We start from the raw sequence: 57,671 nt of genomic DNA on the forward strand, positions 1-57,671 counted from the left end.
TTTTTTTTCTTAAAAAAGCGCTCATTTTTGCGTCGTTGATATTTCGTTTAGTACTGATTTGTATGCTAAGTCAGATATGTATATTTTTTCTTTGAATGCCCAAGAAGAAATTTCTATTAGCGCTTCGATATTGAAAATTCTTCCGAATCAGGATGCAAATTACTGTTTACAATTTGGGGCTAAGGGAGTAATTGAACCGTTAACCCACTTAAGTATTATATTAGATCTAAATCAGGTCCCCTTGATTAATAAATTGTCAGTGTCTTGTGTTTGGTTTGAGTGCTGTCGAGAAATTTCATTATTCTAAAGAAGATAATCTATCGTTACCATTATATTTTCTCCTTATGTAGGTTAACGGTTCTATTATTTCCTTAGCCCCGAGATGAAGAAGTGGATATTTAGTTTGAAAATACAAACTAGCTGAAGGAATGATTGATTTGGTAATAATTATGCAAACTGATGAATTAAGTTTCATTCAGGCAAGAGCTAAAAATAATTCAAAAAAAGCTGAAGAAGTGCATTTGCTGATGGTTTAATTAAGGAACGAGGGCCGTAATTTTGAGAATGAACGATAAGCAAGTTGCTTTAATCACCGGAGCAGCATTTGGGATTGGTAAAGAAGCAGCAATTGAGTTTGCTAGAAATAATATTTCAGTTGTTATCGCCGATATTTCAGAAAAAGGCGAAGAAACGAGAGATTTTATTATTCAAAATGGTGGAAGCGCTGCTTATTTCAAATGTGATGTTAGTCAATATTGCGATCATCAATCTCTTATAAATAATGTTATCAAGGTCTATGGTCAATTAGATTATGCATTTAATAATGCCGGCATTGAACAAAAACCCGAAAAAATAGCTGATGTTACTGAAGAAACTTGGGAAAAACTGATTAATATTAATCTAAAAGGCGTCTGGCTTGCTTAAGGGATGCTTCCTGAGCCCCTTCATTTAAACTCATTTCATTATCGCCATGACGGAAAAAATGGAACCTAGGGGGGCAGGCTCTGGCCTATTAATCTTGTGCTATTAATCTTTGTTCTGGACAGCCGAAAGAGTCGGGCATGGGCCCGACATGAATTTTAATTGAGTATGAAATCCATTCTTTGCAGATAACTTGAATCAGATTCCTCGTTTCTTTTTTGCAAAAAGGATTGTGAAGCGTTATTTCCATTGCCAAAAAAAGAAAGTGAAGATTCTGCAACTCTTGGACTGGGCGTATCCTCTCTCATTGGTACCAATTCTGGAACTTCCGGACGAGTATCTGATGCTTCATGGCTACTTGTATAATCATCAAAATTATCATCGCTAAACCACCGATTTGTCAGTCTCTTCCTGACAGAAATAGCTGCTGGTTCCGCTTGAGTTTTAGGCGCGTCTTCATGGATGCTTTGGTTTTTAGTGTCAATTGCAGCTGGATTGAGTGAGGTTACTTGATCTAGATTATCTAATTGTTCTGCAAAATTAGATGGAGTTGCCCAAGGATCATTGATCAGAGATTTACCTCCTGCCTCTAATAAGTGTCCTGTAAGCGTAACACAGTTATATACTTCTGTATGTTTTGGATTTCCTAATAAAATGCGGTGGATAAAGTCAGAAGCTTTTACTCCGGGTAGAAGTTGGTAACACACTTCGCCTGTATCAAATCCATTTTTTATCCGAGTAAACTCATTTATCATTTTTTGTTTATCAAGCCCATGTACTACAAATACTTTATCAGGTTGTAAAGGTACAATCTCAAAGGGCTCCATTAGATTTGCAAAATCCTCTGTTGGTCTAATTGCTTCTTGCAGGCAATCATCTTCTAGTTTTGTCGCTGAAGTGGCTTTTAATGGCCATATTGACGTAAGTCCTCCAGCAGGGGTTGATTTGGGCCAGATACTCAAATAATGTCCTGGATTATCGCTAAATTTCATTGAAACATGGCCAAGGCTATTCAATCCAGTGGACCAAACAAAAATGGTGACTGAATCATCCTCCTGCGGATTTTCTAATTGGATTGGTTTTGTATAGGTGTTTTCCTTTTTACTGCGCATAAAGGATTCCTCCCTTTATTGGTTATTTAAACAGCAAACCAAATTAATGCTGTTGATGCGAAGAACATCTTAGTTAAATGGATTGTATGGAACAATGGAATTGGTTACAAGGCATGCCTTAATGAAAACGATTAAAGACATCTACTAGCACAAAACATAACGCCCTCTAAAGGGCGTCAGATTTTAATTGAGCCATATAAGCCTTTTAATTCACCATGGAATCGTATCTTGAACAGTAGTCCAAATCAGATTCTTCTTCCCTTTGTGCAGTAATCGATTCTGTACTAAAAAAGGACTCAGAGCATTCTGAAGCTTTTGGAGAAGTTCTATCCTCATTGCGAAACTCTAAATCAGATGTTGATTCTTGTTCTGTTGATGATATTTCTACCTGCACTTCTACTTCTACTTTCTCAGGCTCATCGGTAAACCCACTATGATGAGAGGACCAATCATAATTGTAGTTACAAGAGCTTTGAGCCGTTGGCTCTGTGCTGTATTGAGTTTCGTTCGGAGTAAAAAAGCCTATTACCGAATTAAACATGCGTGTAAACAAACCAGGATTTTCCTCAGTAGAGATCGTTTGACTTTGTTCTGGAACTTCTTCGATACATTCCAAACTTTGCTCTTTAGCTGAATCTGTTTTTGCTATATTTTCACATAGGGAAGCAAAATGACTATTAATGCTGGATGGGGTAGGAAAGGACATTATGCCAGAGGGCCTCTTCATACCACCTGCTTCTAGGATTCTACTCACTGCTTCGGCACAATTAATTACTTCAACAGTTGAAATTTCATACTCCATGAGATTTCTATCACACACCTTAAGGCCTAGCAACATATTGGTGGTTGAAGTATTACTGTTCAAAATTGCGGTTGTAGTTTGTGTTATTGAGCACGGTGTTAAGCTAAAGGAAGCGCGGCCTGAATTCATTAATTCGTATAAGTTTTCTATCTCTTCCATAGCCGCATCCATATTCTCTATTTTGTCAGTAATATCGTAAGTAGCATGAATAGGACTGTCCGAGCTAGATGGGGAACTATGATTTACTGCTTTAGTAGGAAAAACGTACATCGATGAAATTGCAAGTGGTGTTAGTACAGATAACTTATCATTTGGATAAACACTAATCACGCGTGTTCTACCCTCATGAGTAGCTTCTATTGAAACATGGCCGGTACCACCCACTTCGGGATGCTTGTGATAATTTACCACTATTTTTGAAGTAGTTTGGACACTTTCGATTTCATTTTTAGTTTGCATAATACACCATGATTCTCTGCTGAGCACAATGTATTATAAATGATCAAAATTAAGGGGGTATTAAGTGTTATCGCTCATATTCGAATCGCGAATTGCCTCAAATTAAAATTGTTACCAAACGCAAGGGGCGAATAAGTATGACAATCTTTATCTATATCATGTATTTCGGATTCATTTAATGAGGACTATACTTGTTTTATAGAATACAGAACCGATAAAATTAATATCAAAAGTTATGAGGAAATTTCATTTAGTAGAGGACAAAACGCCAACTCATGCTAATTTAGCTCGCTTTTTGAAAGCCGAGGGATGGAAGCCAAGCAAGTTTTCTGCGCTGGCGTCGGTGAATGAGGAATGGCTCCATTTTTCACCGCTGATTAGCCAAACCTTGGAGTATAAGCATCTGCTTGCCGCTTTTCTACAAGCAAATCAGCTTGACTATTTGATGCCGGAGACTTTTTATATCGATGATGAGATTTGGCCTAGTGTTTTGACGAATATCAGTAACTCACATCCTGCCAACACGCCTTGGATATTAAAACCATCCATGTTAAATAATGGACAACATATTCATATATTTCATGACTTAAACGCCATTGAGGCACATTTTCTTTCTCATCAGCGCATGGGAGGCCCCCAAGTTTTGCAACGTTATATTGTTAAACCTCAATTAATTCAGGGACCCATCTTTGGGCATAAATTTTCAATTCGAGAGTTGGTCGTGGTATCTACACATGTTGGTTCAGCCCTTTTTCCTAGCGGCTATTTGAATATTGCATTAAAACCTTATCAAGAAGATAATTTCAACCTACTGGAAGCTCATCTTACCAATGAACATCTGAGTGATGAACGGCTGAATGTAGTGCAACGCTTAAGCGATGAGATAGCAATTTTTCAACCCTACAAGATGAATATTATTTCCATCTGCCAACTTTTGGTCAATGCATTGAAAAATCAATTTGCCACTGTTTGGGAAGATAGCCAACCTCGAATTGCTTGTTTTGGTTTTGATTTTATGGTTGAAGCAGAGGGGAATAAACTTTGGCTGCTAGAAGTAAATCATGGACCTTGTTTTCCTGTTGATGATTCACATCCTTTATTTAATTGTTTGTATCGTCCTTTTTGGCAACAATTAATCAAACAGTTTATTGATAGGGAACCGTCAGATTTTATTGCATTGGATTAAGGCAATCACCATACAGACAAGAGCCCCTTAAAGAGGCTCAGTAAGAAGAAAAAACATAAGTTTGTCCATTAACATCCACCAAACAATAATCACTTAAAAAAGATCACGAGTAAAAGACTCATAATCAAAATAACAGATCAAAATATATTGTTACTGTTGCTGATGAATAAACAGATTTTTTTCAAGCTCAATGTCCTTATCACTGATTTTATTTCCACACCCCTCATTAATTGATTTTATTTAATTCAACTTGATTTGTTGTGCTACACTTAAAGAATGTTTTTATAAATAGGAACGAACTACAAGATCTTTCTTAATTATTTCAAGCTTGTTATAGAATTGAAAAAAATACTTCTGGCTGTTGCAAAAATAAAGATGTTCAATCATCGTTAAAGTGACCTCAAAAGTTCAAAAAAAATCTAGTCTATTTCAAATGGTTTCATGTTTATGGTGAGGTGTGATCCTCCATTATTCGAGACTTTATTTTTAATTCAAGAGAACGTGAGGCATTATGATTTCTCAAATCGCTTTTTTATTAAACCAAGTATTAGAAAATCAATATTCAACTTCAAACAAGTACATAGGGCAAAAAGAAATTACCCCTACTGATCAAATAGATATAGAAATCAAAAAACTAACCCAGGCCGATCCCAAATTAAGCAAAGATGTGATTAAGCTGGCTTTAAGAGCCTATAAAAAAGCTTTTGCGCAAGGCAAAGTTAAAAACACAATGTTAACTATTATCGACTTCTCTGTCCCATCCAATCAACATCGAATGTGGATTTTTGATATGCAGAAGGATACGTTAGTCCTTAAAACCTATGTTGCACATGGTCAGAATTCAGGAAACGGCCCTGTCCCCTATAAGTTTTCTAACGAAATAAGTGGTAAGCAATCAAGCCTCGGAACCTATATTACCGAAGGGACATACATTGGCCATAATGGTTATTCTTTAAACCTTGATGGCTTGGAAGAAGACTTAAACTCTAATGCTTACAAGCGACGGGTTGTAGTGCATGGGGCGTGGTATGTGGAACCCTCCTATATCAAAGAGGCTGGTCGTGCTGGATGTTCATGGGGCTGTCCTGCGGTTGCTGCAAGTCAGGCAAAATCCATAATCAATACTATAAAAGACGGATCAGTATTATTCGCCTATTTTCCAGATAGCTATTTTCTAAGTCACTCCAAATATGCCTTATGAGATGGGATTTAACAATTGATAGAATGTTCGTATTTTGGCGCAGATACACTCTGGTAACTCACCAGTTTATGAACTTGCTCAGATTGGAAAGCCTGCCATTAAGTAGGCATTTTCCGGATAGCAAACAAATCATCAATTATCTTATGGATGACGTAGGCACGGTGTTTACGAGCCAGGCATTTACCATGTCTATTCTGTTTTATTTGTCGATTAGCGAATTGTCTTAAAGGTTGTGTACGCATCTTCCTATCCGCAAAAATGTATTAAAAAATAAACGTCCTGTATATTGTTTAGTGTTAGTCGAACGGTTCACTCTCTTGAAACCCGGCTAAAGCCGTAACGCTCGAATAAGGGGAACAAATGAATCGTTGTAAGGCAAACGATCTTACCTGTACTGCTATAGTTTTTTGGGTGGTTTTTTCTCCTCGGATTATACACAAAGTAAATCGATGGTATTACCCAAAATTGGTGATCTTTTTTAATCACGTTAATGCACTTATACATAATAACAATAAATTACATGATAGCTGGATTTGTTTTTAACAATTATTTTATTGTTCGCTCTCATAAAAAACAGTTAGATGTTTTTTCTTTCATTGTATGATGATAAAATCCCTCACTTTTTATTAGCCAAAATAAATCATTATGTACAATAAAATTGATAGAGATGTAAGGAAATGGTTGCCTGCAAATGTGCAACCAGAGTTTGTTGAAAAAGTAAGTTTACAAGTAGTGTTCGAAAGACAGGAACGTGTTCTTAAAAATCCAAACTCTTATATTGACTATGGATACAGTTTTCCTGGGGTAAACCTTACCAAGCAGCTTTGCTTGGAGTCAGTTCGGGAATTTTATACTACACAAGGAATAAGACCCGTCGTTGCTGATTTGGGTGCTGGGTTTGGCACCATGACTTGGAAATTACTAGCAGCTGGCGCCCAAGTTGATGCTTTTGAAAAGCAAGTTCCTACTGCGAAAGAATTACAAAAGCGCCTCAATAGCATGGATAAGGAGTTATGGAGTGGTGAGGATCTAGAAGATATTCTTAGAGTCTACGCAAAAAATGCTCTTTCAGAGTTGGAAAATCCCGAATTTGAAAATCGTTATGATGTTATTTGGGTCTCGCAAATGTTACATTTCCTAACTCCTGGCGAGATGAATCAGCTAATACAGCAATTTCAGAAGATTCTCAAACCTGGAGGAATGATTTTTATTGAAATGAATTCCCCAGAAACATTCCAAAGCTTGGATCCGCTCAAATTAATCGAGCATTCTGTGGAAAACGCCAAGAAATTAAAATTTGAATATCCTGGATTTGTATGTGTTAATGCCGCTACATTAATTAACCGTAATACCTCCCAGATAGATGGTAAGATGGTTGTATCTGTATTTGATCAGGAACAAATGGTGGAAAAATCCATACCGATTGAGGGAAATGCCTATGGTTTGGGCTATATAGGTCATCCTGATAGCCATGATAATGAGCAGTATCTAGACCAATTCATGAAACCTGGATATCAATATTCAGTTAATCGTTTTTATCAGACGGCCAATTGGTTTGATGATGAAATTGCATTAGATGTTTTCGAAAAGGCTGGCTTTGAAACCGCTTGTTACTACTATGGCTCTGATGGGCAAAAATACTATACAAAATCCACGCTCAATGATAATGATGCTTTTGCCTTATCCATTTTTCTAAAAAAATCATCGCAGCTGGAGTTGGATGAAAAGCCAAAAGAGTTATCTGTAGTGTTAAAGTATGGAATTTTTAAAGCAAACCATCATGAATATCTTTTGGTTGAGGCGAAGCAATTTTGTAGGGACGATGCGCAATACGAATCGCTTTTAAAGGCTATTGAAAATAAGGATTATGCGCTAGCATTACGCAAAGCATCAGCTGGGGCCTGTCTTCCTCTTGTCCGATTACTGTTGAAATTTAGTAAAAAGTTGGCTTTTGATATAAATCAACCTTCCCCCTCTAATGGTTGGACAGCATTAGATTGGATCAGTAATACGGATGATAGGAACGTTCCGAATAAGAAAGAGATTATTGGTATTTTAGAACGATATGGTGCGCTTACAAATGATGCTTTGCAGTCATTAAGTACAACATCGGAAACTTTATAAACCATAAATCTCAATGTGAACTTATCTTGCCCATGCTCTGCGTGGGCAAGACTAGACGGCAATCGGTGCTTTAATTTACTCTTTTTCTTTGGTTCCTAGGATTGCACTTACCGTATTCTGGTAATGAAGAAATTTTGCCAAAGGCTTTGTTAAAAGGAGTACGTCTTTTCCTAGTTGCCTTAACTGGCCAACCTGAGAGGTTCGTCCATGATTGAGTAGGAAATCATGTTCAACTTGATACAATAACTCCCCCAGGTCCAACTCCGAAGAGTGATACTAATCTATGATAAGCATGAATTTCTGTATTTCTATTTTTTAAAAAGAATTATTTTTTAAGCACAGAGCGTAATCAAGCAGCGGCTCAAAATAAAAAGTAAAAATAGTGCGAGTCAAGACTGTTTTTTTATTTTTTATTTGTATAAGATAGCTGGGTTTAAATTCTTTTCCTCATCCTTTTTCTGTGGATATCTTTCTTATCAAATTATAAACGATTAATCAGTAAAATATTAAAAACCTTACCGTGTCTGAATTATATCAATTTTAAATTCCTTAATTTCATTTAAGTTATGCACATTTTCTGTGGATAAGTCTGTTTATAGTCTGTCAAACTCCTTGTAGAATTTAGAAGTTAATCAGATGATTCATCATTTACCAAGGTGCCTTTTCATTCATGCACAAGAAAAATAAAGCGGTACTACACTTTAAATAAACAGTGAGTATATGATGTGTGGCCGATTTGCTTATGTAGCTTCTTATGACAAGTTAAAATACCAATTTCATCTATCCAATTCGATTGAAATTGCCCCTCGATTTAATATTGCCCCAGGGGCTGAGGTGGTATGTCTTGTAGAAACGAATGCCCATGAAATTCAAAGCGTGTTATTGCGATGGGGGCTTATCCCTTCTTGGGCTAGAGACCGAACAAAAATTGGAAGTCTCATCAATGCACGTGCAGACACCCTTTTTGAAAAACCGGCCTTTCGTCAGCTAGTGAAATCCAAGCGTTGTTTAATGCCCATGAGCGGGTTTTATGAATGGCATCAGGAAGGAGAGGTAAAACAACCATATTTTTTTCAAAAAAAGAACCGTGATTTGTTGGCCGTTGCTGCTCTTTGGGACACCTGGCAACACAATAGCGAAGTGATTCATACGTGTTGCCTTATTACAACGGATGCCAATCCACTCATGGAGTCAGTGCATCATCGGATGCCTGTTATTTTAGATGAAGAGGCCCAAGCTATTTGGTTAAATAACTCCCAATATGACAAAGAGCAATTAATGGCGTTGATGAAACCTTATCCTTATGAGGATTTGGAAGGGTATCGAGTCACTACTTTAGTGAATAAGGCTGACTTTGATTATCCATTGGCAATGGAACCATTATCCAAATAAAAAAATTTGAAAGAAAATTTTCTTATTACTCTCTAAGACTTAGTATCATTTCTGTCTGTGTAGCTTTTAGGAGGGATTTACAGCTTATTTTTCCTTGTCTATGATATTTGTACGCAAATCAAAAAAAGAGTCATTATGTCACCACGAGGCGGAAAAAGAGCAGGGGCAGGGCGTCCTAGGGGGGAGCCTACCAAAGCAGTTCGTATTTCCCTATCTCAGCTTGCTGAATTAGAGCAACTCAAGAATCGTAAGATTTACCAATTGCCGGTATTCGCAAGTAAAATACAAGCTGGATTTCCTTCACCTGCCGATGATTACATAGAAGGATATCTCGATTTAAATACCAAATTCATTAAACATCCCTCAGCTACATTCGTTTTGCAAGCTACTGGGGATTCGATGGTGGATGCGGGTATTTTTTCAGGTGATTGGCTTTTAGTGGATAGAAGCATAGAACCTTCTGATGGACGAATTGTAATAGCGGCGGTCAATGGTGAACTTACCGTAAAACGCCTTTCCAAAACAAGAGGGAGGGTACAATTACTTCCTGCCAATCCTAAGTTTAACCCCATTGATATTACGGAGGAGGATGAAATGGTGATTTGGGGGGTAGTGACTTTAGTTCTTCATGAGCTTGCCTAACATGTTTGCCCTAGTTGACTGCAATAATTTTTATGCGAGCTGCGAACGATTGTTTCGTCCTGACTTAAAAGATGTTCCCATCGTGGTTTTATCCAATAACGATGGATGTTGCATTGCGCGCTCGAATGAGGCCAAGGCATTAGGAATTGCTATGGGTGAGCCTTATTTTAAAATTAAAGATTTGTGCAAACAGCATGGAGTAAAGGCCTTTTCCTCGAATTACACCCTTTATGGCAACATCAGTCATCGAGTGATGTGTACTATTGAAGAAAGTTGGCCGCATTTGGAAATCTATTCCATTGATGAAGCCTTTCTTGATTTAAGTAGCTTACCGGCCTATAGCCATGATTCCTTTTGTAAGCAGCTACAGAAGAAAATCCTAAAGCACACAGGAATACCTACCTCTATAGGGATTGGACCCACTAAAACATTAGCGAAGGCGGCCAATTATCTTTCTAAAAAGGTCTTTAAGATACCGGTATTTAATATCACATCAAATCGTGAGCAATTATTAAAGCAAATTTCAGTAGGGGAGGTATGGGGGGTAGGGCGGCAATGGGAAAATAAATTAATCGCACGAGGTATTCATACTGCCTATGATTTGGCAATGACCAATCCTCATCTTTTGAAGAAGAGTTTTAATGTTGTTTTGATGCGTACCGCGCTTGAGCTTCAAGGAATTGCCTGTGGTGCTTTAGAAGACGTCGAGCCGAAACAAAATATCATGTCATCCAAAAGTTTTGGGCAGATGCAAACACAACGTTCCTCGATTGCTGAATCAGTAAGTAGTCATTGTGCACGTGCGGTGGAGAAAATGCGTCACCAAGATTTGTTGGCGCAACGCATTGCTGTTTTTGTACATACCAATCGGTTTCGTGAGGATTTGGCCCAGCATTTTCAATCCATAGAATTTCGATTGATTAATCCAACGGATGATTTGCGATTAATTACTAAAATCGCCAAGCGATGTCTTCATCGTATTTTTAAACCAGGATATTACTATAAAAAAGCAGGAGTAAGTCTTCTTGATTTGACTCCTAAGAATCCACGACAATTGGACATCTTTGATCAGCCGAGCGATGAGTATTTACATCATACGGAGCAATTGATGAGTGTGTTGGATCAAATCAATCAAAAGTATGGAAGAAGCACGATTCGACTCGCAGCTGAAGGATATTCAAAACCTTGGGCTATGCGAGCAGAGCTTAAATCACCTGCTTATACCACGCGATGGTCTGATGTTCCTCAAGTTCGTTTGTATTGAAAGGATGTATAATGAATGAACTAAAGAGGAGCCCAATAAGAAAAATTATTCATATTGATATGGATTGTTTTTATGCCGCAATCGAAATGCGCGATTTTCCTGAGCTTGCCAATAAACCCATCGCGGTAGGAGGGGCTGCTGATCGAAGAGGGGTTATTGCTACGTGCAATTATGCGGCACGAGCTTATGGGGTACGTTCAGCCATGCCCACAGCACAAGCACTAAAGTTATGTCGCCACCTCATCTTACGGCCTGTCCGCATGGAAGTTTATCGAAGCGAAAGTCAATACATTAGGGCCTTATTCGAAGAGTATACCGATTTGATTGAACCTTTATCTTTGGATGAGGCCTATCTTGACGTGACGAATTCTACCAATTGTAAAGGGAGTGCGACCTGGATGGCACAAGAAATTCGCGAGCGAATTTATCAGACACGACAATTGACTGCGAGTGCAGGAATTGCGCCAAATAAAAGCTTGGCAAAAATTGCCAGTGATTGGCATAAACCCAATGGGCAAAAGGTGATTAAGCCAGAAGAAGTGGCTTCATTTATGATTGATTTACCGGTGCGCAAATTATTTGGTGTGGGTCCTAAAATGGAAGAAAAACTAAACTCTTTGAATATTAAAACATGTGGCGATGTACAACGCCATTCAGTGGACTATTTATTTAATGAGTTTGGCGTTATGGGGCAGAGACTTTATGATTTAGCCCGTGGAGTTGATGAGCGTCCAGTTAATCCTGAGCGTATTCGAAAATCAATAAGTGTTGAAGAAACCTATTTACACGATTTACTCGATGTAGAATCTTGTTTTGCTGCGCTACCCGAATTAATGGTTCGTCTTGAAACACGAATCCAACGTGCGGGAGACATTTTCGGGATACACACTCTTTTTGTTAAATTAAAATTTAATGATTTTCAGCAAACCACTGTTGAATGTGTGCATGATCATCTCGATGTAAATATTTTATGCCAACTTATCCATGAAGGATTTTTGAGAAAACGTATGCCAGTAAGATTGTTAGGCATAGGAATCAAATTGAAGCAGGAGAGGATCCATGAGGGAATTCAACTCGAATTAAACTTAGATGAGAGTCAATTAGATAATTAGGATTTATTGGTTATTTCAAATTTCATAATCTCTTTATTCCAATAATTGAGCATTCCTGTATTGCTCATCCCGCATTTGATTAATACATTTTGTGACGAGGTATTTCCAGGATGTACTACAGCAATTAGTTTTTGTAAGTTGAGCTTTTGAAATGCAAATTGAATTAGAGATGTGGTAATTTCTGTGGCGTACCCGTTTCCCCAGTATTTAGGTAATAAAGCATAAGCGAGTTCAACCTCGGGTTGATTGTCGTCATAATTGAGGTGGATCAGACCTGCTCGACCGATAAATTCATGTGAGTTTTTAGTATAAACCGAGCCTAAACTAAATTGATGTTTATGATAATGATGAATTGCTTTTTCTAATCCAAGCTTCACTTCATTTTTGTCACGTACCCCATTACCTATAAAACTCATTACTTCAGAATTTGATTGGAGTTGATACAGATTATCAAAATCATTAAGCGTTGGTTCCTGAATAATTAGCCTGGATGTAGTGAATAATACATTCATTGGATTTTCAAGAACCATGATTTCTCCTATTCGATTGTATATCAGTACACATGTTGGCAATGAGGATGTATATTCTATCCTCTCATCTTGATGCACTTTATTTACTTGATTTATGAAGGTGTTACCTCCTCCTTTTAAATTCAATTTAGAGCCTGATAATTCAGGAAAACATTGAGTTGAAGTAACTGAGGTTTCAAGCATTTCAATACCAAAATTTAAGTAATGAATGGTTCGAATCTCACTATTTACCAGCCCTTGTATGCTATGTAAATAAGTAGTTATCAAAATCTTTAATTTCCTGATATTGAATTTTAATTCCAATAGATGTGGCATAGTCTCTTAGTTTTTTTCCAAATCATTGATAATCACTTTAGAAGGAATACTATCAAGAACATCTCCAAAGCAATTACTTCTATCCATTCCTGAAAAGGAATTTTGTTCAACATACATTGCGTGATTGCGAATAGGAACCTCATATTTTTGAAACATGAGAATTTCCTTTTCTGGAAACTGTAGTTTTAATTGTATTGCACCTAAAAGACCAATTGTCAATACACCCTCTAGAGTAGAGTGAATCCGAGATAAAAAGATTTGGTTATTCTCCTGATTTTGAGCAAAATCACTAAAATGATGACCGGCATTAAGGCCTTTCATTTAGCACAAGCAACCTTATCATGGGTTCAGATACACCACATACTGAGAAAAAAATCAGTGGCAACTAGAAAATATGACTCTTGTTGAACAATTCTATGAGTTAGCTGCTTAGCTACCCACAAAATAACTGCAATTACCAGCGGGAAAAATTTTTGCGACAAAACCATTCAAAAAACCAATGTTTCAAAATTGTAAAGCCTATGAAAAAATATCGTTAATTAATAGTTTGTTAATCATATTATCTTAAAATGCAATTGTTGGGCATAGTGATTATTTGGAGTTCATATTATGAAGAGTAATAAAGAGAAAACAATACAAGATGAAAAAATGGTAAAGGCTAGTACTGATTATCATATAGCTTCTTTCGTAAAAGAGACGAATCAAAAAAATGGACCAGGTCACGTATCAGTTGCAACTGTGAAACAACAAGAAGGAAAAACCAAGATAAATCATACAAGCTTCTTCCCCGGAGCAGTAGGCTCCCTTGTGAATGCAGTCACTTTTGGATCAGTACCGGTTGGGGGGCAGCTTGCTAATGATTATAAAGAAGACCTCGAAGAAGCTGATCATGTTTTTATCAAAAAATGCAGGCCAGAGGAATATAAAAATGGGGTACAAGCCCAGAAAAAATTCGAAGATGACGTTAAGAGTGGATCGCGCTATTACGCTGTTTTTGGTATTATAAATCCACTTTCTTCTCCTGTTGCTGCAGCTTATAGTGCTTATCAAAGCTCTCAATTAAGTAGAAAGAAATTTGAACAAACAAATGGGAATGCACCAAAAGAGGATATGTGCGGAATTGAAGTATATGACAACGACAGTCATGTTCAAAAAAAGATCGAGGTAGATAACTGTTGCAGTTCATCCACTCATATCTGTAACGCGGCTGGAGTTTCTGTATCGAACCCTCTCGTACCAACTTTTTTTCCCACGGAACTCAGACAGCAAGGATTTGAGAAAATCGATAAGGAAGAATTCAAATCTAGGTTTGTAAACAATAACAAAAAATAACTTTAGTTAGATGCTGATCTATTCGCCATTCAAGCTAAACAGCCCAAAATGGCGAATGCTATATACTAAAAAATGAATTAGGCGCCAAACAAACCATTATTGAAATCATGGTCCTTTATTTAAGGAGTCAGATAGTCCATTTGGCGATATGCCCCAAGGCAATTTTGATTTGACGATATGCTTACCACCACTATCCAAAATATCGCTAACCAGCACACTGCAATTCGTGGTTTGATTATCGCTCTCTGCATATTTTGATGAGAGCCTCCTATTTATTTCTACGTCAATTGGGTCCTGATTAATGAAAGAGGGCATATCCTTGAAAAATCCATTTAGATTTATGTTAGGGAATAGCTGATAACTTGTTTTACCTGTTTGAACAGTATCTTCAATTTTATGAATATGATTTAACATTGCTTCTGTATCGAGATTTTCTATTTTAAATGTTTGATCGGGAGGTAATGGTTCGGGGTTTTCTGTAGATAAATTAGGTCTGGAATCGAAATCATTAATATTACTTTTACCTCGGGAAATCGCTTCAGACTCCATATCCTCTGCTAGTGTCGTAGCAAGATGCGCAGGTAAGGGCAAAACAACAGTTGGACCCATCGAAGGAATACTATTGGGATGAATACTTATATACTCTCCCGGATCTTCTTCATTCATTTTGGGTTTGGAACCGCCTATTTGGATAGCTGCATGACCAGGACCTTGTGCAGTCATATTCCAAATATAGACCCAGGTACTTTGACTTTCTTTATAATTTGATGTTTCTTTTTGCTGTTTAAGGTGGGTAATATCAGAAACGCCATCATTACTTTCAGCCTTTTTAAAAGCTGACTTTAACCATTCAAACATACTGTTACCTCCGTTATATGATGACTAGACATCGCGGTTCTGTCTCACAATCGAGTTATTGTCCGCGAGTTTATGCTGTAAGTCCATAGGCCTGTTCAAAAATAGTTTGGTTGACGGATTGGTTATGCTGTTTTAGCTGAATCCTTGCTAGCGTGACGTGGTCCAACAGATTTTGACAACCGGTGAAGAGATAATGTCCTTAACTGGATAAACTAATGGCAGTAAGAAAGAAATATTCAAACGAATTTAAACTTGATGCAGTAAGTCTGTTATAAGATCAGGGCTATGGTTGTGTCATCTAGTAGATCTAAATCATTGGCAAATTTCTTCATATAGATCGCGCCAAGGGCAATCCACTCGCATGCGATACACCATGGCCTCATAGAAGAATTGGTATGGTTGGAGAGCTATATTTCTTTATACTGTAGGTCCATTCTATATTAATTTAATGGTTTTTGATTTTATATTGATTGAATTGTTTGATTTTGGTACAATATATCCAATTTCGAGTGGGCTTCAGGATTCAACCTGAATTGAAACTTGAAATACAACGACTTATCTTCTCCCCTAAGGATAGTTGGAGAACTGATTATTCTAGTTTTAATAAATAAACGGGTTTGTCGCTGAGATAAAGGTCAGGAATAAATAAATTCAGGTTTGTTTACTCCTTAAGATTTTAATTCAGTGATAAAACGACTCGTTTTAATCCATCAAGTCTTACTTTATCTCCTGTTAAAACAAATTCCACTGCTCGTGCAGCAGTAATTTTAAATTTTTTCTAAGGAGTATTGACTATGGCAATAATGAAACATGAATCAATAAAACCATCCCCTACGGTTGAAGGAATGAGCAGTGCTTGGCTCACCATTCGCGTTGTAAATAATGATGTATACCAATTCAATATGGGGTTAAATGAAATTTCAGCTGTTGTTGATACTTATGTTTCTATCGAGGAATTTAGTAAAAATCCATTTCAAGCTATTGAACAGGCGATTAATCAACAGTCCAAAATCAGCCCCGTTTTATTTACTAAAAAAATGGAACGTACCAGTGCCTGTGGCCAAGAACAAACTTCTGTATCCATGGATATATATCTTGCGACTTATATAGTAGAGGTTCAGTTTCCGTCATCTACTGTGAACAGCGCAAAGAAAAAGGAACGTACAGTTTATGAAAACGCATTTGAATTACCCAAAGGAATCCAAATTCAATCCAACCAGATAAAACGTATGGTTCTCGATGTATTGGGATTAGAGCGTCATTTAATTGTTGCTCTTAACAAAACAAGTAAAAATTTGGAACGACATGAAATTTGTCTTTTCAAAGAAAATGACACCTGGTTTTATCGCTTATCTGGAGAAGAGCAAGCCTATATATTACCTAATATATTTGAGGAATCTTATCAACGATCCATCTATGATAGTTTAGATGTGTATGCAAGGAAGTTACCCGTTCGTACACCTCAATGGATAGATCTATGTAACGGAAAATATGGAGAATTGGCTATGGCACTTACCCTGGAAGTATTCAAGGTGATGGCTTCTGCAGGGCATATTCCCAAGGATTTCGGACTGGATTATCATTTCCCCTTGGTGTTAGACCGGACTGATCCTACCAATCTGGCAATGATGTTAATACAAGGTTCCATGCAGCAAGAATCTAACTTATCCAAATTGCCTGCAGACCTAATCAATAGAATTTTTGCAGACTCTGTTGATAAAAAACCAGAAGAGGTCAGCGCTTACATAAACAAAGTAAATGAATCCGTTAAGAATATCTATACTGCTAGTATTGCCCCCCAACTGATTTGCAAAGGAAGCTGGAACAATACTCCAAGCATCAGTATTTCTTGTCCCAATGATCCAACACTTATTGATAAATTTTATCAATCGAGCCTGCAGTCTTTCCACCACATGGTGAATCTTGATCCGAAAAATCATCAAATTATCATGAAATGCTCCAAAGGCCTTGGCGATCAGGGTGTTTATTTAGCCAATGAGGGACATGAACTGGCTATTGCTTTTGCATCTCAGGAAGAACGTGACAGCTGGGCTGAATTAATGGGTTTTCAGCATGATTATTACAATCAAGGAATTGGAATCTGGGCTGATCATCCTCAATGCATCTACTTCACGAGCAGGTTTTTCCTGATTCAGGAATTAAAACAATACATTCAGGAAAAATACCAAAAAACGGAAGCCATCGTGCAAGCACTTGATACCCTCTCAGCTGAACCTAGCAGCATTCTTACGAGATTCAGTCTCTTTGTGCAGCAATTTTATAGTAATGAACAAGAGGAAATGAAATCAAACCTGAAATGCTGCAACCAGCAAATTTTAGCTGCAAAACTATTAATTGATGTTCTAAATAATAAAAGTGATGTTGACGGGTTAAGGGAGAAATATCCTGCTTATGTTTCAATCATGGAACACGATGAAGTGCTTCATGGTATTCTGGCGCAAATTGAGGAGAACAGTTCTGCACCACAACCAATGTAACATACACACACTGATTGAGTTTAATTCAGCCATATTAATCCATAATATGGCTGAATCAATAATGATCAAAAGCGTTTTTGGCTTCGTTTTATAGATATAAATTTAAATGAATACGGCGAGCAGCAAGTCCAATAAGAGCAATAACACAAAAGCACGCCCCCATATAAAATGTAAAAGAAGGGTTTGAGTATTCCCACAAAAATCCAGCAAGCATACTCGCCACGAGCATCATTAACCCACTTGCTAAATTAAAAAAACCATAAGCTGTTCCACGCAAATCTATAGGTGAGGCGTCAGCTACCATAGCTGCCAATAAACCTTGAGTCATACCCATGTGAATCCCCCAAAGAGAAGCACCTACCATAACAGCTGTCCATTGATTTATTGCAAGCAGTATATCGGCAACAATTAAAACCATTATGCCTATCATTAACAGTTTAGAATGGCTCATGTGATCAGCCAGCTTTCCGAATGGATAGGCAGAAATAGCATAAGTGAAATTCATGATAACCATGATAAAAGGTGCTGCAGAAATTGGCATTCCAACATTCATTGCGCGTAGCACTAGAAACGCTTCACTAAAACGAGCAAGGGTGAAAATTGCTCCAATTGCAACAAGCCACCAATAAGCCCTACCTAAGCGAGATAAATTTTGGCGTTGAAGTGGATTGAAGCGCTTCTCATTCTCCTTATGTATTTTGGGTTCGGTTACCCCAAAAATAAGTATTAAAACAGATAAGATTCCAGGAATGACCGCAACCCAGAATACAGCTCGGAAATTATTTGCAAAAAATAAAATCAATCCGGTTGCTAACAAAGGGCCGAGTACAGCACCTATTGTATCCAGTGCCTGGCGCAGCCCAAAGGAGCTGCCCCTTAGTTGATAAGGTGCAATATCAGCAACCAGTGCATCTCGAGGAGCGCCTCTGATTCCTTTTCCTATTCTATCGAATACCCGGGCAAATAAAACAACGCCACTAGTCGGTGACAATGCAAAAAGTGGTTTTGATAAAGCACCCAATGTATAACCAATAACAGCGAGAGTTTTCCGTTGGCCTAAATAATCACTCAATACACCTGAAAAAATTTTCACAATCAGGGCAGTGGATTCTCCTAGCCCCTCAATTACTCCAATTGCAAAAGTGCTTGCACCTAAAGTAGTAGTTAAAAACAATGGCAGTAAGCTATGAATAATTTCTGATGAAATATCCATTAGCATACTGACAAATCCTAAAATCCAGATGCTTATCGGTATTTTTGATACAATTGAATTTGACTTATTGTTCATGGTGGGTTCTTAGTTTCAATTTTCGATTATTTATTTATACATTCAGCGATAAATAAATGTCTATTTTTACTCAATTTTTTTGCCGAACGACTTTCATAATCAAATCACATTATTGAAAACATTAGCGGATAAATCATTATACAAATTTTTCAAGGAATGATTTTTACTTTTTGGTTGATAATCTACTAATTTGTTCCACTACTTTGGGCTCATTAATACCTCGACTAATCAGTTGATCTTTGTCCTTGATAATTGTTACTTGATAAACGGACTTCAAGTTGCAACTTTTTGAGATAGAGATAGAATAATCATTAATTTGATCAAATGGATTTATTTTGTTACAATTGGCGTTAATTTCGAGTTGGCTTCTGGCTTCAATCTGAATCGAAACTTGAAATACAACGACTTATCTTCTCCCCTAAGGATAGTTGGAGAACTGATTATCTAGTTTTAATGAATAAACGGGTTTGTCGCTGAGATAAAGGTCAGGAATAAATAAATTCAGGTTTGTTTAGTCCTTAAGATTTTAATTCAGTGATAAAACGACTCGTTTTAATCCATCAAGTCTTACTTTATCTCCTGTTAAAACAAGTTCCGCTGCTCTTGAAGTAGTAGTTTTAAATTTTTTTTAGGAGTATTGACCATGGCAATAATGAAACATGAATCAATAAAGCCATCCCCGGCTGTTGAGGGAATGAGCAGTGGCTGGATCACCATTCGCGTTGTAAATAATGATGTATACCATTACCAGATGCAGAAAAAAGAAATGTCACCTACTATTGATATTTTTGTTTCTGTCGAGGAATTTAATGAAAATCCATATCAGGCTATTGAAATAGCGATTAATGAACAGTCTAAAATCTGCCCCGTTTTATTTACTAAAAAAATGGAACGTACCAGTACCTGTGGTCAGGAAGCAACGTCTGTATTCTTTGATAGTAATCTTGCGACTTATATAGTAGAGGTCCAATTTCCATCCTCTACTGTGAACGGTGCAAAAAAAGCGGAAGGTACCGTTTATGAAAACGCCTTTGAATTACCCCAAGGAAGTCAAATTCAATCTGACCAGATGAAACGTATGGTGCTCGATGTATTGAGCTTGGAGCGTCATTTAATCGTTTCTTTGCACAAAACAAGTAAAAATTTGGAACGCCATGAAATTTGTCTTTTCAAAGAAAATGACAGCTGGTTTTATTGCCTCCCTGGGGAAGATCAAGCTCATATAGTACCAGATGTAATTTTGAAATTTAATGAGTGATACATTTATAAGATTCTAAATATCATTGCAAAGAATTTACCCACTCGTACACCACAATGGAAAGATCTATCAAGTGGAAACTATGGAGACTTGGGTATAGCACTTACCATGGAGCTATTCGAATTGATGGTTTCTGCAGGGCATATTCCCAAAGATTTTGGACTGGATTATCATTTTCCCTTGGAATTAGATTGGAACTATGATCCTACCAATCTGGCAATGGTGTTGATCCAAGGTTCGATGCAGCCAGAATCGAACTTATCCAAATTACCTGCGGACCTAATCAATAGAATTTTTGCAGACTCTGTCGATCAAAAGCCCGAAGAGGTCAGCGCTTACATAAACACAGTAAGAGAATCCGTTAAGAATACTTATGCTGCCAGTATTGTTCCCCAGCTTATTTGCAAAGGAAGCTGGAACAATACTCCAAGCATCAGTATTTCTTGTCCCAATGATCCATCCCTTATTGATAAATTTTATCAATCGAACCTGCAGCCGTTCCATCACATGGTGCATCTTGATCCGAAAAATCATCAAATTATCATGAAAAGCTCCAAGGGCGTTGGTGATCATGGTGTTTATTCAGCCAATGCTGGACATGAACTGGCTATTGCTTTTGCATCTCAGGAAGAACGGGACAACTGGGCTGAATTAATGGGTTTTCAACATGATTATTACAATCAAGGAATTGGAATCTGGGCTGATCACCCTCAATGCATCTATTTCACGCGCCGGTTTTTTCTGATTCAGGAATTAAAACAATACATTCAGGAACAATCCCAAAAGGCCGAAGCCATTGTGCAAGCACTTGATACCCTCTCAACAGAACCTACCAGCATTCTTACGAAATTTAGTCTCTTTGTGCAGCAATTTTATAGGAATGAACAAGAGGAAATGAAATCAAAGCTGAAATGCTGCAATGAGCAAATTTTAGCTGCAAAACTATTGATCGAAGTTTTAAGTAATAAAATCGATGTTAGCGAGTTAAAAGAGGAATACCCTGCTTATGTTTCAATCATTGAACAAGATGAAGGGCTTCATGATATTCTGGCACAAATTGAGGAGAACAGTTCTGCACCACAACCAATGTAACATAAAATACAAACTGAATTGGTTTTATTCAGCCATATTAATCCATAATATGGCTGAATAACTGTCCAGTCAGCACCGGTTATTTTTGCACGTTATTTGGGGGATATTCGTGAATTTGAAGCAGATAATTCAATAAACGAGCTGTAATGTAACCTATTGATTTTCTGTTTTTAATTATTCAATCTTCTTATTCTTGCATTCCTCAATGATGCCAGGAAACGACTTGAGTTTTACTTTTTGGTTGATAATCTACTAATTTGTTCGGCTATTTCGGGCTCATTAATACCACGAATAATCACTTGATTCGTTTTCTTGATGCTTGTCACTTCATAGGGAATCTTACCGCCTAAGGTTTTACCTAGATTCGTCAAGAAATCTGAGGATTTTACTCGTCGTGTCTGCTCAATTTTTTCGAGAGGAATAAGTGCATCGACACGAAGTTGACCGTCTTTGCGCAAATGGGCTGAAACTTCCGGGCCTATTAGAGATTTCAAAATGGATGCGGTCGATGTGTGAAGCTCCTCTGGTTCGTAACTATAACAATGAGCACTTATTTGATCCCATAACGCTGTATCCAACTTTGGATCGGAACTTAGAAACGTATTAATCCCCAGTGGAAAATAAGTGCCATAACCTCCTTTTGCATAGGCCGCAATCAATTCTTTGTGAACTAAAGTTTCATTAGCCGGATTGTGAATATGGAACCAAAGGAATTGATTTGCATTTTCAGCGTATCGTTTAATCATTTGTTGGAATATACAATGACCAAATCCCAGAACAACTATAACCCCGCCGTCATTTTTTTTAACTTCTTTTAAGGTATTATCAGTCAGTGTTTTTTCTCTTTTTTCAGAATTTAAACTTTTTTCTTTAAGTTGCTCAGAGACAGGTAAATCAATTCCCCCAAGTTTGAAACATTGCTCTTTCATTGCCTCAAAAAGTTCCAGTTTAGCAACAATGCTTCTTAACTTTTCAGCTTCGTGCGTATACTCAGGACGTGAAAGCGGTAGTTGCTCTACTTTTTTTACTTGTATACAGATGAGCGTTTTTATTATTGTAATATTTTGCTCCAGCGATGCTCCAGGCTCCATTCCATCGACACAAATTGTGGTATAACCTGTTTTTTTTAAATGAGGTAGATGTTTGATAAGAAATTCGCTTGTTGCTCTATCTGCATGGCTTTCATATAACACAACCGGAGGAAGCTCGTATTTGGCATACATGATAGTTCCAATCTAATTGTATTATTTCAATTATAGCAGGCCTAGGTTGATCATTTTGACCCAACATTAGGATGTTTGATTTGTGTGTTGGGTTATCAATGAAAAGAGAATGTCCATTATTATGTGATGCATGAAGGGTTCCTATAATATCTGTAGTGTTTTAACGAATGATGCTCTTCTATTAATTTATCAAGAGCATCAATAATTCTAAACATGCGAAATTGAAATTCTTGCACGATGAATCGAAACAATAAAGGAATTTTTTATTTTTAGATAATATTACAACATGAAGGTGAAGTTATTTTATCTGCATCATCTTCTTCATCTACTTCATCTGCAGCGCTCAAGATATTTAATTCATCCTGTAAGTCTTCAGGAAGATTTGTTGTAGGCAATCTATACGCTTTCACTGCAAATAAAGAGTGACTCAATAAAGAAGAAGAATAAATTGTGTTAAAACACAAAAATTGTTCTTGGTTCCATTTATGAAATGTATTACCAGTAGGTAAATTTGGAGGAATAAAATCATTACCAAGCTTTATGTAATACTCAAAAAATAAATTTAAAGTGTGGGAGAGGCAAGGGGTGATATATAAGCAACCCTTAGAAGCTCGCTCAATAATGGGGATTGCTAATCTCAATGCGTCCTGATCGGATAATCCCTGATAATTGTTTAATGCGGTATTGTAACCTGTAAACCAATAATTAGCTTCACGAATGTATTTATCATAAAGAGTGCTCTCTACAATTTCCGGAGAAAGAGTACCATATTTGGTAATTTGCAGGGTTATTGCCATATTCATGGTCCCTATCATGATTTGATCTAAACTGAGACCTGTATATTTTCCAGGTTCTTTCAATAAAGAAAGAGCTGGATTTAATACTTGATGAATAACTTCTGCACTATGGTTACTTGTGTGCAGATCAAGCTCAAGTGCTTCAATAAATTTTGGATAATATGTATTTTCTAATTCATATAAAGGGATTAAAGGCATTGTTTAAATTTAATTGGCTCAAAAGGGGGGATGATTATATTGTTTTAAAATCAAATGGTCAATTAATTACTCTCTTTGGTTATATAAATACCTACTTCGATGATCAAGATGAACGTACCATGACCTAACAATAGATAAGCCGAATCAGTATAATTTTATCAAATCTTCTTAATAAAATTCAAAAAAATTGTACGGATTACAAAAAATGTACTTAAATTTTTTAAAGAGCATGACAAAAATACTTATGAAGTCATGAAGAAATGGAGTCATTATGGCCAATCGAATCTGTTCGGCATCAAGCAGCATTACTTTAAGAGCTCGCGTAAAAAATACTCCAGGAACTTTTGGTAAATTAGCAGCGGTTATCGAAAAAGAAGGAGGGCAACTCAATGCGATTGATACTGTTCGTGTTGAGGATGGATATCAGATTCGTGATTTTACCATTTTTACATGCGGCCCAAAACATGCTGAAATCATCGTAAAGCAATTGAGTATGATTCCTGAAGTTGAGGTGCTCCAAGTTTCTGATCGAACTTTTCTTGCGCATCTGGGTGGGAAAATTAGAATTAAAGGTCGTATCCCATTAAAAACCCGAGATGATTTATCAATTGCTTATACACCTGGTGTTGCGCGAATTTGTGATGCAATTCATAAAAAACCAGAAGATGTATTTAATTTGACTATTAAAAAAAATATGGTTGCAGTTGTTTCAGATGGAAGCGCTGTATTAGGTTTGGGAAATATAGGACCTTATGCAGCGATCCCAGTTATGGAGGGAAAAGCATTATTGTTTAAAGAGTTTGCTAATGTTGATGCATTTCCTATTTGTCTGGATACTCAAAATGTGGATGAAATCGTTGCCACCATCAAACATATTGCTCCTGTATTTGGGGGAATTAATTTGGAGGATATCTCCGCTCCTCGCTGCTTTGAAGTGGAAGAACGACTTAAAAAAGAGTTGGATATCCCAGTATTTCATGATGATCAACACGGTACAGCAGTAGTACTTGCTGCTGCGATGATTAATGCACTCAAATTGGTTCAAAAAAAACTGGAACAGATTAAAGTGGTTGTAGTAGGCATTGGTGCTGCGGGTACGGCATGTACTAAAATGCTAATCAATTTAGGCGTAAAAAATATTATCGGTTGTGATTGTGACGGTGTGCTTTATCAAGGTAAACCAGGATTACACCCATCACATCAATGGTATGCCGAACATACCAATCCTAATCTTGAACAAGGTACGGTGCATGAAGTAATCAAAGGAGCTGATGTTTTTATTGGCGTTTCAAAACCCGGAGTTATTACGGCCAAAGATGTAAAAAAAATGAATAAGGATGCAATTGTCTTTGCAATGGCAAATCCTATACCTGAAATAATGCCAGAAGATGCAAAAAAATACGCTGCTATCGTTGCAACAGGGCGAAGTGATTACCCTAATCAAATTAATAATGTATTGTGTTTCCCCGGTATGTTCCGCGGTGTTTTAGATTGTATGGCGACCAGGATTAACGAAGAAATGAAGCTTGCCGCAGCTTATGCTATCGCAAACTCTATAGAAGAGCAGTATTTGAGCTGCAGTTACATTATTCCCAGCGTATTTGATACTCGTGTTGTAAAAAATGTCGCTCAAGCGGTTAAAGATGCAGCCATTAAAACAGGAGTAGCTCGTAAATTAATAAAATACAATTTTTAGCGCCATGCAGCACAAACCTTTAAAATAATCGCACCTACAGAAAGGGTGTATTAAAGACATCAATGAAAAAGGAGCGCTCTAAAATGCCAAACATTGAAATCAAAAGAATTTATGAGGCGCCTAAAAAGACAGATGGATTTAGAATACTGGTAGATAAATTGTGGCCACGTGGCGTTAAGAAAGACGATGCTGCTATTGATTTGTGGCTTAAAGAGATTGCACCTAGTGATTCGTTACGCAAGTGGTTTAACCATGATGATCAAAAATGGACGGAATTTCAAAAACGTTATGCAAAAGAATTGGAAGACAAGCACGATTTACTCGATTCCATTAAAGAAAAAGCAAAACAACAACAAGTAACCCTGCTGTTTGCTTCTAAAGAAACTGAGCACAATAATGCGGTTGCATTACTCAATATGCTTCTACATCGTATACAGTAGTATGGAAGAGAGTAGAAATACCAATAAAAAATGCATGGATTGCCTTAAAAGTGCCAAATTTAAAAACACACAGCAATAACTTCAATCTAAAGGTATTGCCGCAAATATCAAACTGATGAAATAGTAGGGCGTTGTTAAAGAAAAGGATCGCTAAAAATATGTTTAGAAGGAACTCCTGCGAGAAAGATAGTGGTTTTAAGTTTATTGGTCGTTTCTTTAGGTCCACACACATATACCCTGGTATCATGAGGATTATTGATGTGTGTTAATGCTCTTCGTTCAATTAACGCTTCAGGATAACGTCCCTGGCTTTGCACCACACAAGGGTCATAAACAAAGGAACTGAATACTATCGATAAGGATTCCAATTCTTCACGATAGTAAATGTCCTCATCGGTAAGACCGCCATGAACTAAAGTGATACGTCCTTGATGATTTTGGCTGAGTGCGCTTCTAATAATGGCAATGAGCGGCGCAAGCCCCGTACCCGTTCCAGCCAATAACATATCAAAAGTTAATTGGTCGGGATTATAGTAAAAACAACGGCCAAAAGGTCCTCTAAGTTTAACCTCCATATTCTTTTTTGCCTTACTCACAAGCCATTGCCCCATACTCCCGCCTGGATAGATTTTAACGTGTAACTCAATAAATCTTTCTTGCATAGAGAGGTTGGCGATTGAATAACTTCGCATGGTGCCTTCGGGATTAATCAGGCTAAGATATTGGCCAGGGATCCAATGTTGTAACTCGTCCACACTAAGTTTAACTTGCACCACATTGTAGTTAAGTGGTTTAAGCTCAATGATTTTCGCATTGACCTCACACTCTACGCTTTCTGGGGCAACAACTTGAAGGGCTGCTTCTGGTTGTGCCAGACATGCCAGAAAATAGCCTTGAGATTTAAGTGTTTCAGGTAATCCTTCTTGCCACGATGGATGAACTACACCATCTTTAGCTTTAATCAGACAGGACTGACATATTCCCGCCTGGCATGAGTTGGGGTAATTCACACCATGACGCAGAAGACACTGTAATACATTTTCCTGAGGTTCTAGGACATATGATTGATTGTTAAAGTCTATAATACTCATGAGCGCCCCAACACTTCATCGCGAACACTATTGGCAATAGCTGCCACTTGTTTAATATCCTCTGCTGCGGCCCCTAACTCCTTAAGCGTTGCTCCTAAATGTTCTATAACAATATCCACGTGCGTATCATTTAATCCTCGCTTGAGTAAATGGGCATGTCCTTCACTCATGCTTTTTCCACTGTAATGATTGGGTCCACCAAAGACCATGGTTAAAAAACCTTTTTGCTTCAAGATTTGTTGATCCATATCAATATCATCAAAAAAATGACTTACACGCTCATCCATTAACATTTTGCGATAAAAAATATCAACTGCGGTATTTACTGCATCTTGGCCTCCCAAGCGCTCAAATAATGACTCAAACATGGTATACTCCTTAAAGATGTATTTGCAATGCATCTTATAAAAAGAAATAATCGGAGTCAACTCACAATTTGGATTTATTTATGCAACTTACACAATTTACGGATTACTCATTACGCGCATTAATTTACATAGCCCTTCGAAAAGAGTCATGTACGATTAAGGATATAACCGAGGCTTATGATATTTCGAACAATCATATGATAAAAATCATTCACAATTTATCGAAATTGGGGCTGATTAAAACAATCCGGGGGAAGAATGGCGGTATTTTAATGGCAGCCCAACCTGAATCAATTAATTTAGGACAACTCATTACGCAGCTGGAGCCTCATTTTGATTTGGTACCTTGTTTTAATAGGGAAAAAGCCAACTGTTGTATTGCTCCTGTATGTAAATTAAAGGGGGTCTTGTATGAAGCTCAAGCCGCATTTATGGATATTTTGGGGCGCTATACTTTAGCTGATGTATTACACAACAAAAATGAGTTGTCTGTTATCTTGAACATTAAATAGGGCAGACTGGAGTTATACGATTTTTTGTGCGAGCAAAAGACCAAATAAACCTGATATGGGTCTTCCCAGTTCATCTTGTTTATGTAAATGACCTACCGATTCTTTATATTCAAGTATCGACCATCCACTGTCTTGATACACGTGATAGAGTTCTTCTTTTTGCGGAAGAAACGTGAAGAATTCTGGCAGCGAATAAAGTTCTGATTGAATGGGAAATACTAAAAAATGATATCCATCGTTTTTAGTTACTCCCTGAAGCTCGGTGAGCAATCCTGGAATGCGTTGAGGGTTTAAAAACTGCAACGTGACTGTTGAGAGAACTAAATCATAAAGTTCGGATCCAAGATTTAAGGGTTGATTTAAATCATGCAGCAGCGTATCAACCCCAGATAACGCTTCTTTCTGGACAATCTCTTCAATTGTTTCTAATGCCGGTTTGTTATGGTCAATTCCTATCACACGATGTCCCATTTTTGCCAAATAAAACAAATTTCTACCCGAGCCACAGCCTACATCAAGAATTGATGCGTTCTTCAAATGGTGTAAATAAGTCTGATAGGCATACACTAAGTCACTATGTGCTGCTCCTAATCCGTATTTTTTATTGAAATATCGTTGAGGCATGCAATAAAACTCAAGATTTGCTTTAAACGTGTCACTGATTGGAATAATTTTATGCCATGCAGCAGGGGGGATCAGTAATTGAGGGTGCTCCGTATCGATTCGAGCTCGGGAACATTCATGCCCCTGGCCATTTAGGAATACAAAATCAATAATTCCTTCCTGGAGGGAAAGCTTACCCCAAGTTCCTTCTTTGGTACTGTGTTTTTCCAAGAAAAATTTCAGTTTTCCATGGCTATCAATTTCGATTTGCTTATAGCACATTAACTCGCTGTATTCTGATATCATGATGCACCTTTTATTTCTGGTTATCGATAACTCTCTTATTGGTTGATATTCTTATTCTCAGTAAGCTCTGGTTCCAGCCTAGTTAAAAGAGTACGCTCGTTCACTAATTTATCAGCTAACTGATGATTTACATCTCGATGCCCTTCCTCATCAATACGTACGGCCAATAGCACATCTCGCAGACGTGCATCAGTAGCTAATCCCCAGTAGTTTTTAGCAATCTCGGGAGCCGGGCAATTTTCAATGCGGCCATCATCCAACTCTTGTAAATAATGGGTATAGCTAATCACTGCCTCTTCTTCAAGATAACCTACAAATCGATGGGCTGTTTTGGAAGAAATAACATACATCAATAAATATAAAACCACAAAAATAGCTTGTGCTACAAAAATAATAAATCGTTCAAACCAATTTGGTTTGGCGATATACATGAAAGTAATCAAATGCATCCGTTCATTTTCTGCTTCATCGAGCAACGTTTTAATCCAGCCCTCATCATTTTTGATTTTTCTTAAGCAACGTAGATGCAGTAATGCCGCTCCAACCATCCCAGGTACTGCCGCTACTGTTTCGAGTACTATCGCGCGATTTCCATAGCGTTTTTGAAAGAAAGTATCAGCAAAAAATCGAAAAAACTTCACAAGACCAAAGGCAAATTTATCACTGATGGTTTTAGTCGGTTTATGACTTGCTGACATGATATGCTCCTTTAGAGTATGTTACACCAGATTATTATAATAAAGATGTATTTTAAATGCAACTTTAAGTGAATACCTATCTATCAGGAGTTACGAAAAACCCCAAGGTCGAGGCAAAAAATGTTTTTAATGAGGGAGTTTAGATAGACTAAATGACCGAATTAAAAACATTTTTTAACGAAGAGATGGGGGTTTTTCGTAAGTCCTGATTATAAGAGATAGAAGTCTTGCATCGGTTCGTTTTAAACGAACTCAAGATGGCCTGCCGTTTGATGACATCTAGCTGCGCATTTTTATCGGCGGAATGGAACCTGGATGAACGTTGGGGAGGTTTAAAACACCGACTTTGAATAAATTGGAGGAGAATGCTGGATGTGCAGATTTTTTTATTTTTATCGAATTCAGATAGGATGGTTTATGTTCTTAATTGTCTAAGTATTCTAATTTATTACAAAAAATCCAGCTGATGCCATTCCATTCATCATTCTTTTTAAATGAGTCGTATTGTTGGTTTAATAACTATTAACAGCAAATCAAGATTACCCAAAATTGTTGTTTGGAGCGTTGTCCTGAGTTTTATCCTTATTCAAAGAATTAATAAACTCCTTAACACTTTCAGGGTTGTTAAGTTCAAGCTTTGCTAAATTTTGATAAAACTCTTCAACCTCAGGGGCTCTTCCACGCATCTTGTTGTGCCATCCTTTGGTAAAATCAGAGTCTGATTTTTTCCAGTCGGCTAATTGAATCACTTCAATCAATGATTGCATTGGTGAGTCAGAGTATGTTGCTATATCTTTCATTTTTTTTAAGCCATCTACGTTAGAATATGGTTCACAAAATTGGCGTATTTTCTCTAATAATTCACTGTGCATCTCTTTCATTCTAGGGTCTTGGGATTTAATTGCTGCCAAATCGGCTTTAACTTGAGAAGTGTTTGTTCTGGTTACTTTTGATTTTAGTGCTGTATCGATTTTTGAATGTAATTTCTCAAGATCTGTCCCGTTACTATAACTCGCTTTAATTTCAACTTGATTTGTCTGCCCATCTTTTTCTTTTATACTTGTAATTTTTGGTTTAACAGGAACTTTCAAAAAAATATCATTATGTGATCGTTGAGCATGATCTTGTTTCGCGCGGTTTAATAAAGGTGCCTCTGCATACTTGTATCCACTCGTATCTATATCCAGGGTAGTAGTGGAAAAAACCCCATCAACATCAGAGTCCCATTGAACATTATCATTTTTCATTAACTGTATTAATTTGGAGGCAATATTTTTATTTTCTTCTTCGATCGCTTGCTGATATTTCTCTGCCATTTCCTGTTCTTCTATTTTTTTTAAAAACTCGATAAGTTCGGAAGGCTTCGTGTATACAGCTTCATATGCAGGAGGCGACTCTTGAGTTTTAGAAAGTTTTTCCCCAAATAGCACGTTATGATGGATATTATCTTTATCATAATCTTCCTTAGCGATTTTATAGGCTACCCCATCGGCATTGGCAGTCCACTTCCCCTTAAAATTCCACGTTTCTTGCATTTTCTTATTTAAAAACTTAGCAATGTCTTGATTAATTTTTTCTCTACTCATAACAGGCTCACAGAATTAATAGAATATCTTTCATAAATATAGTTCAATTTTTGTTACTTTTGTAATCTTTGGTAAGTAGGACCTGAATTTTGCATGAGCCTAGGTGTTTCATGCTGGACTTGATGGACTTGTAGCTCAATTTCTAATATTTATAAGTGAAGATGAGATGGAAACAAGCTTAAAAAGAATCTATTTAGTATGCAGTAATTTCGCTTTTTCATTTAGTTGCCAATTAAGATAGAGGGAGCATGAAAGCCATCTATTGTTCTACCGCTTTTTCAAGATTTTTTAGGCAATTTACATGATTATCAAATAATAGGATCTTGTTGTTGCTGTTTAATAGTGTTTTTAAATTCCACAAGCAATATCATTAAATTATTTTGGGGGGCTCGATTGATTGTTTCGATATTTGGATTAAATCAATCGAGTCTGAGCCTATTAATTCCTTCAAGGATTGTTCGCGTTTAAAATCATGTTTTGTCCTATTGTTGCTATTGCAGGCGGGGATTTAATATAGGGTTTTAAGCTTCCATCGGTTTTTGCTGCTCCAGTATTGAATAAAATAATAATTCCATATTGCTGTTGCATGGTAAAGCCAAGAAAACTTCGGAAATCCTTATGGCTACCGTTTGTTACAAGCTAGTATCGCCGCGCATTTACTGAATTATGCAAGTTGGGTAAAATAATTGTATCAACAAAAAGGAGAGCTTATGAAAAATAGGAACGATTTATTTACAGCAAACCAAAGTAAAACTGTAAGTTATGGAATGAAATGAACCTTAAACTCATTTAAACCTTCTTTTCTATTTTTACGGAATTTTTCCTATTTCAGTATGTGCTAATTGAGCTATTAGCCCATGCTCGGAGTGTCATGAGGTATTTCTATTTCAAGCTCAGGATTCTTTTCCTTAATTCCCAGACACTTCAAGAAATTGTTCCACATTTCGCTAAGAAGATTATAATCTTTGGATATCGCTTCAAAAACTTCTTTTGCAATTTCACTTTTACCTGTATTGGTATAGTTCATCTCTTCTATATACATGGAATCGTTTGTGATACTTAACTCACAAGACAAGTGTCCTATTTTTTCTCTGCCAAGATCAGTAGCTGTCGGAATTTGAATTGGTGTTTCAATTTTTAACTGGATTTTGTCCTTATTTCTAACCTCAAGACTAATTTGCATTTCTTCTGTCATAGCAGTGACAACAATCCCTGACTTGGTATTATCAGAAATAAGGGATTGGAGAGGAACTACAATACCAAAAGGTACAGCTCCGCGGCCTTGAAGTAAAAGGTTAATTGTCAAATTACGCAAATTAGGATCCATGACCCCTCGTTGTAATAAACTATCGTGTAGTGCAAAAACATTGATTTTTTTCCCTTGAAGTTCAGGGAATACAGCATAACTCTCTCCACGTGTTGCTTCGGTTAATGCAGCAGCGTCATAAAAATTAATAGGGATTTCCGATTCTCCATTCGGTTCTGGCTCAGGGATTATCTCCTTAGGATGGTCAAAATCTACCCTGACACTATCCAAGAATTTTAGTTTCTTTAAAAAATTAACTACAGGTTCCTTAAACCATGAGAGCTGTTCATTAAAAAATTTATAATTATGTTTTAAATCGACTCTATCTGCCATGATTATAAAATATAAAAGTTGGTTATTATTTAATTGTATTGTTTATTTGTTAAGGAAATATTAACAACTGATGGAGCAATAGGAAAAGTTTGTCTTTTCTAATAATACAAAAAAAATTCTAAGAGATATTAATAAATTCATTAAGTTACAAATGTCTATAATTTATGGTAATTAAAAGATAATACACAATTTTTTTGATGAGCAGTGGCAGGAATTTCATTTTTTTCTGGATACTGGCTCTGTTGGTTCTTAAATAATTAATCTGAAAGTTGTTAAAAATAGATTTATTGGATTTTTAAGAACCATAGGAATAAGCTTAAGCTTTTTACATTTTATAGATTGAGGTCCTTAGTTTTTTAAACTAAGGATTGTTAGCGTTTAAAATCATGTTTTTTCCTATTGTTGCTATTGTAGGCGGGGATTTAATATAGGGTTTTAAGCTTCCATCGGTTTTTGCTGCTCCAGTATTGAATAAAATTATAATTCCATATTGCTGTTGCATGGTAAAGCCAAGAAAACTTCGGAAATCCTTATGGCCACCGATTTTTCCACAAATTACTTCTCCATTGATTGGTTCACAGACCCAAGCATAGCCTTGTCCACCGACAATTGGTTCTTGTTTTCCAATATTGGGTAGAACAATCTTTCCTGCGGGTACAGGCAGATAATTATTGGGTGCATGAGCGATTTGCATCCCTTTTAAGAGCGTTAGTTGCTTGGGATCCTGATTGGTGCTTATATTCAAATTGGCACGAATAAAGTTAATCATATCGCTTGCATTGCTGCGAATACATCCTGCACCTGCCCAGGGCACATATGGGAAAGGATTTCCTAATTGATATTCATGAGTGAGCTTGTCGATATGGTATCCAGATGCATATTGAGCATTTTGCCACTGGCTTGTATTGCAAGGAGTTGCGCCGGCAGGAGTTATGACTGGGCACGTTCCATTATGTGCTTCGTCTGGAAGACAAGCACTTGTTAAAGGCATGTTGAGAATGTTTGTAATATTGTTACAGACCCATCCATTAAAATCACCCTCCAAAACATTGGGGAAGCCATCCCGATTCATGAGTGCCTGAGTGATTAATCCTACGCTGCTGTTCGAGTAAAAATTTCGGGTTGGCAAATAATGGGGGGATCCATATACCAAGCGCACTTGTGGCTTGCCATCACCAATACAGGTAGCAAGCGCAGTATTCAGTTTATTTACATCTTTAACGAAGTTCGATTGATTTAAATTCTGATCACCACTGTTTTGATCAACGCTTGGAGCATCTGAAAAACAGAAACCTCCCGAAAAAGTAGCGAGTTCTTGATAAGTCACTGGGGACTCATGGGAGGTTAAATCAAAACTTTTTCCTACCCAACTTTTAGACGGCAGATCGGGTTTGATCGGTGACAATGGATTGATTTGTTTTTTATAGATTGAAGCACCCAGACTCGCTGTAGTAAATGTTTTAGTCACTGAGGCGAGTTCAAAAAGAGTATTTTCATCTGGAGGCGTATCGTTTAAAGCACGAAGTCCACAGCTTATATAACAAATCTGTTCTCCAGAAGCCGTTTTTTTATAAATGCCGAACACTCCTCCCAGGGTTTGTTCTTCGACAACTTTTTGATTTGCTGTATTAAATACATCGGGTGTGAAGGTTAAGGCATGTTGATATTGAGCTTGGCAAAAGGAGGTTTGCCAGCTTTTCTTTTTTAGGAGGGTACAAGCAATATCCTTATTGATATTGATATTAATCGTATTCACTAAAGGGGTTCGCCCTTGATAGTTGATCTTAATGGTAAGTGGTACTGATTTAACTGTATTGGGGGCGTGATAGGCAATAGCTAATGTACAGTTGCTCTTTGCATTGATGAATGTACCACAGCTGCCTAAATTGGTATCAACCGACGCTAATGGGCTCGATAACTTAATGCCTAAGGGCAAATTAACCTTCGTATTATTACGTACTGTGTAATATAAGATAAGTTCTTCCTGTGGTAAAACCTGTTGCGAAGGTGTGGGCGTATTAATGAACTCCACCAGTGGCGTGGCACTATAAATTTGTTCGGTAATACCAAACATCATTAAAGCAGGAAGAAGCAGGGTTATTTTTTTCATAAATAAGACTCATAAAGAATTAAAGCTTAACCCAATATAAAATGCTTGGTTATTGAGTGAAAGCTTAATGGGTTCTAGTAAATTATGATTATTTGATAATGATGAATGTGCTGTATCACTTTGCGAATAGAGATAACGAGCGAATACATCAAATTTCTTATTTAGATGCACGGCAACGCCAGCACCTGCTGCTCCTGCAAATTGGTTATTGATTTTAGCTGGAAGTCGCAAGCTGCTTACAGGTGTGATACCAGGGAGCGCCTGATCATGATAGGTTACTTTGCTTACACTTAATCCCGCACCTAATGTGATAAACGGTGAGATTCTCTCGATAGGAGAGAATAAGTACAAATCACCCTGGAGTACTAGATTGAAGATATTTCCAGATTCTTTATAGGTGTAATTAAAAAATTCTGGATCATTGAGCTCGTAAACATCCCCAGTGAATCGTGCTTGTTGATAATAAATAGCGGGTCCTATGAGGATTTTTTTAAGCAACTGGCTATTCACAGAGATATTTCTTTGAAAAGAAAATGAATAGGTTGCTTGCGTTTTCTGGTGGGAATTAACCAGTGAATCAGTAATATAATCACTGATGATAATGGTTTGGTCGTTACTTTTTGTAAAACGGCTTGCACCGACTGCAATAGAGGTGCTCCATGAACTTTGATTTGCTATGACAGAAGAGGAGAGCAAACCACAAAAAATAGAAAGCAGGTATTTAATGTTCACAAACGATCCTTCAACATAGGGTATGCATCCATTCTTATTAATCACAAAGTACTATTTTCAAAGGCGTCTGAAGTGGCCTTAGATAGATCTTCAAATCAACAGACTTGTAACCAATTTAGAACTATACATCAATATACAATGCACTATCAATTTTATAAATGAGGCAAGGGTACCTTAGTCCGATTGCTACAACTCTATGCATCAGAATCGCATCATATTTTGGTTGATAAATTAATTAATTTTATGCACCTGACTCACTGGCTGTTGTGCCGGCTTGTATTGAATTTGACAATTACCTGCTCCTGTCGACTCAATGGTTATTTCATCTTTATCGGCACTAATCGTCATTAATCCCGTGTAATACGTACTCATTCCCCTAACAAAAGCTTGTGTTACGGAAGATGTTGTTGGAATGGCAGGAACAAAATGGGTCAAAACCAAATGCTTTACTTTAGCTTGTTGTGCCATTTTTGCAAGCTCTAGTGAATCAGAATGGTAGTTCTTGGTTTCTAGCGAGAATGCAGCATCCAATGTATCACCTTTTACTATTGCTTGTTGGTAGATTGCTTGATTCAATGGATTACTTAGCACTTCATTAATCAAAAGATCGGCATTTTTAGCGTGAGTAGCGAGTGTAGGAGTAACTTTGGTATCACCACTGATGACGATTTTACATCCTTTATAGTGGACGACATAACCTAGCGCTGGATAGACGGGTTCATGAGAAACTGGAAACGCGGTAATTTTAATATCTGAGGTATCATAAACGATTTTATCTTGCTTCACCGCATCCACTAATTTGGGGAGCCCAAATCCCATTTGTGGATCGAGTCTTCCTTGGCTATTTGAAGCTCGAAACATAACATCCAGTTGATAGGCTTTAGCCAATCCTTTTACAACTTGCTTGACCCCGTAGGGTCCATAAATATTGATGGGTTCGTTACGTCCATTATTCCAAGTAGCGTTAATAACCTGACCCAAGCCACTGAAATGGTCAGAATGCCAATGTGTTATAAATACATTATGAATTGTTGGGTAAGGTAATCCCATCGAAGCCAAGGTTTGAATCGCTCCTTCGCCCGCATCAAATAGCATAAACTGCTTATTCGCAATCAGAGCAAGGCAAGCTGGTTTGCGAATCTCTTGCATGGTAACTTCCGGATCTCCAGTTCCACAGAGATAAAGATGCATCTTACCATCAGTTAATAAATTCTTTTGAATAGGATTCTCTAAATACAAAGCAGCGAATGAATGGCTGGCATAAGCAAATAAAACCAAGCTAAATGTTTTTAAGCATTTAATGGGCATGGGAAAGTCCTTTAAAATTGAGAATAGGGAAAACATTCAGTCCAGTTGTAAATCTTCCAATTCCCTAATCGCCAATTTTCAAATCCCTTCAAAATCGGTTGGCAGGAAGGAACATCTAAACGAATAAACGCTACATTGACTACTGCTTTAGTCGGAATCGGTTTTCCTTTGAATGCGTTATCTTCTTTTAATTCTACTTTTAAAGTTTTTAGTGCATATAAATGTGCAATACCTTTAATTAAGTCGATATCGACCTCAATATTGGAAACTTGAAACGTTAATTTCTTAAAATTAGAAAAATTCCTTTGAGTGAAGTTTATAATATTAGTTTTACCTCTAATAGGCGTATCAAAAGAGGGAACAATTAAACAGCTTTCTGCCTTATCCAACCAGAGTGCATCGATATCTGTTATATCTTGATTTTCTAATCCGTGCACATATTGCATAAATAAATGTGATATATATTTTTTTGTTTTCTCAAGCCTGTTAAGGTAGTTCTGATGATAATCCAATGTTTCTTCAATTAGAGTTTGCGTAATGGGATTAAGCTTATTCTTTATGTGGAGTAAGCGTTGTTGTAATTCAGGGGATAGTTTATTAGGGTATTGCTGCAACATCAGCAATGCGGGCATCATTCGGCCTTCTTGTTTCTCATCTGCTAACCAATCTGCTTCTGGGAAAAAAGAAAAATATAATCCTACTGCCATCATATTGGTAATAAATCGTTGATCATTGATTGCAGTTTGAATTTCAGGATGAGCGATGTCTTTCACACCCCTATCGATTAATGCTTGATACTTTTTAGCATTATCAAATGTTGCTAACGATGTCCCTTTACGATAAAACGTTCCATTGTCAGTAATCATTCCTTGTTTGTTATCAGGAATCAACTTATCTGGATCTATTGCAATAGATGAGTAGTTCATGCTGAAAACTCCTGTAAAATCTTATCAACCATTTTTTGTAATGTCGGAGTGAGCGTTGAATATTTTTCTTTTAATCGGTTTACAATTTCTGGCGTAACTGCTTCAGGTTGTTGCGAAAAGTAAAGCAAAATAATCATTAATCTACCTTGGTGTTCGCTTTGCAACCACTCCTCCGGAGAAAAAAAACCAATGATATCCAAAGCCTTTAAAGAAGGTATAAGTTTGGATTCGGTTTCAATAATTTTTAATAGGTTGTCCTCTTGGCTGATAGGGTCAATTTGTGACAATTCATCAAAGAAATAAGCGTTAATCATGCTTACGCCATATGAAGCAGCACGAGTAAAAGTGCCATCTTTTTGCAATTCACCAATTTGGTTATCCGGTATCCACTTTATAGTCATAGAGTCTTCTCACGTAAGTTAGAGAAAATTAGCTGTAAAAAGAGAATAATTTGCAGTAATTACAATAAATTAAACTATAAGAGTAAACTTTGCCAGTTAAATAGAAAATGAAAGACCTATATCATGATGTGGTCTATAAAACCACCTCGAGATGAATTTATATACTACATTTAGATTGATAGATGAGCCTATGAGTTTCTTCAGAGGTGTCCGCAATGCCACACCCATTATATGAACAATTAAAAAGTATTATTCTGGATGATAGGCTTATCTATGATGAACAGTATGCCTCTGAAAAATTACCTTGTGGGCTAACGAACTTGCAATTTGCGGGATTACTGTTGCTAGTAGAATATGAGCTTCCACATAAGCAAAAACAAGATTTTAAAATCAATCCAGAGGTTTTTCATAAACCCGGAATTATGAACTTCGTCAAACTTAATGCACCTATTCAATTTGTTTCAAAATGCTTGAGTTAGAATATTTTGTTTCTCGATGGAGGAGTAAGAACAAACAAGATGACTATTGGCAATAAAATTAGAAATGTGATTATAATGTTTTAAGGGATAATATTTATTACATGGAAGGTGCCCAATGAGAAATATATTTCAATGGTTAATTGAATTTCTTGATGCGATTGTTGGTGTTGAGGGAGATAAACCGAACAACCGTTATCTCAATGCTTACGAAGCTCAAGAAAAATATGATGCCGGCTTGATTCGAATGCGCGAATATAATAAAGAATTTGAACGCAAGGATAGGTTTTAAGCGATAACTGAATATCATATGACTGCTATGAATTTCATCGATTTGGTTATGGATCTTTCTGTACACGTGTAGCCTGGTTGTTTGCAACTGTCTCTTGCCCACATCTGTGCCTAAGCCGCTGGATATTCGAAAAGAGACAGACTGCTTTTTCTGCGATGGGTAGAATATTTAGGGCTGTTTGGGAGTTTCATAGAGAACTAAAGTGAGTGTACTTATCTGCCAATTCATCCAATGCCTGACCGCTAACCCGATGTACTGTCCATTCATCCATTGGTTTGGCGCCGAGTCGTTCATAAAATTTAATAGCAGGTTCATTCCAATCTAAAACCCACCATTCAAAACGTCCACAATTTCTATCTTTAGCTAACTTAGCTAAGTAGGCCAGCATAATTTGTCCTATTCCACAGCCTCGTGCTTCGGGTTTAACATATAAATCTTCTAAATAAAGGCCTGGCTTTGCTAAAAATGTTGAATAATTATGAAAGAACAAAGCAAAGCTAACTGGTTTTTCATCAAGATAACCAATGATAACCTCTGCATGAGCTTTAGAGCCAAATAAAGTTTCTAACAATTGTTCCTCAGTTGCGACTACCTCATGGAGCAGTTGCTCATACTCGGCTAATTCTTTAATAAATTGAAAAATTAAGGGGATATCAGATGCTGTTGCAATTCTAATTTTTAAATCTTGATTCATTATTTTTATCCTACTATTTACTTAAAAAAGGGCGCAGCATTTTAATTCTCTTCTTAATTTATGTTGCAGGTTATTCTGCTTTTTAAGGATAAAATTATCTTTTTATTGTAACTCTATATTAATTGATATGTTGAGAAAAATGCTCATCTGCTCTCAAGGTAAGAATTTCAAATCCATCCTCAGTTACTAAAATTGTATGTTCCCATTGTGCGGATAATTTATGATCTTTGGTGACAACAGTCCATCCATCTCCTAATATTTTGACCTCTCTAGTACCCAAATTAATCATTGGTTCAATAGTAAAAGTCATTCCTGCTTGTAATTGTAATCCTGTATTGGGCTTACCAAAATGCATGACATTAGGTTCTTCCCACATTGTTCTGCCAATACCATGCCCTCCAAATTCACGAACAACAGAATATCGATTTTTCTCGGCATGCTCTTGGATTATGCTTCCTATATCTCCGAGTCGAACCCCAGGACGCACTATGGCAATGGCTTTATAAAGACACTCTTGCGTAACGGCTACTAATTTTTTAGCAAAAGGTTTTACATCGCCGATGAGAAACATTTTACTTGTGTCACCGATATAACCGTCTTTTTGCACAGTAACATCAATATTAAGGATGTCACCGTTCTTAATTATTTTATCAGAAGGTATTCCATGACATACAACATGATTAATAGAGGTGCAAATGCACGCTGGAAATCCATGATGATTTAAAGTTGATGGTATTGCTTGCAAATCTTCAATAATATAGTTCCGACATATTTGTTCCAGTCCACTGGTACTTACACCGGGTATAACATAAGGTTCTATCATTTGAAGTACTGATGCGGCCAGATTTCCTGCAACCCGCATTTTTGCTATTTCTTCATGCGTCTTCACTAACATCGTGTATTTCACCTAATGATGCTTGATTTATTAGAATTTTGAGAATTTCAGGATAAGTAATAGAAGGATTTTCTTCTGCCAATTTTCCTATTCTAATCCAGTATTCAGCTTGTGAGTTTATTGAGCGGCTCATTGCTCTAGCCATCAGCTTTGTCGCTTCATGTAGTTCATTAGAAATTTTTACAATACCCATATAGTTCTCCCAAAAAACGAATTGTATAGTGATTTAAATCAAAATACTATAATATGCTACATAATATATTTTTTGGGCTTCGAATAGAAAATAGTGGCTGTAATTGGAGCGTTATTCAGGTACTATTGATAAAATCTAAATGTAGATGAAAAGGAGTAATTTAATGATTAATCATATTGTTGTATTACAATTTAAAGCAAATTTAACAGAGTCGAATATTTCTTCTGCGCTAAATCAGTTAGGTAATTTACAAGAAATAATTCCATCTATTAAAGACTTCACATTTGGAAAAAATTGTAGCCCCGAGCAATTAAATAAAGGATTTACTCATGCATTTGTCATGAAATTTGATGATTTAAATGGAAGAGATCTTTATTTAGAGCATCCGGAGCATAAAAGAATCGCTACAGAGGTATTAGTTCCTATGTTAGAAAATGGTTTGGAATCTGCTGTAGTTATTGATTATGAATACAAATAGCAAACCCGGCAACTGTATCTGGTTGTTTGCAACCAAAATACACTTGCTGCCCGAGCCTATTAATTTAAACCCCACTCAGCAACTGGAGTTTCTGAGTATTGATTTTTAATATACTGCTCAAGCAGGCCATTAAAATCATTTTTGTGTTTCGCAAGAAATTTATCTTGCCATATACTTCCATTTTGATTTCTCTCAAGCCTGGTTTTAATTATATCCAAATAAAAATGCGCCTCCAGGATGTCAACTCCCAAATCTTCAAGCCCTTTAAAAGCCAGAGGTAATAAGTTTTTTAAAAGGGTACTCGCCTTAATCTTGCCAGAATTCCAATTCAGTCTCGCTTCTAATCCGTAACGAGCTGATTCATAAAAATTTTTTAAGATAGATTCATGAGAAATTAAAGAGGTTAAGGAGGGCAGGTTATTAGCATAATAATTAGTTATACCATAAAAAAATGCGGCATTTGCTATCATATCCACTACAGTTGGGCCAGAAGATAATACACGGTGTTCTATTCTTAAATAGGGCTCATTCTGTCGATTAAAGTCCAAAATGGGTCTGTTCCAACGGAAAATACAACTATTTTGACATCTCACATGAAACATTTGATTAATAGGTTCTTTATACGCAGCAAGCGGCAAGAGATAAGGAAAATTACTTAGGTTATTTTTAAAAATGGAAAACAAAGTGTCTTGCAAATAATTAGGTTCAAGAAAAACGGTTTTTTGCAATGGAAATGGAAAAGTATAAAGTTGTTCAAAAATGCTGATTCTTGTTTCGCTCCATAAGTGTTTCCCACAAAAGTAAGGTGAATTACTACTAAGAGCCAATAAAGGGGCTGATAATATTTGAATTATATTAAAATAATGAGTTAATTGATGTTGAGGAACTTCTATATGAAGTTGCAAAGAACATATTAATCCTTCTATAGCTAAAGATTCTGGATATAAAAGAAGATTTTCTTTTTCCCCATTTATATGAATGGACAAAGGTTCTCCTTTTCGATATTTAGCTACAAACTCATTCATTAAAAGATAAATTTTTTGGGGTGTAATATATAAATGACTAAAAAGAGCTGGATCTGCTTGAGGTATAGAGCCGATGAGCGCCAAATGATGTTGGGAGTTACAGGCCATTTCACAACATTTATTCCATAGAGATAAAATACTTTGATGTAGAAAGGATAAAAAATTATCTTTTAAAGGAAAAACAGGAGTATTAATTTCTAATTGAGCAGTTCCTGCTTCTCTTACCAATTCTTTAAGTTTTTTCGTAAAAAAATGATTATGAGGTGATAATTGATACTCCTTATCTAAAATAAGAAACTCAATTTCAGCACCTCCATTGATGGATTCAGATTTAAAATAGTCTTTTGCAAACCATTCTTTTAAAAGTTGCGTTTCAGCAACTAAATTTTTTTTAAATAATTCGCAATCAATTTTATAATTTCCAATTTTTTTAATATGCATTGCTTGGTCCTTAAGTATTTAGACTAAAGTTTTTGTAATGAAATACTTAAATTCGACTCAACCATGAAGCAATGGTTCACTGGTATAATTTGCCATTTAAATCCATTAGTTGACAATTTTTCAGAAGCAATAATTACATAATTGTAAACCGTTTCTTTTGTTGCGCTTTTTGCAAGACTCTCACTTAATGAGAAATACATTGTTTCAGGTTTGGTTCGTGCAGAAGTACAATAACGAAAAGCGACGATACGTTTCCCATCAGTGATGCAAATATTAAAGTAGCTTACTGCTTTTTTATGATATTGTTTTACTAACTCATTAATTATTTGTAATGTTTTTAGTAAAATGTTGTGTATATCATGAGAGTTTTTTATTTTTAAATTTTTTGCTAATTGCAAAAATAAAGCAAAAATCAATTCTGAGTCGGTACTTCCTTTAATCCAGCTATAAATATCATCATCTAATAAATTACTAATTTGGCGTTTAATTTTTTTGAAGAAAGGAATAAATCCGTTATGCATAAATAGCCAGTTTTTATATATAAAAGGATGGCAATTAAAATGAGAAATACCCCCAGTACTTGCTGCGCGTATATGAGCAAAAAAAAGCTGAGCCCTGGTTTTTTTTGCTATATAGGAAAAATTGCGATCATTCCACGCAGGAAAAAGTGAAGTGAATAAAGCCGGTGTCTTATCAAAAGGAGTATACCATCCCAAGCCAAATCCATCTCCATTGGTAAGAGTACGTGATTCACGAGCCAAGAGGCTTTGCTTTATAAGCGAATTGTTAGGTTTAACTAATAGATTAGCTAATAAAATATCCTCTTTTCCTATGTAAGCTACGAATCGACACATGATTATTGTCCTTATCGAGGCTTAAAACGATTCATATCATTGTAATTTTAGGAAAGGAGAAATAAGATGTCCAAAATAATATTCAAAATAGTCGCTTTTTATTCATTTGTGACGGTTAGCAGGATGTGAACGATGTCTTCTATTTCTGAAACAATGTTCAAGCATTTTATTGCGATCGGTGCTTTATCAGCAATGGTTGCTACAATTTTAGGTGCCTTTGCTGCTCATGGTTTAAAGACACAATTAAGCGAATATCAGATGCATATTTTTCAAACAGGAGTTTTTTATCAATTTACTCATAGTTTAGCTTTATTATTCGTTGGGGGGATTCTTTTGCATATTAATAACCGGTTCATCCGAATTTCAGGATGGTTGTTTGTTATGGGAATTTTGCTCTTTTCAGGAAGCTTATACTTAATGAGTGTGTTGAACGTAAAAGTTATTGGAATTGTCACTCCAATTGGCGGCACATGCTTTATCCTTGGCTGGATTGTACTGGTTTTGGGAATATATAAAACAAATGCTTAAAATGATTGGTATTATGTGCGCGCAAATTTATAGTAATTTCAGTAAATTATCCTGTTTTTAGTTTCTTTTTAAAAAAGTTGTAGAATTTATCTATCGTATTATAAACATCAAGCGATTATTTTTATGAAATTAAACCATCAATTAAAAGTCATTCTAGCCAGTGCATCCCCAAGACGGTTACAAATATTGCAAGAGCACGGGTTGAATGCCGTGGCCATGCCTGCTGATATTGAAGAAATTTTACAACAAGATGAAGGGGCTAAGGACTATGTAACTCGGTTGGCTCAAGAAAAAGCTCACACTATTTTGGTACAGTCAGCAGTAGATACTGCGGATTTCATTTTGGCGGCAGACACTACAGTGGCTTATCAAAATCATATTTTAGAAAAACCCCGAGATTATGAAGACGCGTATAGAATGTTACGTATGCTTAGTGGCAAATCCCATGAAGTCTATACTGGTTATACTCTGATTTTTTTACCAGAACAAAAGTGGTGCATTAACTATGTAACAACGCATATTACTTTTCACAAACTTACAGAGCAGCAAATTCTAAATTATATTGATTCAGGAGATCCTTTCGATAAAGCTGGGGGGTATGGCATTCAGACAGTACGTGATACATTTGTTAAAGAAATAAAAGGTTCCTATTACAATGTTATGGGCTTACCCATTGAGGAAATTTTGGAAAAAATTTCTTTTGAGTATTCTAAGGAAGCTTGACCATTGGGCTCCACTACCTGAAGTCTATGCATCTTTTAAAGCTAATTTTTATAAATGCATAATGAATTGCTGTCTACTCCTTCTGTTGAACTTGCATTAACTAACAGAACAGGAATTGGTATGTTTAGAAGGAGGATTCTTCTTTTCTTCCAAATCAAAGCCGATGATTTATAAAGTCCAATATTATGTACATACATCTAATTAAGTCATATTGGATGCCTATAATCTTTACTTAACTTTTTCTTGTTATAATGACTCATTCATTTTTTAATCTGGAAAATCAACATGATTGAGTCGATGAAAAAAGTTCTTTTGAACAACAACAAGGAAGTTTTTAAGCAAAATATTGGATCATATAGCAAGGAACGTCTCAACGAGGTTGATGAGCAAGGCAATACGCTACTCCATATTGCGGTGGAGAACGGTTCTTTGTATTTCGTAAAACACTTACTTGCGCACGGTGCGGATATTTCTCTGAAAAACAGGGAAGGGAACAGTGCATTACACCTTGCAGTACAACAAGGCTATTTTAATATAGTCAATGAAATGCTTGGAATTTCACCAGCAGCAAAAGACAGAAAAAGAAAAGAAAAATGGATCGATAAAGATCGTAGCGTTAAAGTAGCAACACTTAAGGCTTCTCAGCGTGAAGCAATAACCCTGCTTAATGTGCCAAATAATAAAGGTGAAATACCGCTTGTTATTGCGGCCAATTTAAAAGATGACCTGATTTATAAAAAACTTCTGCTACTTGAATCTGCACCTGGCTATGCAAAAAGCCATATTGATCAAGCTTTGATCCGGCGGCAAAAACACATAGGCAGTTTGCAGAGTAAAAGTCTTTGGGCTGCATTGTTAGAAACGTTTTGCCCTTCTGCATCTCTAGCAGAATTAACTGAATCGTTTGCCTATACCGGATTATTGGCTGGAGCCAGTGCTGCGGTGGCTTCGGGCTTGAATATTGCGTTTGCCATTATTTCCATTATAGGATTTAGCATGATCATGTATGCTAATTATAAGAAAAATCAATCAGAAAGAAATGCTATTCGTGAATTGGAAGAATTACAAGCGGAACTGGCTTTTCTGCAGGGAATTAGAAAAAGAATAGCAAAACTTGCCTCTCAACAGTCGTTAACTTCTGAAGAAAAAAAAGAACTGGCGTTGATGAAGGAAGAATTAACCAAGACCATACAAAAACCTACACTTGTTAAAGGCGATGAAAAAAATGCGGCTGATTATGTAACGAGGAATGATAAAATACTTGTTGCATTAAGTTCTGCTGGTAGTTTTTTATGCACATACTCAGGAGCCTTGGGTATTATGGGGCTGGGCTTGGCAGTGGGCGCCGAAATTCTTGGTACCAGCTTGGCTGCCCTTATCATTTCTGCTGGTCCAATCGGCATCGGTGTTGCTTTAGGTGTAGGATTAATACTGGCCGGAGCCCTTGCTTATTATCATTATGAAACCAGAAAACAAGGCTATATGATTTTTGGGGAGCATAGAGCCTCTATTCATAAGTTGCAGTACAATATTTATAAAGAACAACAAGATCTAGTTCATGGCTCAGATATGGTTCTTGATGACATTAATCGTTTACTGGAGACACCCCAAAAACCCAAAGAATCAATGGGTGAAAAAAAAGTAGATCAGAAAAAAACAGCTCCCAAATATCTATCCAATAGATATACTCATGGCCATAAACCAGGAGAGATTTGTTCTATAGAAACTGAGCAACTCAGTAGTCATGGCCTCATGAAAACTAGGAGTTTACCTGAGCTTTACGCTTTGGGTGAACCTTCTGATTTAAGCAACAAAGTTTTATAGCTGGGTATAGGGCAATGCTCTTTAGCTTCTGGTTGGTTTTTACGAGATCAACCGTAGTATTTTAAAATCATTTTCTTAAATCATCTCCTATAATTAATGGTGTAACTCGCAATTAATTATTGAGGTAATAAATGCTTAGTCGCGATGAGAATGATTTGCCGATAACCCAATCAACTGGTGTTACTGTTACCAGGCAGGTAAAGAAATTAACTCAAGATCCTACGTATAAGAGCGCGGATTTTTTTGATAAATGTGCGCTAGAGCCAAATTTCACGGTCGATAATGAGCAGATCACGATTCAAGCATCAAAGGCACCTCCTCCTCTTGTCAAAGCCGATGATTTAAAAATCCCCGAATTTTTATTAAATGATTTAACTCCTGATGAAATAGCAAACATTGCTAATCAACTAATAAGTTTTGCTTATGATCCGTTAAACGTTGCACATCACCTTAAAGATTTAGATGAGGTGCTGGGAAAATCAATGGAAGAAAATCAAATTGTACCCTCACAACAAAATTCACTTCCTACTTATTTAATTGCAGGAAGAGGAAACTACATACCTGGAGCTCCTCCACCTGACTATCAACCTTTGAAAAAGGGAAGGATGCTGGATACGTTATTATTAGAACGCGAGGGTTTGCGTGATGTAAATAAAAATGGATTTATCGTTAAGTTTATTGGTTTTGTTAGTAGCATGATAGCGGATCGCATTGTTTCAAGCGGTCAACTTTTTAATGAAAATAAGCAAGTCAATCGTGTTCTTTTACATGGTTCTTATACTCATCGACTATTGCTTGAAGCATTTGCCCACGCGGTAGAAAAGGGCGATATTGATTTAAATATTAAATCAGAACAGAAGCTTAATTTTGTTCAATTGTTACATATTCTGGTTTCAGTTAAAGCAAACAATGGTCAAAGTCTTTGGGAAATGGGGTTAGACTCTGTAGAGGATTCTCAACATTCTTCCAATGCGCCATTAGATTCAAAGCAATTTAGTTTTAGTTGTCGCTCACCTTTTGTTTTCAATTCCCTGTTACTATGTTTTGGTAAGGAGCTTGGATTACCTCATCTTCAAACGTATATGCTGGACAGTCATTACAAAGCTGCATATGAAATGGTTTTACGCTCCAAAGTAAAGATGGCAAAGGCAGAAAAATTGCCTCATTATTCAGAGGTTGATATTTCGAATGAAAGAATATATGAACGTTGTATGGAGTATTTTTCTATAATGGCTGAAAGTTATGGAGAGGTGGGCGGTAACACTCCATTTACAGTCGATGAATTAGCAATGCTCTCTGATGAGCGCTATATATCTTTAATGTGGGGACCAAGTGTACTGCTGAAAATATCATCCCCACAAAAACCTGGTACTTATACAGGTTGGATGGAATTTTTTCAAAATAAGAGCGGTATAAAAGAGCCTATTTCAAATCAATCTAAAAAACATGGACGCTCCGAGGAAGATGGAGAAGAGCGATATGGTAAAAAAAGGTAATGAATATTGCGGGTATTAAGTTTGGGGCTAAGGTATCTATAGGATTATCTCCTCATGTCTCAACCCCATACATTACGCTCTGATGTTCAGTTTATTGTTTATTCAATTGATTAATTAATGATAATAATTTTTTATCTTCTTTAGTTAACATGTTATCTGAATAATCAGGATTAGGTTCATACCACCATTGCTTTTTGAAGTAGTTTTGCAAGTCGGGGGAGTTGAATCGCCGGCCGTATTGGGCATAAACCGTATTACGGAGAATCTGTAATTCTTTGGCACTTAATTTTGATAAAGAGTTAATGGGATTATCTGAATTTAACACGGGATAAATCATAGTGTGGCGAACATAACTTTTCGGGGTATATAAACAAAGTTGCAAATCAACTTTAGGTTGAAAATGAGACAAATTCCATACATATTTTCTGTCTTTGCCATTACCCATAATCTTTATGCCAGCAGGTTTAGGCCTAAGATATTCTGATTTGGGATCTACCTCGGAACATAAACGTGTGGGGGTGTTGGGAATGACCTCTAATTGGGTGTGGCCAATGGTATTATCATGCCATAGTGCCCCGGTTTTGAGTACATACGAAACCCAGTGAAAACCCATCACATCATAAGTTGCACCCGTTTCATAATCATGATGAATGGAAACGGTTGCTAACGCCGGGAACGTAGTGTCCCATACATAAGCATCATTATAGTATAAGCCTTTATCCTCATTAGGGGCGATTTTCTCTTTATGGGAAGCAACAGACGTATTATCAACTCGAACTTGGAAGTTATAAACCAGCGCTTTTCCTTCACTGGTTTTTTGGCCTTGGGGAAGGGCAATTGCACTCATTCCATTATTTACTGGAAAAGGGAAGCCCATAGCTACTTCGATTTTTTTGTTTAAAGTATTTTTAAATTGAAAATCACAGCTGTAGTGCCAGGAGCCATCCCATTCTGAAGTATTTAATTTCTTACCTGTTATTATTATAACTTCTTTAACCATCTTAATATCAGGCTGCGAAACAGGGATAGGTAACGATCCATTTCCTCCCAAGGCAGTGTCGTTGGCAAATAGGCTTTTAGAAAAGAACAGAATAAAAAATAGAGATAAACGTTTTGTTTTTTTGCTTGAATAGCGATTAAGTAAATTCATGTAATTTTCCCTGAACAAGAATAGAGTACTACTTTATTTTTTTATGTGCTTTATAGCAAGAATAAGTGAGGAACCTAATCTTAGTTTTTCTTGAAATGATGATAATTATGAATAGTCTAGATGTAGGTATTTATTTATCTTCTGTGCATGAGGCGCGCACTTCACGGGATTGGATATGCTATAAATTATAGAATTGGAGAGTTTCCTGATGATATTTATAATGAAGTTTTAACATGTTTCGGTGAAAAGGAGATCATTGATCTTACAATGGCAATTATTACTATCAATAGCTGGAATCGTATCGCAGTAAGCTTCCGTAAATTACCGAGCTAAAAAATGGTAGTGAAAGGGAGCAACTGTCTTGAGCGGTTGTTACTTCCCCATGATTCGAAGTTATCTCAAATAACGCCTTTTGATTTTAAAGAACAAAAGAATAAGAAATTTTATAGATTCTTATTTTTAAAGCAATAAAATAAAAAAATCACAAAGAAATAAATGAACAGTGGTTTAATAAATATATTAAATATCAAAATCATTTGTAAAAATAAACTGTTTGAATGCCATAACATCTGACTTAGTTTTAAGATATCAAGTGGTTGATAGGGTTTGATATATAACAGTAATGCAACGTGCTGAATGATAAAAAAACCAACTATTGTACAAAAAATAGCAATCGGGTGCCTAATCGAATAGAGGATATTAAACCATGGATGTTTTTTCATTGATTTTCCTTCGATTCACTGCCATCCAATTTCTGATGATTTTATTACTGAGATGTTGAAAAAAAATGATCCTCAAAAGAACGCAAGTAAAATAGTTAAAAAATCATCATACTAGTTTTTAAATTTAAAATTCAATGCCTGGCCTCATGTGGGTATTACCTATGTGTGTTAATATCTATCCTGCAAAAATAATTGTATTTCATGGAGAGGGTGTATTATGTTTTCACGAAGTTGGTCACCATTTAGTGCTTTATTTTCAGAAACCCGTTCTGAAACCAATAATGAAGAACAATCGAATTTCCTATATGAATTAAATGCTGATGAAAAGAAACAGCTAAGGAATTCAGAAGTTAAACCAAAAATTGTTGCCCTTTATGATGAAAATAATGGTTCAAAGAATGCTGACCTGGCAATTCAGCATTTTGAAAATGATGGATTAGACGTAATCAGGGTTTCTCCAGATGAAGGATTAAATCATCCTACATTTACAAGTAATTCTATTGACGGTATTTATTTGCCTGGTGGTTCAGATATCCCTGTTGACGATGATAATGATCCGCGTACGAAGTTTGAAGGCCAACTGACACGACTGGCACGCACTCAGGATATTCCTCTTATGGGGATATGTCGCGGTGAGCAAGCTATTGGGCATCATAATAGTTTGGAGGTAAAGGATTTGTCAGATTATGAGACGCATTATGCTGGTGAGAATAACGCGAGTAATCCAGATGTAAATAATACAGTTGTTGTTGAAAAAGGAAGTCAATTGTATGCCGTATTACAGAGTGAATTTAAGGATAAGGATGGGCCTATGGTGTATTCGGTTACCTGCCTTCATCATCAACATATACTGGATAATTCAAGTCATAGTGATGTACAAATAACAGGTCGTAATAAATTTGATAATACAATCGAAAGCATTGAAATAAAAACGGGGAAATATTATTCATTTGGTGTGCAACATCATCCAGAAGTACTTATACATTCTTTTGAGAGTGCAAGAGAAGAAAAAATTATCCAGGCGGAAAAAGAAGCTGAAGAAGGCCGATATACAGCGAATTATTTTGATCCCGAGATAGCTTTAGAAACAGAAATTACATTTGCTCAAAAACTAAGGAACGCTCGTTCAGAATCAATAGATGAAAGAGCTGCCAAGGCAGAGATGCGTTTTTTTACTAAGCAAGTTAAAAAACACTTTCTTGAACAAGAGTCGAAGCAAAAAGAAAAACAACCTGGTGATGGAGATTCAAGTGTATATCATACTCTCTGGATCTAAATCTCATTACTACCATATTCCTCTTATAAGCCAAGGAAGGCAAAGAGCGAACTGTAGCAGGCAACTCCACAGCACATCATCTATAACTATTCATGATATTTCTTTTTCCCAATCCTCTTTCCTCGAAAGGCATCATCACGCCACTTAAATGTCTTGCGCGAGGGGAAGACGCGATCGAGGCAAACTCAAAGCAATGGTTTACTGAAGCTACAAAAACGTAAGAGACCTTTCCTGGTAAATTTTACGAAAAAAATTTTCAAATTGATGCTGTTCAAATAATACCAATCCGTATTGAAGTAATCTGCACTCATTGCATAGTCTCGTAGATTCTTCCCATATAAATTGTTCCAGTGCATCAAGGAGGGCATCCATCTTGTTGGGAGTACTGCACAAAATGAGCAAATACCGAATTTATAAATATTTAATAAAAATAATATGCGCTAATAATAGTTACTTAATATTCAAGGAGTACAATCTGTATATTAGGCGAGCAAATATGATTTGTTGTCTAAATTATGAATTAAGGTACGCTATTATGTTTCAGAAATTTACAGAATATTTATCCAATCTTGGCTCCACAAAAAATACAAACAAAGAGAAGCCAAAATTCGAATACACTTTAAATAAGGATGAAAAAGAACAATTAAAGCATTCGGAAGAAAAGCCAAAAATTATCATACTTTATGATAGCGAGGGAGGTACAATCTATTGCGACCTTTTGATTGATTATCTAAAAGGTAAAGGATTTGATGTTATTCCAGTTACACCCCAGGAAGGATTAGGTCATCCCGCTTTTAACGGTAGGATAGATGGTATCTATTTACCAGGGGGGCCCAATGTTCCAGTACATGATGATAGTGATCCGCGTAAGAAATTTGAAGGAGAACTTACAAAATTAGCCGAGAGTCGAGATATCCCTCTTTTAGGTATATGTCGTGGACAACAAACAGTTGGACATTATCATGGTTATAAAGTAACTGACATACCCGAAGATGCTGAGCAGCATGAACTTCATTATGAGCATTTTGATACCGTTTATAAAGAAACCCAAGATGCTACCTTTAATAATAAAGTAGTCGTTGCAGAAGGAAGCCAATTGTATAATGCGTTACATTCTAAACTCAAACATAAAGATAAGAGTAATATAGAATATAATGTTACTTGTCTTCATCATCAACATGTAGAGGAGAATCAAGATAATAACAGTCTTCGAGTTACAGGACGTAATAAATTTGATGGATTAGTTGAAAGTGTTGAAAAAAAGACAGGGAAATATTACACCATCGGTTTCCAACATCATCCTGAAGCGGTCATAAGTATTTGTGGTGAGGTAAGAAAGATAAAACTAGATCAGATAGAAAGAGACTCATTGGAAGCACTAGCTGATGTGGATCCTGTTTCGGATCCAGATGAGCTATACCGTGTTCGACACCAATGCGAGAAAAAAGAGTCGGAGGTTCTGAACGAAACTTGGAATGAAAAAGCAGCAAAAGCTGAGATAGGCTTCTTTTCAAAACAAGTGAAACAACATTATCTTGATAAAGCTCCCAAAAAAGAAGAAACACAGGATACGAACGATAAATATTATCCTCCTTGTATATAATCTTAATTTATAGCATATTTCCCGCACCAAGGAAGGTTATCAGGGGCTCTCTGTCTCAAAATAGCTTCTCTCATACGCAGCCGAATCTAAAAATACCTAAACCAATGTTTTCTGATGCTTTGTCTGAATTTGAACGGCCTCAAAAGCTTTAGATACTGAGATCGATACCGCCAGTGAGCCCATATGCACTGTTTACTTGCGTTCCGAAGTAGTGTTGTATTAATGGGATATTAGCACCCAAATAAAAGGAAACATCCTTATGTATATTTACTCTTAAGCCCGGTAATATAAAAATACTATTTCCACCACTGTTTGGATCTGTTAGCCCTGCGATATGATCTTTTGCGGCGTATTCGCCATTAAGCTCTATAATTCCATCAATGTGTAATTTATCCTGTTCACTTTTATAAAGCTCTATAACAGTCGCAAAATTATAATCAAATAGTGAGCCTATGGTTGTCTGCTGTGTACCCTCGGTACTTTGAGTGTAAATTAAATTTGTACTTAAAGAAAAGTTGTTAAATTTTTTGGAAACAATAATTCCTGCAAATGGAGTCCAGGCACCACTCCCTGGTTGATCCGATGCGGAAAATAGTATTCCATAGTTATCTCTTGCTGTGGTTTTACCCGTTGGGGCATTAATTCCAGAAAGTATAGCCAGTGAGGTGGGATACTTATCCTCATCCAACAATCGCCACATAGAGAAGAAGTTGGTATCACCTATTCCAGAAGAACTTCCTAAATCAATAATGTTTCCAATATTTGTTTCTTCATTGAAATTAACAGCAGAGATAGAGGAGTTAAGCACATAAGGTAGGCTGGCGCCAATGGTTATATTTTTTTCAAGTCCATAAAATGCCAGAATATAATTCGCAAAGTTAGACTGTTGGCTTTCGGTTAAAGGATGCTGCAAAAGGGTGGTATCAGAAAGAGGGATACTGGGGTAATATTCTAGTCTTTGACTGATACCTATTTCACCTTTATCCAGGGTATCAGCGGTTGCGGTAGTTATTGGTGCGCCGATCCCGGTAGAGTAACTAATCGATTTTTGAGGAAAACTAACTGCATATAGTTTTAAAGAAATGCAGCAGTATAAACCTATTACCCGCTTTAAAGTTTTTTTCATTTCATGAATAGTGTTTAAAGTTTTATTCTAACTTAGAATGTTGATTATGCCCAATAACCAGTTAAAGATAATAAGTAACCAATACTCAGATTGGCATAATAAAAGCGAAGCAAATGTAGCGCTGTATTAGTGCGAGAGCTGGGTTTAAGGACTGTAAATGGACTATGAGGACTTTTAAATCGCAAAATGAGTGACTAATAATAAACATTATTATATTATCGCCTTTTTTTTGCGGTGAGAAAAAAATGCCATCAAGTCAATTAGCAGTTTTATGTCAACACATTGAAAATCAAGATACCGACCATTTTGGAAAATTTTATATGTATGTCAGTTTGCTAAATACTCTGACAGCAAGAAATAAGTCATTTGCTGATGGATTACCTCAATATTCAGGGACTTTTTTCGGGGGAAAGAAAGCGCTAAACATTGGGGAAATACCCGCTGAGTTTACGAAACAATTAAATATTTATGCTCAAGAATTTATTAATTTACAGCCTCACTGGTCTAAATCACTGCATAATCTTGTTATGGCCTATATACGTAAGGGGAAGGTTTCTGACCTAATCTATATTATTGATCAAATGCTCAGTCATCTTGCGTCAATACACGGAAAGCAAAGTCATAATAATAAAATTTATGATGATATTAACTTTGCCAAAAATAAGGAAAATTTAACTGGATTCATTAAGGAAATTTCAGCCTTTAACCAGCAATTATTATCCATTACTGATAATAGTTGTAATGCGGCATTATCTTTATTGGCAGTTACTACAGGGTTAGTATTGGTTTTTACTATTGCACCTCTGATTATTAGTTTGCCACTTGTCTTGGGTGGATTGTATGGTGTCTATCATTTTGCAGCAGCAGCAATGGCACAAATAGAATCATTAGAACTTCAAATGCAGCAAATAAGTCAAAAAATGGAAAATCTACCACAAGATAGAAGTTTATTTGGTAATGTTAATCACAATGCCTTTTATACCGCGGTAATTAAACCGTTACCCTATGCAGCAATTACAGCGGCTGAGCAATTTATGGTTGATGAGTCTCAACAGGAACAATTAAAAGGCTATCGACAGGGGCTGGATTTGGCGTTTAACTCAGCTATGTTCTGATGAATCCAAGTTTTATCAGAGCATGCTGTTGCCTGCTCTGATAAATATGAAATAGATTACAACTAAACTATAATGATACATTGGATAGAATGTTCCGTATGTTCTGGAGTAATTTTTGTTTTCCCTTGCCACCGCAGTTTCTCCTTAGTAAGTATTGAAAATAAATCAAAACTATAAATGTTAAGTTCATAATTACCAGAGTAATACTTAATGAAAAATCTAAAAGATTTTTCGAAATGCAGCTACAGAGGAGAGTTGTATGGGTATACCACTTGAATCGCCACTTTATATACGCTGTGCATATATTTTATTGTTTGAATTAGGTATGATTACTCTATCAAGAAAATGAATTTATGAGTCAATTATGAAAAAATTAGTTTTTATTATGGCATTATGCTCGTTGAATGCATTTGCAGTTAATTCAGTAAATCCAAATAATAATAATTGTGACAGCATACAAGATCCTGCAGAGCGAAAGGATTGTTTTAATATTGAAAAGAAGAATGAAGCGGAAGAAAATTTTAAAAACTTTCAAGAAAATCTTCCTGATTCTTATCAAGATGATTTCTAATAAGCTAAATTACATGAATACAGGTAATGCATTAAATTGAATGGTTTATAAATCGATTTGGATTTAAGGCATTACCTACAATAAATATTCCATTTTCCCAATGTCATTAAATTTAAATGAAGACGCAAAATTTCAATTCTGATATGCATAATCCAACTTTATTTTGTTTAAAAAACTTAAGTTAATTTCTGATTGTTATGAGTTAAATTCTTAATTTTTATCAATGGTTCAAATAATTTATTTCTCAAAGAAACACTAACAAATGATTAATTTATAAACTATATATACATATAGAAGTCATTGTTATGGGTTCAAGGAGAAAATAATGAAAGTAATCGTTACATCTTCAGCATTGCTCATGTCTTTAAGTTTGGTTGGTTGCAATACAATGGATCAGGCCAGCCAATACAGCAATTCAACTGTAGGTGCCGGAGTAAAATATGGTGCTAATGTGGTAGGTACCGGGGTGGGTTTTATAGCCGATACTGGTGCTGCTGTAGGTAATGGGGTTGGTAAGGTTGTTGATACAGGCGTTGGCGTTGTAACCGAACATAAAGTTTCTTATCACAAGGCAAAACCACAATATGTTTATTACAATGGCCATCGTTATATGTTACAAAATGGTCGTTATATTCTTGTACACTAACTTTAAAAGGCTCTTCATTAAGAAGAGCCTATATAAATCTCATTGTCGAAATTTTCAAAAGCTGTGCTATCGAGTAAGAATTATTGCTATAGTTTTCTATGAATCAATACTGCATTGGTTTTATTTGATTATAAGATAGTACAAGTCCATGGATTCGTAGGTTCCTCTTTTAGTTGTACTTTCTTATTTCCTTGAGCATACATGCCATACGGATTAGGCTCTATTGGTGTTTTGGAACTTGATTTGCCTGCTAAATTTCCAAGCTGTACGCCATCTAGATATTTTTGAAACACCTGAAAGTTAGGTCCATTCTCAATATTTATTATTGGGAATACAATATGTTGAAAGTGCTGTGCCCTTTTTTCAATTTCCTCACGATATATACTGGCAATTATCTCTGGATTATTCTTAAAACTTCCACATCCCCAGGCTCCCATGATTGCTTCAGTCTTTCCTTTCAGAATTAAGGTATCAAGTTGGGCGCCGATACGACGACTTAGGTCTTTAACATATTCTCTTACAGTATTTTCATCCTTAAAGTCAATTTTTCTATCAACAAGCTCAGGAGCAGCTGATCTGAATTCATAGAAAGGAAATATTCTGTTTTTAGGAAGGAAGATATAACTCAATGTACTGTCCGCTATAAATTGTTTTCTTGATGTGAGTTCTTCAGAACTTGTTGGAATCAAAATTTCAGGTCCACGGAAGCAAATTTGAGGCTCATCATTCATAAAAATTTTATAGGCTTCAGGTACTTGTATTCCTCGTCGTATGCTTAATGATTCCAGTTCCTCTGGGCTCATTTTTTCTTGCGCACTTAACAGTTTTCTGGTTTGTTCATCATAAAGAAAACATTTTCGCGTTTCATCGTAATAAATGCCCTTGGAGAGTAATGAGCGGACACAAGATGAACGATGCCACATATTTTCTTCCTGAGCATCTCCTCCTTCTAGAGCTGCCCCCCCTGGAAATAAAGAATTGGCCATATTGAGAACAGGATATATTTTTCCATACTTTCTAGTTACTTCAAGAGCGACATCTCCAAAGTCTTGGCAAACCACTTCAACCTTATGAGGTGGCTCTACTTTTTCCTTTGCCCATAATCTTAAATTTTCAGACGCATGTGACTTTAACTCATCATATAACCTGGGATTTGTAACATGTTCTATTGTTTTTCCCATGCTTTTATAACGCCAACTATTTCCAGATAAAACACCTAATAGATAACCTGGTTTGTTGTAATAATGAACATCCTTTATTTTCGATAAATGAAGTGGATTAGGAAGGCGGCTTAATTCTCTATATGCTCTCATAAATAACTCCCTTAGTATTAGCCTCATTTGGATATTTGTAAGAAAGGTCCTGTCATATAACTGATGTGAATTCATCAACAATGATCCATAATTTTCATCATTGTTCTTTTTATGTTGTCGTTGTTATCTCACATATTGTCCTATTTGGTCAATAAAAATCTTTTGTTGAATTTAATGCCATAAAGTAAAAAAAGTGATTTTTCATCAGAA

At 36.3% G+C, this 57,671-nt stretch carries 56 protein-coding genes and 1 pseudogene; 27 read left to right on the top strand and 30 right to left on the bottom strand.

The window, feature by feature from the left end; genetic code table 11:
• Window positions 1–564: 564 nt before the first annotated feature.
• The gene (locus DGG96_RS02015) at window positions 565–924 is read left to right on the top strand and encodes an SDR family NAD(P)-dependent oxidoreductase (protein WP_110141356.1); all 360 of its coding nucleotides are present in this window, start codon (window positions 565–567) and stop codon (window positions 922–924) included.
• 155 nt (window positions 925–1,079) lie between these two features.
• On the opposite strand, the gene DGG96_RS02020 is transcribed toward DGG96_RS02015, so the two are convergent.
• Window positions 1,080–2,033 (bottom strand): hypothetical protein, encoded by a 954-nt coding sequence (locus tag DGG96_RS02020; protein WP_110141357.1) that lies wholly within the window; start codon window positions 2,031–2,033, stop codon window positions 1,080–1,082.
• A 205-nt stretch (window positions 2,034–2,238) separates the two neighbouring features.
• A complete protein-coding gene (locus DGG96_RS02025; protein ID WP_110141358.1) occupies window positions 2,239–3,294 on the bottom strand; it encodes a hypothetical protein in 1,056 nt (351 codons plus the stop codon).
• A 235-nt stretch (window positions 3,295–3,529) separates the two neighbouring features.
• On the opposite strand from DGG96_RS02025, the gene DGG96_RS02030 reads away from it, so the two are divergent.
• Both DGG96_RS02030 and DGG96_RS02035 read left to right on the top strand, forming a co-directional pair.
• Window positions 3,530–4,480: an ATP-grasp domain-containing protein gene (locus tag DGG96_RS02030; RefSeq protein WP_110141359.1), complete on the top strand. Its 951-nt coding sequence runs from the start codon at window positions 3,530–3,532 to the stop codon at window positions 4,478–4,480.
• 511 nt (window positions 4,481–4,991) lie between these two features.
• Window positions 4,992–5,681 (top strand): murein L,D-transpeptidase catalytic domain family protein, encoded by a 690-nt coding sequence (locus tag DGG96_RS02035; protein WP_110141360.1) that lies wholly within the window; start codon window positions 4,992–4,994, stop codon window positions 5,679–5,681.
• A gap of 101 nt (window positions 5,682–5,782) precedes the next feature.
• On the opposite strand, the pseudogene DGG96_RS21370 reads toward DGG96_RS02035, so the two are convergent.
• Window positions 5,783–5,923, bottom strand: a pseudogene (locus DGG96_RS21370) (integrase); the annotation flags it as partial.
• A 403-nt stretch (window positions 5,924–6,326) separates the two neighbouring features.
• Between DGG96_RS21370 and DGG96_RS02045 the strand changes: the two are divergent.
• The 5 genes from DGG96_RS02045 to dinB all read left to right on the top strand — a co-directional run bounded on the left by DGG96_RS02045 (window position 6,327) and on the right by dinB (window position 12,215).
• The gene (locus tag DGG96_RS02045; RefSeq protein WP_110141361.1) at window positions 6,327–7,805 is read left to right on the top strand and encodes a class I SAM-dependent methyltransferase; all 1,479 of its coding nucleotides are present in this window, start codon (window positions 6,327–6,329) and stop codon (window positions 7,803–7,805) included.
• Between the two features lie 723 nt (window positions 7,806–8,528).
• Window positions 8,529–9,197: an SOS response-associated peptidase gene (locus tag DGG96_RS02050; RefSeq protein ID WP_110141362.1), complete on the top strand. Its 669-nt coding sequence runs from the start codon at window positions 8,529–8,531 to the stop codon at window positions 9,195–9,197.
• A 135-nt stretch (window positions 9,198–9,332) separates the two neighbouring features.
• Entirely contained in the window at window positions 9,333–9,839 is a 507-nt protein-coding gene (locus DGG96_RS02055) for a LexA family protein (protein ID WP_110141363.1), read from the top strand.
• Window positions 9,826–11,103, top strand: a complete 1,278-nt coding sequence (locus DGG96_RS02060) for a Y-family DNA polymerase (protein ID WP_110141364.1) — start codon at window positions 9,826–9,828, stop codon at window positions 11,101–11,103. Before DGG96_RS02055 ends, DGG96_RS02060 begins: the two co-directional genes overlap by 14 nt.
• Before the next feature lie 11 nt (window positions 11,104–11,114).
• Window positions 11,115–12,215, top strand: coding sequence for a DNA polymerase IV (gene dinB, locus DGG96_RS02065; protein WP_110141365.1), 1,101 nt, complete (start codon window positions 11,115–11,117; stop codon window positions 12,213–12,215).
• Here the strand turns inward: dinB and DGG96_RS21150 are convergent.
• Complete coding sequence (locus DGG96_RS21150) at window positions 12,212–13,060, bottom strand: GNAT family N-acetyltransferase (protein WP_240610424.1); 849 nt, start codon at window positions 13,058–13,060, stop codon at window positions 12,212–12,214. The genes dinB and DGG96_RS21150 overlap by 4 nt on opposite strands.
• Before the next feature lie 6 nt (window positions 13,061–13,066).
• Window positions 13,067–13,381, bottom strand: coding sequence for a hypothetical protein (locus tag DGG96_RS02080; RefSeq protein ID WP_233590489.1), 315 nt, complete (start codon window positions 13,379–13,381; stop codon window positions 13,067–13,069).
• 288 nt (window positions 13,382–13,669) lie between these two features.
• On the opposite strand from DGG96_RS02080, the gene DGG96_RS02085 reads away from it, so the two are divergent.
• The gene (locus DGG96_RS02085) at window positions 13,670–14,392 is read left to right on the top strand and encodes a hypothetical protein (protein ID WP_110141366.1); all 723 of its coding nucleotides are present in this window, start codon (window positions 13,670–13,672) and stop codon (window positions 14,390–14,392) included.
• A 105-nt stretch (window positions 14,393–14,497) separates the two neighbouring features.
• Here the strand turns inward: DGG96_RS02085 and DGG96_RS02090 are convergent, their stop codons facing one another.
• Window positions 14,498–15,250, bottom strand: coding sequence for a hypothetical protein (locus tag DGG96_RS02090; RefSeq protein WP_110141367.1), 753 nt, complete (start codon window positions 15,248–15,250; stop codon window positions 14,498–14,500).
• A 794-nt stretch (window positions 15,251–16,044) separates the two neighbouring features.
• Between DGG96_RS02090 and DGG96_RS02095 the strand changes: the two genes are divergently transcribed.
• A complete protein-coding gene (locus DGG96_RS02095) occupies window positions 16,045–17,748 on the top strand; it encodes a hypothetical protein (protein WP_110141368.1) in 1,704 nt (567 codons plus the stop codon).
• A gap of 88 nt (window positions 17,749–17,836) precedes the next feature.
• Here the strand turns inward: DGG96_RS02095 and DGG96_RS02100 are convergent, their stop codons facing one another.
• A complete protein-coding gene (locus tag DGG96_RS02100; RefSeq protein WP_110141369.1) occupies window positions 17,837–19,036 on the bottom strand; it encodes an MFS transporter in 1,200 nt (399 codons plus the stop codon).
• A 643-nt stretch (window positions 19,037–19,679) separates the two neighbouring features.
• On the opposite strand from DGG96_RS02100, the gene DGG96_RS02105 reads away from it, so the two are divergent.
• Both DGG96_RS02105 and DGG96_RS02110 read left to right on the top strand, forming a co-directional pair.
• Window positions 19,680–20,294: a hypothetical protein gene (locus DGG96_RS02105; RefSeq protein WP_110141370.1), complete on the top strand. Its 615-nt coding sequence runs from the start codon at window positions 19,680–19,682 to the stop codon at window positions 20,292–20,294.
• A gap of 108 nt (window positions 20,295–20,402) precedes the next feature.
• Window positions 20,403–21,386, top strand: a complete 984-nt coding sequence (locus DGG96_RS02110; RefSeq protein WP_110141371.1) for a hypothetical protein — start codon at window positions 20,403–20,405, stop codon at window positions 21,384–21,386.
• Between the two features lie 230 nt (window positions 21,387–21,616).
• Here DGG96_RS02110 and DGG96_RS02115 read toward each other — a convergent pair whose 3' ends face one another.
• A complete protein-coding gene (locus DGG96_RS02115; RefSeq protein WP_110141372.1) occupies window positions 21,617–22,609 on the bottom strand; it encodes a hypothetical protein in 993 nt (330 codons plus the stop codon).
• A gap of 269 nt (window positions 22,610–22,878) precedes the next feature.
• Window positions 22,879–23,604, bottom strand: coding sequence for a hypothetical protein (locus DGG96_RS02120; RefSeq protein WP_110141373.1), 726 nt, complete (start codon window positions 23,602–23,604; stop codon window positions 22,879–22,881).
• Between the two features lie 271 nt (window positions 23,605–23,875).
• On the opposite strand from DGG96_RS02120, the gene DGG96_RS02125 reads away from it, so the two are divergent.
• Together DGG96_RS02125 and DGG96_RS02130 are read left to right on the top strand one after the other, a co-directional pair.
• Window positions 23,876–25,300 carry an NAD-dependent malic enzyme gene (locus tag DGG96_RS02125; RefSeq protein WP_110141374.1) on the top strand — a complete coding sequence of 475 codons (1,425 nt, stop codon included), beginning with the start codon at window positions 23,876–23,878 and terminating at the stop codon, window positions 25,298–25,300.
• A gap of 83 nt (window positions 25,301–25,383) precedes the next feature.
• Window positions 25,384–25,740, top strand: coding sequence for a DUF488 domain-containing protein (locus tag DGG96_RS02130; protein WP_110141375.1), 357 nt, complete (start codon window positions 25,384–25,386; stop codon window positions 25,738–25,740).
• 134 nt (window positions 25,741–25,874) lie between these two features.
• On the opposite strand, the gene DGG96_RS02135 is transcribed toward DGG96_RS02130, so the two are convergent.
• On the bottom strand, window positions 25,875–26,831 hold the full coding sequence (locus DGG96_RS02135; RefSeq protein WP_110141376.1) for an FAD-binding oxidoreductase: 957 nt from the start codon (window positions 26,829–26,831) through the stop codon (window positions 25,875–25,877).
• The gene (locus DGG96_RS02140; RefSeq protein WP_165831563.1) at window positions 26,828–27,199 is read right to left on the bottom strand and encodes a group I truncated hemoglobin; all 372 of its coding nucleotides are present in this window, start codon (window positions 27,197–27,199) and stop codon (window positions 26,828–26,830) included. Before DGG96_RS02140 ends, DGG96_RS02135 begins: the two co-directional genes overlap by 4 nt.
• Before the next feature lie 80 nt (window positions 27,200–27,279).
• Here DGG96_RS02140 and DGG96_RS02145 point away from each other — a divergent pair, with 80 nt between their 5' ends.
• On the top strand, window positions 27,280–27,711 hold the full coding sequence (locus DGG96_RS02145) for an Rrf2 family transcriptional regulator (protein WP_110141378.1): 432 nt from the start codon (window positions 27,280–27,282) through the stop codon (window positions 27,709–27,711).
• A gap of 12 nt (window positions 27,712–27,723) precedes the next feature.
• Here DGG96_RS02145 and tehB read toward each other — a convergent pair whose 3' ends face one another.
• The 10 genes from tehB to DGG96_RS02195 all read right to left on the bottom strand — a co-directional run bounded on the left by tehB (window position 27,724) and on the right by DGG96_RS02195 (window position 38,020).
• A complete protein-coding gene (tehB, locus tag DGG96_RS02150) occupies window positions 27,724–28,620 on the bottom strand; it encodes an SAM-dependent methyltransferase TehB (RefSeq protein ID WP_110141379.1) in 897 nt (298 codons plus the stop codon).
• A 35-nt stretch (window positions 28,621–28,655) separates the two neighbouring features.
• Window positions 28,656–29,318, bottom strand: coding sequence for an alternative oxidase (locus DGG96_RS02155; protein WP_110141380.1), 663 nt, complete (start codon window positions 29,316–29,318; stop codon window positions 28,656–28,658).
• A gap of 539 nt (window positions 29,319–29,857) precedes the next feature.
• Window positions 29,858–30,904 (bottom strand): hypothetical protein, encoded by a 1,047-nt coding sequence (locus DGG96_RS02165; RefSeq protein WP_110141381.1) that lies wholly within the window; start codon window positions 30,902–30,904, stop codon window positions 29,858–29,860.
• Between the two features lie 447 nt (window positions 30,905–31,351).
• Window positions 31,352–31,492 (bottom strand): hypothetical protein, encoded by a 141-nt coding sequence (locus tag DGG96_RS20715; RefSeq protein WP_158618862.1) that lies wholly within the window; start codon window positions 31,490–31,492, stop codon window positions 31,352–31,354.
• Between the two features lie 262 nt (window positions 31,493–31,754).
• A complete protein-coding gene (locus tag DGG96_RS02170; RefSeq protein WP_110141382.1) occupies window positions 31,755–32,543 on the bottom strand; it encodes a hypothetical protein in 789 nt (262 codons plus the stop codon).
• 361 nt (window positions 32,544–32,904) lie between these two features.
• Window positions 32,905–34,653: a serine hydrolase gene (locus tag DGG96_RS02175; protein WP_110141383.1), complete on the bottom strand. Its 1,749-nt coding sequence runs from the start codon at window positions 34,651–34,653 to the stop codon at window positions 32,905–32,907.
• Window positions 34,654–34,662: 9 nt separating this feature from the next.
• Window positions 34,663–35,385 carry an outer membrane beta-barrel protein gene (locus DGG96_RS02180; protein ID WP_158618861.1) on the bottom strand — a complete coding sequence of 241 codons (723 nt, stop codon included), beginning with the start codon at window positions 35,383–35,385 and terminating at the stop codon, window positions 34,663–34,665.
• A 231-nt stretch (window positions 35,386–35,616) separates the two neighbouring features.
• Window positions 35,617–36,693, bottom strand: a complete 1,077-nt coding sequence (locus tag DGG96_RS02185; protein ID WP_110141385.1) for an MBL fold metallo-hydrolase — start codon at window positions 36,691–36,693, stop codon at window positions 35,617–35,619.
• An 11-nt stretch (window positions 36,694–36,704) separates the two neighbouring features.
• Window positions 36,705–37,619 carry a hypothetical protein gene (locus DGG96_RS02190; protein ID WP_110141386.1) on the bottom strand — a complete coding sequence of 305 codons (915 nt, stop codon included), beginning with the start codon at window positions 37,617–37,619 and terminating at the stop codon, window positions 36,705–36,707.
• A complete protein-coding gene (locus DGG96_RS02195; RefSeq protein WP_110141387.1) occupies window positions 37,616–38,020 on the bottom strand; it encodes a hypothetical protein in 405 nt (134 codons plus the stop codon). The genes DGG96_RS02190 and DGG96_RS02195 overlap by 4 nt, the downstream gene beginning before the upstream one ends.
• Window positions 38,021–38,235: 215 nt before the next feature.
• On the opposite strand from DGG96_RS02195, the gene DGG96_RS02200 reads away from it, so the two are divergent.
• Window positions 38,236–38,499, top strand: a complete 264-nt coding sequence (locus DGG96_RS02200; protein ID WP_110141388.1) for a hypothetical protein — start codon at window positions 38,236–38,238, stop codon at window positions 38,497–38,499.
• 115 nt (window positions 38,500–38,614) lie between these two features.
• The gene (locus DGG96_RS20720) at window positions 38,615–38,788 is read left to right on the top strand and encodes a hypothetical protein (protein WP_165831564.1); all 174 of its coding nucleotides are present in this window, start codon (window positions 38,615–38,617) and stop codon (window positions 38,786–38,788) included.
• A gap of 187 nt (window positions 38,789–38,975) precedes the next feature.
• On the opposite strand, the gene DGG96_RS02205 is transcribed toward DGG96_RS20720, so the two are convergent.
• From DGG96_RS02205 to DGG96_RS02215, 3 genes are all read right to left on the bottom strand, one after another.
• Window positions 38,976–39,482, bottom strand: a complete 507-nt coding sequence (locus tag DGG96_RS02205) for a GNAT family N-acetyltransferase (RefSeq protein WP_110141389.1) — start codon at window positions 39,480–39,482, stop codon at window positions 38,976–38,978.
• Between the two features lie 118 nt (window positions 39,483–39,600).
• Window positions 39,601–40,377, bottom strand: a complete 777-nt coding sequence (map, locus tag DGG96_RS02210) for a type I methionyl aminopeptidase (protein WP_165831565.1) — start codon at window positions 40,375–40,377, stop codon at window positions 39,601–39,603.
• Window positions 40,358–40,570, bottom strand: a complete 213-nt coding sequence (locus tag DGG96_RS02215; RefSeq protein ID WP_058468834.1) for a ParD-like family protein — start codon at window positions 40,568–40,570, stop codon at window positions 40,358–40,360. Before DGG96_RS02215 ends, map begins: the two co-directional genes overlap by 20 nt.
• A 163-nt stretch (window positions 40,571–40,733) precedes the next feature.
• On the opposite strand from DGG96_RS02215, the gene DGG96_RS02220 reads away from it, so the two are divergent.
• Window positions 40,734–41,048: a Dabb family protein gene (locus DGG96_RS02220; protein WP_158618860.1), complete on the top strand. Its 315-nt coding sequence runs from the start codon at window positions 40,734–40,736 to the stop codon at window positions 41,046–41,048.
• Between the two features lie 59 nt (window positions 41,049–41,107).
• Here the strand turns inward: DGG96_RS02220 and DGG96_RS02225 are convergent, their stop codons facing one another.
• Both DGG96_RS02225 and DGG96_RS02230 read right to left on the bottom strand, forming a co-directional pair.
• Window positions 41,108–42,514 (bottom strand): glutamate-cysteine ligase family protein, encoded by a 1,407-nt coding sequence (locus tag DGG96_RS02225; RefSeq protein ID WP_110141392.1) that lies wholly within the window; start codon window positions 42,512–42,514, stop codon window positions 41,108–41,110.
• A 23-nt stretch (window positions 42,515–42,537) separates the two neighbouring features.
• Complete coding sequence (locus DGG96_RS02230) at window positions 42,538–43,368, bottom strand: class II glutamine amidotransferase (RefSeq protein WP_110141393.1); 831 nt, start codon at window positions 43,366–43,368, stop codon at window positions 42,538–42,540.
• Between the two features lie 132 nt (window positions 43,369–43,500).
• Here DGG96_RS02230 and DGG96_RS02235 point away from each other — a divergent pair, with 132 nt between their 5' ends.
• The 4 genes from DGG96_RS02235 (at window position 43,501) to DGG96_RS02250 (ending at window position 47,939) form a co-directional block, all read left to right on the top strand.
• Window positions 43,501–43,896 carry a DUF423 domain-containing protein gene (locus tag DGG96_RS02235; protein ID WP_233590488.1) on the top strand — a complete coding sequence of 132 codons (396 nt, stop codon included), beginning with the start codon at window positions 43,501–43,503 and terminating at the stop codon, window positions 43,894–43,896.
• Between the two features lie 123 nt (window positions 43,897–44,019).
• Complete coding sequence (locus DGG96_RS02240; protein ID WP_110141394.1) at window positions 44,020–44,619, top strand: Maf family protein; 600 nt, start codon at window positions 44,020–44,022, stop codon at window positions 44,617–44,619.
• A 285-nt stretch (window positions 44,620–44,904) separates the two neighbouring features.
• Window positions 44,905–46,443 carry an ankyrin repeat domain-containing protein gene (locus DGG96_RS02245; protein WP_110141395.1) on the top strand — a complete coding sequence of 513 codons (1,539 nt, stop codon included), beginning with the start codon at window positions 44,905–44,907 and terminating at the stop codon, window positions 46,441–46,443.
• A 131-nt stretch (window positions 46,444–46,574) separates the two neighbouring features.
• The gene (locus tag DGG96_RS02250; RefSeq protein ID WP_110141396.1) at window positions 46,575–47,939 is read left to right on the top strand and encodes a hypothetical protein; all 1,365 of its coding nucleotides are present in this window, start codon (window positions 46,575–46,577) and stop codon (window positions 47,937–47,939) included.
• A 91-nt stretch (window positions 47,940–48,030) separates the two neighbouring features.
• Here DGG96_RS02250 and DGG96_RS02255 read toward each other — a convergent pair whose 3' ends face one another.
• Both DGG96_RS02255 and DGG96_RS02265 read right to left on the bottom strand, forming a co-directional pair.
• A complete protein-coding gene (locus DGG96_RS02255) occupies window positions 48,031–49,089 on the bottom strand; it encodes a YARHG domain-containing protein (protein ID WP_110141397.1) in 1,059 nt (352 codons plus the stop codon).
• Window positions 49,090–49,532: 443 nt separating this feature from the next.
• The gene (locus tag DGG96_RS02265; RefSeq protein WP_110141399.1) at window positions 49,533–49,811 is read right to left on the bottom strand and encodes a hypothetical protein; all 279 of its coding nucleotides are present in this window, start codon (window positions 49,809–49,811) and stop codon (window positions 49,533–49,535) included.
• A gap of 217 nt (window positions 49,812–50,028) precedes the next feature.
• Here DGG96_RS02265 and DGG96_RS02270 point away from each other — a divergent pair, with 217 nt between their 5' ends.
• The gene (locus tag DGG96_RS02270) at window positions 50,029–51,087 is read left to right on the top strand and encodes a gamma-glutamyl-gamma-aminobutyrate hydrolase family protein (protein ID WP_110141400.1); all 1,059 of its coding nucleotides are present in this window, start codon (window positions 50,029–50,031) and stop codon (window positions 51,085–51,087) included.
• A 535-nt stretch (window positions 51,088–51,622) separates the two neighbouring features.
• Window positions 51,623–52,690 (top strand): gamma-glutamyl-gamma-aminobutyrate hydrolase family protein, encoded by a 1,068-nt coding sequence (locus DGG96_RS02275; RefSeq protein WP_110141401.1) that lies wholly within the window; start codon window positions 51,623–51,625, stop codon window positions 52,688–52,690.
• 148 nt (window positions 52,691–52,838) lie between these two features.
• Here the strand turns inward: DGG96_RS02275 and DGG96_RS02280 are convergent, their stop codons facing one another.
• Window positions 52,839–53,816 carry a transporter gene (locus DGG96_RS02280; protein WP_110141402.1) on the bottom strand — a complete coding sequence of 326 codons (978 nt, stop codon included), beginning with the start codon at window positions 53,814–53,816 and terminating at the stop codon, window positions 52,839–52,841.
• A gap of 245 nt (window positions 53,817–54,061) precedes the next feature.
• On the opposite strand from DGG96_RS02280, the gene DGG96_RS02285 reads away from it, so the two are divergent.
• The 3 genes from DGG96_RS02285 (at window position 54,062) to DGG96_RS02295 (ending at window position 56,148) form a co-directional block, all read left to right on the top strand.
• Entirely contained in the window at window positions 54,062–54,931 is an 870-nt protein-coding gene (locus DGG96_RS02285; protein WP_110141403.1) for a hypothetical protein, read from the top strand.
• 385 nt (window positions 54,932–55,316) lie between these two features.
• Entirely contained in the window at window positions 55,317–55,502 is a 186-nt protein-coding gene (locus tag DGG96_RS02290; RefSeq protein ID WP_240610425.1) for a hypothetical protein, read from the top strand.
• 325 nt (window positions 55,503–55,827) lie between these two features.
• The gene (locus DGG96_RS02295) at window positions 55,828–56,148 is read left to right on the top strand and encodes a hypothetical protein (protein ID WP_110141405.1); all 321 of its coding nucleotides are present in this window, start codon (window positions 55,828–55,830) and stop codon (window positions 56,146–56,148) included.
• A 128-nt stretch (window positions 56,149–56,276) separates the two neighbouring features.
• Here DGG96_RS02295 and DGG96_RS02300 read toward each other — a convergent pair whose 3' ends face one another.
• A complete protein-coding gene (locus DGG96_RS02300; RefSeq protein ID WP_110141406.1) occupies window positions 56,277–57,461 on the bottom strand; it encodes a poly(ADP-ribose) glycohydrolase domain-containing protein in 1,185 nt (394 codons plus the stop codon).
• Window positions 57,462–57,671 lie beyond the last annotated feature (210 nt).

The organism is Legionella qingyii, assembly GCF_003184185.1.

Excerpts from the sequence above, each read along its gene's own strand:
- DGG96_RS02155 (WP_110141380.1), bottom strand. The coding sequence starts at position 29,318 with ATGTCAGCAAGTCATAAACCGACTAAAACCATCAGTGATAAATTTGCC.
- DGG96_RS02130 (WP_110141375.1), top strand. The coding sequence starts at position 25,384 with ATGCCAAACATTGAAATCAAAAGAATTTATGAGGCGCCTAAAAAGACA.
- DGG96_RS02050 (WP_110141362.1), top strand. The coding sequence starts at position 8,529 with ATGTGTGGCCGATTTGCTTATGTAGCTTCTTATGACAAGTTAAAATAC.
- DGG96_RS02030 (WP_110141359.1), top strand. The coding sequence starts at position 3,530 with ATGAGGAAATTTCATTTAGTAGAGGACAAAACGCCAACTCATGCTAAT.
- DGG96_RS02215 (WP_058468834.1), bottom strand. The coding sequence starts at position 40,570 with ATGGGTATTGTAAAAATTTCTAATGAACTACATGAAGCGACAAAGCTG.
- tehB (WP_110141379.1), bottom strand. The coding sequence starts at position 28,620 with ATGATATCAGAATACAGCGAGTTAATGTGCTATAAGCAAATCGAAATT.
- DGG96_RS02045 (WP_110141361.1), top strand. The coding sequence starts at position 6,327 with ATGTACAATAAAATTGATAGAGATGTAAGGAAATGGTTGCCTGCAAAT.
- DGG96_RS02115 (WP_110141372.1), bottom strand. The coding sequence starts at position 22,609 with ATGTATGCCAAATACGAGCTTCCTCCGGTTGTGTTATATGAAAGCCAT.
- DGG96_RS02295 (WP_110141405.1), top strand. The coding sequence starts at position 55,828 with ATGAAAGTAATCGTTACATCTTCAGCATTGCTCATGTCTTTAAGTTTG.
- DGG96_RS02190 (WP_110141386.1), bottom strand. The coding sequence starts at position 37,619 with ATGAACTACTCATCTATTGCAATAGATCCAGATAAGTTGATTCCTGAT.
- DGG96_RS02300 (WP_110141406.1), bottom strand. The coding sequence starts at position 57,461 with ATGAGAGCATATAGAGAATTAAGCCGCCTTCCTAATCCACTTCATTTA.
- DGG96_RS02060 (WP_110141364.1), top strand. The coding sequence starts at position 9,826 with ATGAGCTTGCCTAACATGTTTGCCCTAGTTGACTGCAATAATTTTTAT.
- DGG96_RS02120 (WP_110141373.1), bottom strand. The coding sequence starts at position 23,604 with ATGCCTTTAATCCCTTTATATGAATTAGAAAATACATATTATCCAAAA.
- DGG96_RS02135 (WP_110141376.1), bottom strand. The coding sequence starts at position 26,831 with ATGAGTATTATAGACTTTAACAATCAATCATATGTCCTAGAACCTCAG.
- DGG96_RS02290 (WP_240610425.1), top strand. The coding sequence starts at position 55,317 with ATGGCATTATGCTCGTTGAATGCATTTGCAGTTAATTCAGTAAATCCA.
- DGG96_RS02055 (WP_110141363.1), top strand. The coding sequence starts at position 9,333 with ATGTCACCACGAGGCGGAAAAAGAGCAGGGGCAGGGCGTCCTAGGGGG.
- DGG96_RS02280 (WP_110141402.1), bottom strand. The coding sequence starts at position 53,816 with ATGAAAAAAACTTTAAAGCGGGTAATAGGTTTATACTGCTGCATTTCT.
- DGG96_RS02085 (WP_110141366.1), top strand. The coding sequence starts at position 13,670 with ATGAAGAGTAATAAAGAGAAAACAATACAAGATGAAAAAATGGTAAAG.
- DGG96_RS02235 (WP_233590488.1), top strand. The coding sequence starts at position 43,501 with ATGTCTTCTATTTCTGAAACAATGTTCAAGCATTTTATTGCGATCGGT.
- DGG96_RS02265 (WP_110141399.1), bottom strand. The coding sequence starts at position 49,811 with ATGAAAAAACATCCATGGTTTAATATCCTCTATTCGATTAGGCACCCG.
- DGG96_RS02165 (WP_110141381.1), bottom strand. The coding sequence starts at position 30,904 with ATGAGTAGAGAAAAAATTAATCAAGACATTGCTAAGTTTTTAAATAAG.
- DGG96_RS02175 (WP_110141383.1), bottom strand. The coding sequence starts at position 34,653 with ATGAAAAAAATAACCCTGCTTCTTCCTGCTTTAATGATGTTTGGTATT.
- DGG96_RS02185 (WP_110141385.1), bottom strand. The coding sequence starts at position 36,693 with ATGCCCATTAAATGCTTAAAAACATTTAGCTTGGTTTTATTTGCTTAT.
- DGG96_RS02270 (WP_110141400.1), top strand. The coding sequence starts at position 50,029 with ATGTTTTCACGAAGTTGGTCACCATTTAGTGCTTTATTTTCAGAAACC.
- DGG96_RS21150 (WP_240610424.1), bottom strand. The coding sequence starts at position 13,060 with ATGCCACATCTATTGGAATTAAAATTCAATATCAGGAAATTAAAGATT.
- DGG96_RS20715 (WP_158618862.1), bottom strand. The coding sequence starts at position 31,492 with ATGCAACAGCAATATGGAATTATTATTTTATTCAATACTGGAGCAGCA.
- DGG96_RS02100 (WP_110141369.1), bottom strand. The coding sequence starts at position 19,036 with ATGAACAATAAGTCAAATTCAATTGTATCAAAAATACCGATAAGCATC.
- DGG96_RS02145 (WP_110141378.1), top strand. The coding sequence starts at position 27,280 with ATGCAACTTACACAATTTACGGATTACTCATTACGCGCATTAATTTAC.
- DGG96_RS02020 (WP_110141357.1), bottom strand. The coding sequence starts at position 2,033 with ATGCGCAGTAAAAAGGAAAACACCTATACAAAACCAATCCAATTAGAA.
- DGG96_RS02025 (WP_110141358.1), bottom strand. The coding sequence starts at position 3,294 with ATGCAAACTAAAAATGAAATCGAAAGTGTCCAAACTACTTCAAAAATA.
- DGG96_RS02110 (WP_110141371.1), top strand. The coding sequence starts at position 20,403 with ATGGAGCTATTCGAATTGATGGTTTCTGCAGGGCATATTCCCAAAGAT.
- DGG96_RS02195 (WP_110141387.1), bottom strand. The coding sequence starts at position 38,020 with ATGACTATAAAGTGGATACCGGATAACCAAATTGGTGAATTGCAAAAA.
- DGG96_RS02095 (WP_110141368.1), top strand. The coding sequence starts at position 16,045 with ATGGCAATAATGAAACATGAATCAATAAAACCATCCCCTACGGTTGAA.
- DGG96_RS02275 (WP_110141401.1), top strand. The coding sequence starts at position 51,623 with ATGTTTCAGAAATTTACAGAATATTTATCCAATCTTGGCTCCACAAAA.
- DGG96_RS02105 (WP_110141370.1), top strand. The coding sequence starts at position 19,680 with ATGGCAATAATGAAACATGAATCAATAAAGCCATCCCCGGCTGTTGAG.
- map (WP_165831565.1), bottom strand. The coding sequence starts at position 40,377 with ATGTTAGTGAAGACGCATGAAGAAATAGCAAAAATGCGGGTTGCAGGA.
- DGG96_RS02090 (WP_110141367.1), bottom strand. The coding sequence starts at position 15,250 with ATGTTTGAATGGTTAAAGTCAGCTTTTAAAAAGGCTGAAAGTAATGAT.
- DGG96_RS02225 (WP_110141392.1), bottom strand. The coding sequence starts at position 42,514 with ATGCATATTAAAAAAATTGGAAATTATAAAATTGATTGCGAATTATTT.
- DGG96_RS20720 (WP_165831564.1), top strand. The coding sequence starts at position 38,615 with ATGAGAAATATATTTCAATGGTTAATTGAATTTCTTGATGCGATTGTT.
- DGG96_RS02140 (WP_165831563.1), bottom strand. The coding sequence starts at position 27,199 with ATGTTTGAGTCATTATTTGAGCGCTTGGGAGGCCAAGATGCAGTAAAT.
- DGG96_RS02035 (WP_110141360.1), top strand. The coding sequence starts at position 4,992 with ATGATTTCTCAAATCGCTTTTTTATTAAACCAAGTATTAGAAAATCAA.
- DGG96_RS02125 (WP_110141374.1), top strand. The coding sequence starts at position 23,876 with ATGGCCAATCGAATCTGTTCGGCATCAAGCAGCATTACTTTAAGAGCT.
- DGG96_RS02170 (WP_110141382.1), bottom strand. The coding sequence starts at position 32,543 with ATGGCAGATAGAGTCGATTTAAAACATAATTATAAATTTTTTAATGAA.
- DGG96_RS02250 (WP_110141396.1), top strand. The coding sequence starts at position 46,575 with ATGCTTAGTCGCGATGAGAATGATTTGCCGATAACCCAATCAACTGGT.
- DGG96_RS02015 (WP_110141356.1), top strand. The coding sequence starts at position 565 with ATGAACGATAAGCAAGTTGCTTTAATCACCGGAGCAGCATTTGGGATT.
- DGG96_RS02240 (WP_110141394.1), top strand. The coding sequence starts at position 44,020 with ATGAAATTAAACCATCAATTAAAAGTCATTCTAGCCAGTGCATCCCCA.
- DGG96_RS02230 (WP_110141393.1), bottom strand. The coding sequence starts at position 43,368 with ATGTGTCGATTCGTAGCTTACATAGGAAAAGAGGATATTTTATTAGCT.
- DGG96_RS02080 (WP_233590489.1), bottom strand. The coding sequence starts at position 13,381 with ATGAAAGGCCTTAATGCCGGTCATCATTTTAGTGATTTTGCTCAAAAT.
- DGG96_RS02285 (WP_110141403.1), top strand. The coding sequence starts at position 54,062 with ATGCCATCAAGTCAATTAGCAGTTTTATGTCAACACATTGAAAATCAA.
- DGG96_RS02220 (WP_158618860.1), top strand. The coding sequence starts at position 40,734 with ATGATTAATCATATTGTTGTATTACAATTTAAAGCAAATTTAACAGAG.
- dinB (WP_110141365.1), top strand. The coding sequence starts at position 11,115 with ATGAATGAACTAAAGAGGAGCCCAATAAGAAAAATTATTCATATTGAT.
- DGG96_RS02200 (WP_110141388.1), top strand. The coding sequence starts at position 38,236 with ATGCCACACCCATTATATGAACAATTAAAAAGTATTATTCTGGATGAT.
- DGG96_RS02205 (WP_110141389.1), bottom strand. The coding sequence starts at position 39,482 with ATGAATCAAGATTTAAAAATTAGAATTGCAACAGCATCTGATATCCCC.
- DGG96_RS02255 (WP_110141397.1), bottom strand. The coding sequence starts at position 49,089 with ATGAATTTACTTAATCGCTATTCAAGCAAAAAAACAAAACGTTTATCT.
- DGG96_RS02245 (WP_110141395.1), top strand. The coding sequence starts at position 44,905 with ATGATTGAGTCGATGAAAAAAGTTCTTTTGAACAACAACAAGGAAGTT.